The organism is Sediminibacillus terrae (assembly GCF_009602435.1).
Taxonomy (GTDB): Bacteria; Bacillota; Bacilli; order Bacillales; family Amphibacillaceae; genus Sediminibacillus; species Sediminibacillus terrae.
On the sequence record NZ_VZDQ01000027.1, the window covers coordinates 57,672 to 111,817 of the forward strand.

At 44.6% G+C, this 54,146-nt stretch carries 68 protein-coding genes (2 of these 68 cut by a window edge); 38 read left to right on the forward strand and 30 right to left on the reverse strand.

Annotated elements, in window-relative coordinates:
• Window positions 1-1,492, reverse strand: the 5' portion of a protein-coding gene (locus F6X55_RS17115; RefSeq protein ID WP_237648700.1) for an amidohydrolase. 113 nt of this gene lie to the left of the window's left edge; 1,492 of the gene's 1,605 nt are visible here — the first part of the coding sequence; its start codon is at window positions 1,490-1,492; its stop codon lies off the left edge, out of view.
• Between the two features lie 376 nt (window positions 1,493-1,868).
• Here F6X55_RS17115 and F6X55_RS17120 point away from each other — a divergent pair, with 376 nt between their 5' ends.
• Window positions 1,869-2,363, forward strand: a complete 495-nt coding sequence (locus F6X55_RS17120) for an Lrp/AsnC family transcriptional regulator (protein ID WP_026571506.1) — start codon at window positions 1,869-1,871, stop codon at window positions 2,361-2,363.
• Window positions 2,360-3,535, forward strand: coding sequence for an aminotransferase (locus F6X55_RS17125; protein WP_153464924.1), 1,176 nt, complete (start codon window positions 2,360-2,362; stop codon window positions 3,533-3,535). Before F6X55_RS17120 ends, F6X55_RS17125 begins: the two co-directional genes overlap by 4 nt.
• Window positions 3,536-3,655: 120 nt before the next feature.
• Here F6X55_RS17125 and F6X55_RS17130 read toward each other — a convergent pair whose 3' ends face one another.
• The 4 genes from F6X55_RS17130 to F6X55_RS17145 form a co-directional block, all read right to left on the reverse strand.
• On the reverse strand, window positions 3,656-3,832 hold the full coding sequence (locus F6X55_RS17130; protein WP_152525498.1) for a DUF3976 domain-containing protein: 177 nt from the start codon (window positions 3,830-3,832) through the stop codon (window positions 3,656-3,658).
• A 27-nt stretch (window positions 3,833-3,859) separates the two neighbouring features.
• Window positions 3,860-4,240 (reverse strand): permease, encoded by a 381-nt coding sequence (locus F6X55_RS17135; protein WP_153464926.1) that lies wholly within the window; start codon window positions 4,238-4,240, stop codon window positions 3,860-3,862.
• Between the two features lie 30 nt (window positions 4,241-4,270).
• The gene (locus tag F6X55_RS17140) at window positions 4,271-4,465 is read right to left on the reverse strand and encodes a helix-turn-helix transcriptional regulator (RefSeq protein WP_026571503.1); all 195 of its coding nucleotides are present in this window, start codon (window positions 4,463-4,465) and stop codon (window positions 4,271-4,273) included.
• A gap of 94 nt (window positions 4,466-4,559) precedes the next feature.
• A complete protein-coding gene (locus tag F6X55_RS17145; RefSeq protein WP_153464928.1) occupies window positions 4,560-5,675 on the reverse strand; it encodes an NAD(P)/FAD-dependent oxidoreductase in 1,116 nt (371 codons plus the stop codon).
• A gap of 355 nt (window positions 5,676-6,030) precedes the next feature.
• Between F6X55_RS17145 and F6X55_RS17150 the strand changes: the two genes are divergently transcribed.
• The 7 genes from F6X55_RS17150 (at window position 6,031) to F6X55_RS17180 (ending at window position 10,863) form a co-directional block, all read left to right on the forward strand.
• A complete protein-coding gene (locus F6X55_RS17150; RefSeq protein ID WP_026571501.1) occupies window positions 6,031-6,276 on the forward strand; it encodes a helix-turn-helix domain-containing protein in 246 nt (81 codons plus the stop codon).
• Between the two features lie 27 nt (window positions 6,277-6,303).
• Window positions 6,304-6,459: a YvrJ family protein gene (locus F6X55_RS17155; protein ID WP_081704461.1), complete on the forward strand. Its 156-nt coding sequence runs from the start codon at window positions 6,304-6,306 to the stop codon at window positions 6,457-6,459.
• Between the two features lie 46 nt (window positions 6,460-6,505).
• On the forward strand, window positions 6,506-7,144 hold the full coding sequence (locus tag F6X55_RS17160) for a sigma-70 family RNA polymerase sigma factor (RefSeq protein ID WP_026571500.1): 639 nt from the start codon (window positions 6,506-6,508) through the stop codon (window positions 7,142-7,144).
• Window positions 7,145-7,493: 349 nt separating this feature from the next.
• Window positions 7,494-8,333: an amino acid ABC transporter substrate-binding protein gene (locus F6X55_RS17165; RefSeq protein ID WP_026571498.1), complete on the forward strand. Its 840-nt coding sequence runs from the start codon at window positions 7,494-7,496 to the stop codon at window positions 8,331-8,333.
• Window positions 8,317-9,021 carry an amino acid ABC transporter permease gene (locus F6X55_RS17170; protein WP_051381979.1) on the forward strand — a complete coding sequence of 235 codons (705 nt, stop codon included), beginning with the start codon at window positions 8,317-8,319 and terminating at the stop codon, window positions 9,019-9,021. Before F6X55_RS17165 ends, F6X55_RS17170 begins: the two co-directional genes overlap by 17 nt.
• 16 nt (window positions 9,022-9,037) lie before the next feature.
• Entirely contained in the window at window positions 9,038-9,784 is a 747-nt protein-coding gene (locus F6X55_RS17175) for an amino acid ABC transporter ATP-binding protein (RefSeq protein WP_026571496.1), read from the forward strand.
• Window positions 9,785-9,975: 191 nt separating this feature from the next.
• Entirely contained in the window at window positions 9,976-10,863 is an 888-nt protein-coding gene (locus tag F6X55_RS17180; RefSeq protein ID WP_161993109.1) for a TetR/AcrR family transcriptional regulator, read from the forward strand.
• An 85-nt stretch (window positions 10,864-10,948) separates the two neighbouring features.
• Here the strand turns inward: F6X55_RS17180 and F6X55_RS17185 are convergent, their stop codons facing one another.
• Both F6X55_RS17185 and F6X55_RS17190 read right to left on the reverse strand, forming a co-directional pair.
• Entirely contained in the window at window positions 10,949-11,134 is a 186-nt protein-coding gene (locus F6X55_RS17185; RefSeq protein WP_026571495.1) for a YjzC family protein, read from the reverse strand.
• A gap of 135 nt (window positions 11,135-11,269) precedes the next feature.
• Window positions 11,270-11,722 carry a YueI family protein gene (locus F6X55_RS17190; protein ID WP_161993110.1) on the reverse strand — a complete coding sequence of 151 codons (453 nt, stop codon included), beginning with the start codon at window positions 11,720-11,722 and terminating at the stop codon, window positions 11,270-11,272.
• Window positions 11,723-11,813: 91 nt separating this feature from the next.
• Here F6X55_RS17190 and mscL point away from each other — a divergent pair, with 91 nt between their 5' ends.
• Complete coding sequence (gene mscL, locus F6X55_RS17195) at window positions 11,814-12,374, forward strand: large conductance mechanosensitive channel protein MscL (protein ID WP_237648701.1); 561 nt, start codon at window positions 11,814-11,816, stop codon at window positions 12,372-12,374.
• Window positions 12,375-12,612: 238 nt separating this feature from the next.
• Here the strand turns inward: mscL and F6X55_RS17200 are convergent, their stop codons facing one another.
• From F6X55_RS17200 to F6X55_RS17205, 3 genes are all read right to left on the reverse strand, one after another.
• The gene (locus tag F6X55_RS17200; protein WP_081718204.1) at window positions 12,613-12,771 is read right to left on the reverse strand and encodes a YfhD family protein; all 159 of its coding nucleotides are present in this window, start codon (window positions 12,769-12,771) and stop codon (window positions 12,613-12,615) included.
• Between the two features lie 477 nt (window positions 12,772-13,248).
• Complete coding sequence (locus tag F6X55_RS20125; RefSeq protein ID WP_162832880.1) at window positions 13,249-13,410, reverse strand: hypothetical protein; 162 nt, start codon at window positions 13,408-13,410, stop codon at window positions 13,249-13,251.
• 15 nt (window positions 13,411-13,425) lie between these two features.
• A complete protein-coding gene (locus tag F6X55_RS17205; protein ID WP_026571492.1) occupies window positions 13,426-13,848 on the reverse strand; it encodes a CBS domain-containing protein in 423 nt (140 codons plus the stop codon).
• Window positions 13,849-14,015: 167 nt separating this feature from the next.
• Here F6X55_RS17205 and F6X55_RS17210 point away from each other — a divergent pair, with 167 nt between their 5' ends.
• The gene (locus tag F6X55_RS17210) at window positions 14,016-14,639 is read left to right on the forward strand and encodes a flavodoxin family protein (RefSeq protein WP_026571491.1); all 624 of its coding nucleotides are present in this window, start codon (window positions 14,016-14,018) and stop codon (window positions 14,637-14,639) included.
• Between the two features lie 548 nt (window positions 14,640-15,187).
• On the opposite strand, the gene F6X55_RS17215 is transcribed toward F6X55_RS17210, so the two are convergent.
• The 3 genes from F6X55_RS17215 to ectA all read right to left on the reverse strand — a co-directional run bounded on the left by F6X55_RS17215 (window position 15,188) and on the right by ectA (window position 17,439).
• The gene (locus F6X55_RS17215; protein WP_026571490.1) at window positions 15,188-15,574 is read right to left on the reverse strand and encodes an ectoine synthase; all 387 of its coding nucleotides are present in this window, start codon (window positions 15,572-15,574) and stop codon (window positions 15,188-15,190) included.
• 69 nt (window positions 15,575-15,643) lie between these two features.
• Window positions 15,644-16,912, reverse strand: a complete 1,269-nt coding sequence (gene ectB, locus F6X55_RS17220) for a diaminobutyrate--2-oxoglutarate transaminase (protein WP_026571489.1) — start codon at window positions 16,910-16,912, stop codon at window positions 15,644-15,646.
• Between the two features lie 50 nt (window positions 16,913-16,962).
• Window positions 16,963-17,439 (reverse strand): diaminobutyrate acetyltransferase, encoded by a 477-nt coding sequence (gene ectA, locus F6X55_RS17225; protein ID WP_272914954.1) that lies wholly within the window; start codon window positions 17,437-17,439, stop codon window positions 16,963-16,965.
• A gap of 410 nt (window positions 17,440-17,849) precedes the next feature.
• On the opposite strand from ectA, the gene F6X55_RS17230 reads away from it, so the two are divergent.
• Window positions 17,850-18,302 carry a DUF2188 domain-containing protein gene (locus tag F6X55_RS17230; protein WP_026571487.1) on the forward strand — a complete coding sequence of 151 codons (453 nt, stop codon included), beginning with the start codon at window positions 17,850-17,852 and terminating at the stop codon, window positions 18,300-18,302.
• A 296-nt stretch (window positions 18,303-18,598) separates the two neighbouring features.
• On the opposite strand, the gene F6X55_RS17235 is transcribed toward F6X55_RS17230, so the two are convergent.
• The 4 genes from F6X55_RS17235 to F6X55_RS17250 form a co-directional block, all read right to left on the reverse strand.
• Entirely contained in the window at window positions 18,599-19,207 is a 609-nt protein-coding gene (locus F6X55_RS17235; RefSeq protein WP_037328931.1) for a DNA-3-methyladenine glycosylase, read from the reverse strand.
• A 631-nt stretch (window positions 19,208-19,838) separates the two neighbouring features.
• Window positions 19,839-20,087 (reverse strand): hypothetical protein, encoded by a 249-nt coding sequence (locus F6X55_RS20275; protein WP_237648703.1) that lies wholly within the window; start codon window positions 20,085-20,087, stop codon window positions 19,839-19,841.
• Between the two features lie 248 nt (window positions 20,088-20,335).
• A complete protein-coding gene (katA, locus tag F6X55_RS17245; RefSeq protein ID WP_026571485.1) occupies window positions 20,336-21,793 on the reverse strand; it encodes a catalase KatA in 1,458 nt (485 codons plus the stop codon).
• A gap of 662 nt (window positions 21,794-22,455) precedes the next feature.
• Complete coding sequence (locus F6X55_RS17250) at window positions 22,456-22,794, reverse strand: hypothetical protein (RefSeq protein WP_153464936.1); 339 nt, start codon at window positions 22,792-22,794, stop codon at window positions 22,456-22,458.
• A 167-nt stretch (window positions 22,795-22,961) separates the two neighbouring features.
• Here F6X55_RS17250 and F6X55_RS17255 point away from each other — a divergent pair, with 167 nt between their 5' ends.
• The 3 genes from F6X55_RS17255 to F6X55_RS17265 all read left to right on the forward strand — a co-directional run bounded on the left by F6X55_RS17255 (window position 22,962) and on the right by F6X55_RS17265 (window position 24,867).
• Entirely contained in the window at window positions 22,962-23,927 is a 966-nt protein-coding gene (locus tag F6X55_RS17255) for a sodium:calcium antiporter (protein ID WP_037328941.1), read from the forward strand.
• Window positions 23,928-23,958: 31 nt separating this feature from the next.
• Entirely contained in the window at window positions 23,959-24,414 is a 456-nt protein-coding gene (locus F6X55_RS17260; protein WP_026571482.1) for a GNAT family N-acetyltransferase, read from the forward strand.
• Between the two features lie 90 nt (window positions 24,415-24,504).
• Complete coding sequence (locus tag F6X55_RS17265) at window positions 24,505-24,867, forward strand: DUF1360 domain-containing protein (RefSeq protein ID WP_026770940.1); 363 nt, start codon at window positions 24,505-24,507, stop codon at window positions 24,865-24,867.
• Between the two features lie 367 nt (window positions 24,868-25,234).
• Here F6X55_RS17265 and F6X55_RS17270 read toward each other — a convergent pair whose 3' ends face one another.
• Both F6X55_RS17270 and F6X55_RS17275 read right to left on the reverse strand, forming a co-directional pair.
• Window positions 25,235-25,372, reverse strand: a complete 138-nt coding sequence (locus tag F6X55_RS17270; RefSeq protein WP_153464938.1) for a hypothetical protein — start codon at window positions 25,370-25,372, stop codon at window positions 25,235-25,237.
• A gap of 34 nt (window positions 25,373-25,406) precedes the next feature.
• Window positions 25,407-25,820, reverse strand: coding sequence for a M67 family metallopeptidase (locus F6X55_RS17275; RefSeq protein WP_153464941.1), 414 nt, complete (start codon window positions 25,818-25,820; stop codon window positions 25,407-25,409).
• 228 nt (window positions 25,821-26,048) lie between these two features.
• Here F6X55_RS17275 and F6X55_RS17280 point away from each other — a divergent pair, with 228 nt between their 5' ends.
• The 7 genes from F6X55_RS17280 (at window position 26,049) to F6X55_RS17310 (ending at window position 31,016) form a co-directional block, all read left to right on the forward strand.
• Window positions 26,049-26,600 carry a hypothetical protein gene (locus F6X55_RS17280; RefSeq protein WP_051381975.1) on the forward strand — a complete coding sequence of 184 codons (552 nt, stop codon included), beginning with the start codon at window positions 26,049-26,051 and terminating at the stop codon, window positions 26,598-26,600.
• Window positions 26,601-26,619: 19 nt separating this feature from the next.
• A complete protein-coding gene (locus F6X55_RS17285) occupies window positions 26,620-26,895 on the forward strand; it encodes a hypothetical protein (RefSeq protein ID WP_026571480.1) in 276 nt (91 codons plus the stop codon).
• A 107-nt stretch (window positions 26,896-27,002) separates the two neighbouring features.
• The gene (locus F6X55_RS17290; protein ID WP_051381974.1) at window positions 27,003-27,695 is read left to right on the forward strand and encodes a lysozyme family protein; all 693 of its coding nucleotides are present in this window, start codon (window positions 27,003-27,005) and stop codon (window positions 27,693-27,695) included.
• A 180-nt stretch (window positions 27,696-27,875) separates the two neighbouring features.
• On the forward strand, window positions 27,876-28,289 hold the full coding sequence (locus F6X55_RS17295; RefSeq protein WP_026571479.1) for a MarR family winged helix-turn-helix transcriptional regulator: 414 nt from the start codon (window positions 27,876-27,878) through the stop codon (window positions 28,287-28,289).
• A 6-nt stretch (window positions 28,290-28,295) separates the two neighbouring features.
• Window positions 28,296-29,501, forward strand: coding sequence for an MFS transporter (locus tag F6X55_RS17300; RefSeq protein WP_153464944.1), 1,206 nt, complete (start codon window positions 28,296-28,298; stop codon window positions 29,499-29,501).
• A gap of 71 nt (window positions 29,502-29,572) precedes the next feature.
• The gene (locus F6X55_RS17305; RefSeq protein WP_153464947.1) at window positions 29,573-30,508 is read left to right on the forward strand and encodes a nucleoside hydrolase; all 936 of its coding nucleotides are present in this window, start codon (window positions 29,573-29,575) and stop codon (window positions 30,506-30,508) included.
• 223 nt (window positions 30,509-30,731) lie between these two features.
• Window positions 30,732-31,016: a DUF3784 domain-containing protein gene (locus F6X55_RS17310; protein ID WP_026571476.1), complete on the forward strand. Its 285-nt coding sequence runs from the start codon at window positions 30,732-30,734 to the stop codon at window positions 31,014-31,016.
• Window positions 31,017-31,151: 135 nt separating this feature from the next.
• On the opposite strand, the gene F6X55_RS17315 is transcribed toward F6X55_RS17310, so the two are convergent.
• Window positions 31,152-31,952: an SDR family NAD(P)-dependent oxidoreductase gene (locus tag F6X55_RS17315; protein ID WP_153464949.1), complete on the reverse strand. Its 801-nt coding sequence runs from the start codon at window positions 31,950-31,952 to the stop codon at window positions 31,152-31,154.
• 411 nt (window positions 31,953-32,363) lie between these two features.
• Between F6X55_RS17315 and F6X55_RS17320 the strand changes: the two genes are divergently transcribed.
• Entirely contained in the window at window positions 32,364-33,497 is a 1,134-nt protein-coding gene (locus F6X55_RS17320) for a zinc-dependent alcohol dehydrogenase (protein WP_153464951.1), read from the forward strand.
• Window positions 33,498-33,652: 155 nt separating this feature from the next.
• Here the strand turns inward: F6X55_RS17320 and F6X55_RS17325 are convergent, their stop codons facing one another.
• Window positions 33,653-34,075, reverse strand: coding sequence for a pyridoxamine 5'-phosphate oxidase family protein (locus F6X55_RS17325; protein WP_153464953.1), 423 nt, complete (start codon window positions 34,073-34,075; stop codon window positions 33,653-33,655).
• Window positions 34,076-34,241: 166 nt separating this feature from the next.
• Between F6X55_RS17325 and ytzI the strand changes: the two genes are divergently transcribed.
• Entirely contained in the window at window positions 34,242-34,433 is a 192-nt protein-coding gene (gene ytzI, locus F6X55_RS17330) for a YtzI protein (RefSeq protein ID WP_035427266.1), read from the forward strand.
• 154 nt (window positions 34,434-34,587) lie between these two features.
• Entirely contained in the window at window positions 34,588-35,319 is a 732-nt protein-coding gene (locus F6X55_RS17335; RefSeq protein ID WP_051381973.1) for a YqjF family protein, read from the forward strand.
• Window positions 35,320-35,982: 663 nt separating this feature from the next.
• Here the strand turns inward: F6X55_RS17335 and F6X55_RS17340 are convergent.
• Together F6X55_RS17340 and F6X55_RS17345 are read right to left on the reverse strand one after the other, a co-directional pair.
• The gene (locus tag F6X55_RS17340; RefSeq protein WP_026571470.1) at window positions 35,983-37,149 is read right to left on the reverse strand and encodes an iron-containing alcohol dehydrogenase; all 1,167 of its coding nucleotides are present in this window, start codon (window positions 37,147-37,149) and stop codon (window positions 35,983-35,985) included.
• A gap of 91 nt (window positions 37,150-37,240) precedes the next feature.
• Window positions 37,241-38,140 (reverse strand): SDR family oxidoreductase, encoded by a 900-nt coding sequence (locus tag F6X55_RS17345; protein WP_153464956.1) that lies wholly within the window; start codon window positions 38,138-38,140, stop codon window positions 37,241-37,243.
• Window positions 38,141-38,321: 181 nt separating this feature from the next.
• Between F6X55_RS17345 and F6X55_RS17350 the strand changes: the two genes are divergently transcribed.
• The 4 genes from F6X55_RS17350 to F6X55_RS17365 all read left to right on the forward strand — a co-directional run bounded on the left by F6X55_RS17350 (window position 38,322) and on the right by F6X55_RS17365 (window position 42,871).
• A complete protein-coding gene (locus F6X55_RS17350; protein ID WP_153464958.1) occupies window positions 38,322-39,188 on the forward strand; it encodes a TetR/AcrR family transcriptional regulator in 867 nt (288 codons plus the stop codon).
• A 24-nt stretch (window positions 39,189-39,212) separates the two neighbouring features.
• Complete coding sequence (locus tag F6X55_RS17355; protein ID WP_026770939.1) at window positions 39,213-40,661, forward strand: MDR family MFS transporter; 1,449 nt, start codon at window positions 39,213-39,215, stop codon at window positions 40,659-40,661.
• Between the two features lie 474 nt (window positions 40,662-41,135).
• On the forward strand, window positions 41,136-42,464 hold the full coding sequence (locus F6X55_RS17360; RefSeq protein ID WP_026571467.1) for an amino acid permease: 1,329 nt from the start codon (window positions 41,136-41,138) through the stop codon (window positions 42,462-42,464).
• 251 nt (window positions 42,465-42,715) lie between these two features.
• Window positions 42,716-42,871: a YvrJ family protein gene (locus F6X55_RS17365; RefSeq protein ID WP_153465205.1), complete on the forward strand. Its 156-nt coding sequence runs from the start codon at window positions 42,716-42,718 to the stop codon at window positions 42,869-42,871.
• Here the strand turns inward: F6X55_RS17365 and F6X55_RS17370 are convergent.
• Complete coding sequence (locus F6X55_RS17370) at window positions 42,868-43,590, reverse strand: YqcI/YcgG family protein (RefSeq protein WP_153464960.1); 723 nt, start codon at window positions 43,588-43,590, stop codon at window positions 42,868-42,870. The genes F6X55_RS17365 and F6X55_RS17370 overlap by 4 nt on opposite strands.
• 64 nt (window positions 43,591-43,654) lie before the next feature.
• A complete protein-coding gene (locus F6X55_RS17375; protein ID WP_026571465.1) occupies window positions 43,655-44,290 on the reverse strand; it encodes a LysE family transporter in 636 nt (211 codons plus the stop codon).
• A 151-nt stretch (window positions 44,291-44,441) separates the two neighbouring features.
• Here F6X55_RS17375 and eutH point away from each other — a divergent pair, with 151 nt between their 5' ends.
• Window positions 44,442-45,533 carry an ethanolamine utilization protein EutH gene (gene eutH / locus F6X55_RS17380; protein ID WP_153464962.1) on the forward strand — a complete coding sequence of 364 codons (1,092 nt, stop codon included), beginning with the start codon at window positions 44,442-44,444 and terminating at the stop codon, window positions 45,531-45,533.
• A gap of 147 nt (window positions 45,534-45,680) precedes the next feature.
• On the opposite strand, the gene F6X55_RS17385 is transcribed toward eutH, so the two are convergent.
• On the reverse strand, window positions 45,681-45,929 hold the full coding sequence (locus F6X55_RS17385; protein WP_026571463.1) for a hypothetical protein: 249 nt from the start codon (window positions 45,927-45,929) through the stop codon (window positions 45,681-45,683).
• Between the two features lie 20 nt (window positions 45,930-45,949).
• Window positions 45,950-46,210 carry a hypothetical protein gene (locus F6X55_RS17390; protein WP_153464965.1) on the reverse strand — a complete coding sequence of 87 codons (261 nt, stop codon included), beginning with the start codon at window positions 46,208-46,210 and terminating at the stop codon, window positions 45,950-45,952.
• Between the two features lie 144 nt (window positions 46,211-46,354).
• Here F6X55_RS17390 and F6X55_RS17395 point away from each other — a divergent pair, with 144 nt between their 5' ends.
• Complete coding sequence (locus F6X55_RS17395) at window positions 46,355-46,774, forward strand: organic hydroperoxide resistance protein (protein WP_026571461.1); 420 nt, start codon at window positions 46,355-46,357, stop codon at window positions 46,772-46,774.
• 65 nt (window positions 46,775-46,839) lie between these two features.
• On the opposite strand, the gene F6X55_RS17400 is transcribed toward F6X55_RS17395, so the two are convergent.
• A complete protein-coding gene (locus F6X55_RS17400; RefSeq protein ID WP_153464967.1) occupies window positions 46,840-47,313 on the reverse strand; it encodes a spore coat protein in 474 nt (157 codons plus the stop codon).
• Window positions 47,314-47,599: 286 nt separating this feature from the next.
• Here F6X55_RS17400 and F6X55_RS17405 point away from each other — a divergent pair, with 286 nt between their 5' ends.
• The 4 genes from F6X55_RS17405 (at window position 47,600) to F6X55_RS17420 (ending at window position 50,142) form a co-directional block, all read left to right on the forward strand.
• Window positions 47,600-48,241 carry an SGNH/GDSL hydrolase family protein gene (locus tag F6X55_RS17405; protein ID WP_371069763.1) on the forward strand — a complete coding sequence of 214 codons (642 nt, stop codon included), beginning with the start codon at window positions 47,600-47,602 and terminating at the stop codon, window positions 48,239-48,241.
• Window positions 48,229-48,720 carry a GNAT family N-acetyltransferase gene (locus tag F6X55_RS17410; protein ID WP_026571458.1) on the forward strand — a complete coding sequence of 164 codons (492 nt, stop codon included), beginning with the start codon at window positions 48,229-48,231 and terminating at the stop codon, window positions 48,718-48,720. The genes F6X55_RS17405 and F6X55_RS17410 overlap by 13 nt, the downstream gene beginning before the upstream one ends.
• Window position 48,721: 1 nt before the next feature.
• Entirely contained in the window at window positions 48,722-49,522 is an 801-nt protein-coding gene (proC, locus tag F6X55_RS17415) for a pyrroline-5-carboxylate reductase (RefSeq protein ID WP_153464972.1), read from the forward strand.
• Window positions 49,523-49,716: 194 nt separating this feature from the next.
• Window positions 49,717-50,142: a hypothetical protein gene (locus tag F6X55_RS17420; RefSeq protein ID WP_153464974.1), complete on the forward strand. Its 426-nt coding sequence runs from the start codon at window positions 49,717-49,719 to the stop codon at window positions 50,140-50,142.
• Between the two features lie 133 nt (window positions 50,143-50,275).
• On the opposite strand, the gene F6X55_RS17425 is transcribed toward F6X55_RS17420, so the two are convergent.
• Complete coding sequence (locus F6X55_RS17425) at window positions 50,276-51,472, reverse strand: CynX/NimT family MFS transporter (RefSeq protein ID WP_153464976.1); 1,197 nt, start codon at window positions 51,470-51,472, stop codon at window positions 50,276-50,278.
• A gap of 133 nt (window positions 51,473-51,605) precedes the next feature.
• Window positions 51,606-52,601 (reverse strand): D-alanyl-D-alanine carboxypeptidase family protein, encoded by a 996-nt coding sequence (locus F6X55_RS17430; RefSeq protein WP_153464978.1) that lies wholly within the window; start codon window positions 52,599-52,601, stop codon window positions 51,606-51,608.
• A gap of 225 nt (window positions 52,602-52,826) precedes the next feature.
• Here F6X55_RS17430 and lepB point away from each other — a divergent pair, with 225 nt between their 5' ends.
• The 3 genes from lepB to splB all read left to right on the forward strand — a co-directional run.
• Window positions 52,827-53,378, forward strand: a complete 552-nt coding sequence (gene lepB, locus F6X55_RS17435) for a signal peptidase I (protein WP_026571453.1) — start codon at window positions 52,827-52,829, stop codon at window positions 53,376-53,378.
• Between the two features lie 380 nt (window positions 53,379-53,758).
• Entirely contained in the window at window positions 53,759-54,016 is a 258-nt protein-coding gene (locus F6X55_RS17440; protein WP_153465208.1) for a transcriptional regulator SplA domain-containing protein, read from the forward strand.
• Window positions 54,009-54,146: the 5' end (the start) of a spore photoproduct lyase gene (gene splB, locus F6X55_RS17445; RefSeq protein WP_026571451.1), read on the forward strand. The gene runs 891 nt beyond the window's last position; the window shows 138 of its 1,029 coding nt (coding positions 1-138); its start codon is at window positions 54,009-54,011; its stop codon lies beyond the right edge, outside the window. The genes F6X55_RS17440 and splB overlap by 8 nt, the downstream gene beginning before the upstream one ends.

Sequence of the window (54,146 nt, forward strand, 5' to 3'; positions counted from 1 at the left end):
CCTGGTAACCAGATTTCAGTTTTCCTTTTTTGTTTTCATGAAATTCCAACCATGCTGGTGTTTCACTATAAGCACGGAAGATAGCGTCAATTATAAGTTTTTCCTCGGGTATCCAGCCACCCTCTGGTTTGTCCTTTTCGTCGGTGCGATTCACTGCTGCAAATATATTCATCAATGGAGCAAGTGGGCCAATCGGCGAATCGGAACTTCCTGTAAACGGAATTTTCAATTGATGGACGGTTGCCCAGGGATTGCAGAAGCGTTCTCTTTCTTTCCCTACCCACTCAACCGTCTGGTCGTGCTCTTCCATGATAAAGCCTGGCTGGGTTTCTAAAAATGGCTTGAGCTCTTTGAGCCGTTCCAGTAAATCAGGCGCCAAGACCTGCGCATGAATGATTCGATGGCGCATCCTGTGGGTATCGGTATTTTCCAAAGCGGTTATTGCCTGCTCGACCGCCCTGTCACCAATAGCGTGCATGGTAACTTGCATACCGTTCTGGTCGGCCGTTTTCACCATCTCGTTTAATTCTTCCTGCGGGTATATTAAATTTCCTTTGGTCTCAGGCTTGTCGTGATAAGGCTGTCGCAAAGCGGCTGTATGCAGACGTTGTGTACCATCCAGAAAAATCTTGAATGCACCTACTTTTACTTGCTTTGTTCCATCGCCGGTTCTTCTCCTATTTGCTTCTAAATACGATTGAATGTCAGTGAGCTTGTAAACATAATGATGAAGCTGCACATCGATGTCCAGCTTCCCATCCTTTTCAAGTTGGGTATAAGCATTCCATAACCGTTGATAGTCCCCTGCATAGTTAAGGTCGTCCGTATGGACAGAAGTAATTCCCGTTTTGGAAAGATGGGGGATGGCATCATGAACTGCTTCATAAATTTCCTGTTTGCTCTTCTGACGAAAATGAAATTTGATAAAATGGACGGCGGAATCCTTGAAACGCCCTGTCCAACGTCCATCTTCGTCTTTTTCAATAAACTGGTCATGTCCTTCAGCCAATCCATCATTCTCCTGGATAATGGATAACGCTTTATGATTGACTATGCATTCGTGACCATCGTCATGAAGCAAAAACATCGGTTTTTCGTATTCCAGTTCGTCCAAATCATCAGCAGTCAGCAAGTGATCGAGGTCGGTGAACTGGCTGTCAATAACGCCCCTTCCAATCACCCAATCGTTCTCTTCCATTTCTTCTTCTATAAACCGGTCTTGGATAATTTGCTTCATGTCAGTCCAGCTTGTAACTTGTCGAAGATCCAATTCTTTTTTCATTAAACCGTACCGCAACAAATGTAAGTGGGAATCATTAAAAGCAGGGGCAACAACCAGTTGTCCACCATCTATGGTATGTTCGTCTCGCTCTGTTGCGGTTCCTTTATAGATCCCTGTGATAAATCCTTCTTCGATTTTCATGTGATAGAGGTCATCAGGATTCCCTTTTTCTCCCGGTCTGTATAAACGAATATTATCTAGTATGGTCAAAATCCGTTCCTCCTCTTTCCTTATTCAATTATCTATACCCGCCAGAATATGCCTTGACACAACCTTCCTTTTCCGCAAAGCACAGAGCCCTTTCTCACAAAAATCCCCTGCAATATCAGCTTGTGTTTGTGATATAATGTAGCTTAAATCTTTTGTATGGATTGTCGTTTTAAATAATGTTCTAACGGTTTGTTGCGGCCGTTAGAGTAGTGGTGCATGGCTTGGTTCTAAAACAGTGACTTTTTAGTGGACTGCCAAATATTTTGATTGATTTTGCGGAAAAGAGCAGACTTTTACGTATCCGGCAGTTGGGGTAAACGAAAAATTGATGATTCAACAAATTTTGATAAATGACGACTGAGATGGAGGACATATCATGAATGAAAAAGAATTGGAGATTTTGGAGATTCTTGAAGGAAATGCACGGACACCGTTGGCAACTATTGCCGATATGATGGAAATGGAGAAACACGAAGTCGAAAAAATTGTCAAATCTTTGGAAGAGCGGGATATCATTCTGAATTACCAGGCTGTGATCAATTGGGATCATGTTCCATCCAATGACGGTGTAACCGCGATGATTGATGTAAAGGTGGCACCGAAGCGGGAAATCGGCTTTGACGGGGTAGCTGAACGGATTTACCGCTTTCCAGAAGTGAAAGCAGTCTATTTGATGTCGGGTGCTTATGATTTATCGGTCCAAATTGAAGGGAAAACCATGAAGGAAGTAGCTTTCTTTGTGTCAAAGAAATTATCGACATTGGACTCGGTGCTCTCTACGACCACTCATTTCCTTTTGAAAAAATACAAACATGACGGCGTCATTTTTGAACCGGAGCAGAAGGATAAACGGGCTGTGGTGTCGCCATGAAACAGCTATCTTCCAAAAATTATCTTTCGGAAACAGCAAGAAGCATAAAACCTTCGGGAATCCGGAAATTTTTTGATTTGGCGAATGAAATGGAGGGAGTGGTTTCCCTCGGGGTAGGGGAACCCGATTTTGTAACCAGCTGGAACATTTGTGAAGCGGCTTATGCTTCGATGGAAAGTGGATATACTTCCTATTCAGCGAATGCAGGGCTGTTGGAGCTTCGTCAGGAAATTTCGACTTATTTACAAAAGCAGTTTCAGCTGGAATACAAAGCAGAGAAAGAAATCATCGTCACCACTGGTGCCAGCCAGGCGATCGATATTGCCTTTCGGGCACTGGTCGATCCAGGTGACGAAGTTTTGATAGCGGAGCCTGGCTTTGTAGCCTATGCTCCGATTGTCCAACTGGCGGGAGGCATTCCGGTTCCTGTGCCGACTACGGCGGATAACCATTTTAAACTGACGGTGGAGCAGTTGGAAAGTCATATTAATGAAAAAACGAAGATGGTTCTGCTTTGCTTCCCTAACAATCCAACCGGTGCCACGTTGGACAGAGAAGAGCTGAAGAAGCTGGCAGCGGTGATCCGAAGACACGATTTATTAGTGCTTTCCGATGAAATTTATGCCGAGCTGAGCTACGATCAATCTCATTGCAGTATAGCGTCACTTCCGGAAATGGCAGAAAGAACCGTTGTTATATCCGGTTTTTCCAAAGCGTTCGCGATGACGGGCTGGCGGCTCGGATACTTGGCCGGACCGGAGCCACTGCTGCAGGCGATGTTGAAAATTCATCAATACACGATGATGTGTGCGCCTACAATTGCCCAGCACGGTGCATTGGAAGCGTTAAGAAACGGGCGTGAAGACGTCGATAAAATGGTGGCCAGCTACCGCAGGCGCCGAAATTATTTTGTGAAAGCGAGTAACCGGATCGGTCTGCCTTGCCACATGCCGGGAGGGGCCTTCTATGCCTTTCCGTCCATCCGGGAAACAGGTTTAACGTCGGAACAGTTCGCCGAGCAGTTACTGCAAGAAGAAAAAGTGGCAGTCGTTCCTGGTTCTGTGTTTGGTGCCGGAGGAGAAGGGCATGTACGTTGTTCTTATGCTGCGTCGATGGAAGCACTGCAAACCGCAATTGAACGAATCGGGCGCTTTGTGGAAAAGCGTTTATAAAGAAAAGAGCCGTGCCTAGCTGGCAAGGCTCTTTTTTTAGGGTGGAGGGGAATGGGAATTTGAATTCCTACTATGTGATAAGCGCTTTATAGGTACTGGCGATGTGCTCTTGCAATAGCCTCATCTTGCCAGTAGCCCAAGGAAGAATGCACCCAAAAAAATAATCAGCAAAAAAGACCCCAGTTTGATAAATCCTTTTTTGGTCAAAGCCTTATCCTCATTGACATCGTTGCGAATGAAGAAGTATAACAGTGGAAATCCAATAATAAAAGCAAGCGGGAAAAACCAGCTTTGCATAAGGGACACCTCCTAAAGGAATGGGTTTTAGTAGATTTTGGATAAGACTACCCAGGAAACAAAAACGGTGCAAATCATCAGAGAAGTGAGGATGTTGACTGCCTCTAATCCAGTCAAGTGGATTAAATTTGTTTGTAAGAAAGTAGTCAATACAACGGAATAAGCTAAAAAGGCAAAAAAGGAAAAAAAGATTCCCTTCTGCCGGATAAGCTTCATCCGTTCATCTTTTTGAATGAACTGTGGAAATAAATAGCTTAAACAAAACGCCATGACGGCCATGGCAAGCCATATCAGGTTTTGCGACAGAAAAACTGTATCTCCGGTTAGAATGGCGGCGTCAGCAAGAAAAACGAATAATAACAAATCGACAATACCGATAAATAAGAATGCGAGACGTGAATATTTCATCGTTCCGAACCTCCTGGTTTTGAATCAAACTTACTCCTCTAAAAAAAAGATATTTTCTACGTAGGTATTGAATAACCTGGCAATCTGTAAAGCTAAAGGAAGTGAAGGATTGTATCTGCCTTTCTCGATTGAAATGATGGTTTGTCTAGAAACGCCCAGTTTTGCTGCCAAGCCATCTTGGGAAATCCCATGTTTTTTTCTATACGCCGGTAAATCATTTTTCAACGTTTTCTACTCCCTTCGCTGTTAAACTTATCATAAAGTAAAGTTTCCTTTACGTCAAGCTCACTTTACATTGTTAGCTGAATAGAAGGGTGCATCATGTCAATGCACCCGATACATCATAAAGGCTTAGATCAATCTCTGTCGCTTCTCCCAGCGCTAGTTTAGCAAGTTCAGAGCCGATATATGGACCCATGGTAAGTCCGGACGCCCCAAGTCCGTTCGCGGTCAGCAGACCATCAAATCCAGGAACCGTCCCGATGACTGGAAGAAATCCGGGGGTGAACGGACGAAATCCCACCCTTGTTTCCAAAATCGTGCCATCCGATAATCCAGGTGCAGTTTGCAGGCTCTTGTCGAGGATTTCCTTGATACCGCCGGCAGTGGCCCGAGTATCATAATGCTCGATATCCTCGTGTGTAGTACCGACAATAATCCGGTTTGGATTAAAGGCGAGCAGATAATGGTTGCTTGGCGGCATTACAACCGGCCAGTCAGCGGTTTGTGTATCTGGGAGTTCCAAATGGAGGATTTGGGCTTTTTGAAAGCGGACATTGAACGGGATGCCTGCTTGATTGAATAGTTCCTGGGCCCAGGCACCTGCTGTTACGATCACTTTATCTGCATAAAAAACTTCCTGATCAACCGACACGCCATATGTTTTGTTTTCTTTGAGAACAAGGGAGGCACTTCCATTTATTCGATGGGCACCGTGTTTTTCAGCTGCCCGCAATAAAGCACTCAGCAGTAAACGGCCATCGACACGAGCGGCTCCGCTGACATGGACAGCCCCCATTTCTCCTGAAAGTGGTGGGAACAAAGCTTGAGCTTGCTCTGCTGAAAGTTGGCTGATTTCCTCCATTTCCGGAGCATCCTCGCGGCGTTTCAGCGCCCGTTCTTCCATTGCATCCAGTTTTTTTGGATCATGATGAAGGCTGATTGCTCCTGCTTTTGTGTATCCGGTATTTGTTTCTCCATCGGATTTTAATTCTTTGATCAATTCGGGGTAATAACGGGCGCCGCCTTTGGCAAGCTGATACCAGGCCTTATTCCTTCTCTGGGATAACCAGGGACAGATAATTCCGGCGGCTGCATCAGTAGCCTGGCCGGCATCCTGCCTATCGACGATCGTCACTTGAGCCCCGGCCTTTGCGAGTCGGTAGGCAGTTGAAGCTCCTAGTATGCCGGCTCCGACTATAATGAATTTTTTCATTCTATCATCCTTACCGTTTATTGTATGTCATTTAAAATATATCAGACAAATTCCCACTGCAAAAGGAACACGCTGAAAGACCGGATGTTTTCATGTTCAACATTCAAAAATCATCATAGTGCGCCATAGCTCCCACATACTTATTAACTAGTTTTGCTTCACAGAGGAAAGATGGAATGCCATTGTGCTGCTAACTGCCCGGAATTGCCGGATAAAGTCCCAATACCCAAACGTTCGTTCTTTCTGTAAAATAAAGTAAATAGCAATTTTTATAGACAAAGGTTGTTAGATGGGAGAGGAGGGCTTCTTTATAGAGTAAGCAAGCCAAGTCCATATCATTAGGGGGGTTATCTGAATGGAGGAAAAGTCACTGTATCAGTTAACGACTGAGTCTAGGAGTAACCCGTCCGCCTTGGTAGCCATTCTCGACGCATTTGAGCCAAAAGTCAAGAAATCCCTTTACCAGACAGAAGAGAAAAACAGGGAAGATATGTACCAGGATTTACAGTTGAAAATGGTAGAAGCCGTAACCAGTTACGATATATCCACCGTTCCCGGATTTTTCGACTTTCAAGTTCAGGTAGAGAGCAACATTGTTTGAAAAAATAATGACAGGGAGGCGATGATAATGAATTCTTTTGACTTTCCGCTTTGGGTCACTTTGTTGGGGAATTTCGGTTTTCCTATCGCAGTCACTGTTTATTTGTTCTTCCGCTTTGAACGAAAAATTGAAAATCTGGAGACAGTGATTTACGAGCTCTCGACCAAGCTATCCCGAAAATAGAGATGCTCATCCCGTTTTCAGGGAACCAGGAAGGGGGGATTAATTGGTGAAAGAACATGAAGATCCCTGTACGTCCGAGGTGAAAAAGTATATAGATGAACATCAGGAATTCCTCAACAACACGATTGTTTCCACTTTTTTGAAAGATCAGGATAACTACCAGTTGTTCGTCCAGACCATTTGTTACCCATCCCAAGCCAACACGAAAAAGTTAGATGATAAATTCCGCGCATACTACTTTAATATCAGACTGACCACTTTTCTCTCTAATACCCTACATTTCAATGCCATAAATTATGATAAAAAATACAAAAATGTTAAAATGCGAAATCAGCTCATCCTTGACTCCCCTCTAACAGATGATTCCGAGTACACGTTAAAAGATGTAATCGAAGACAAACAGCAAGTATCCAGTCTGGAAGCGATGTTTTCCAATGGCCGGGATTATTCTCTTGAGGATTTGGTTGTCGATGAAAGGCTTTATCAGGCAATCGCCAATTTGACAGAGAACCAGAAGAAAATACTCAACTTGGCCTATGTCCATGAGCTAAGTGACACGGAAATAGCGACAGTGATGAAAAAAACCCAACAGGCTGTGTCGAAAAGCCATAAAAAAGCATTAAAAAGATTGAGAAGATCACTGAATGAAACAGGATACCTTGGAAATGGAAAAGGAAGTGGATAGGTGTTGTTGAATCAATATAATCATTTCCCCTCCTTCATCATCAACTGTAAAAGAATGGGCTTGGAAGACTGCCGGGAGGGGAAAGTGAATACTGGCCTTGCAAAAGGGGACGAGTTGCTATGTGCGTACAGCACAGGACGAGTCCCCTTCTTTTATATATTCAATTCTCGAAATTCCGAGATAATTTCCCGTGTGGCAAAAAATGCACGCTGAAGCTTGTTTCAGCAATATTTTCACACGGTTAGGGAATAATTCACTTGTAAGGTTTAATTGTTTTACAAAGCGATCTTCGGCGGGGTATAATCACATCTGGACAACAATTCCGATAAACATACTGGGGGTTTAAAATATGAAAAAAATAAGTGCATGGCTGATTTTCATCGGCCTGATTGCTGTTTTGGCAGCATGTGGAAGCAATTCGGAGGGAGATTCCGGGGGCGACGAAAATAATGGCAGCTCGGACAGTGGCTCTGAATCGTCTGCGTCCCTATATGATCAGATCATGGAAGAAGGAGTCATTACGGTAGGAACGGAAGGCACTTATGCCCCGTTCACTTTCCATAACGATGAAGGTGATTTGACCGGTTATGATGTGGAAGTTATCCGGGAAGTGGCGGACCGGATGGGAATCGATGTAGAATTTGAAGAAACGCAATGGGATTCCATGTTTGCCGGCTTGAATGCTGAACGCTTTGACGTGATTGCAAACCAGGTTGGAATTAACGAAGATCGCAAACAAAATTATGATTTCTCCAATCCATATACGTATTCCTCTGCGGTAGTAGTCGTCCCGAAAGATAATAACAATATCACTTCTTTCGAAGACTTGGAGGGCAAGCAATCTGCACAGTCCTTGACGAGTAATTATGGTGAAATTGCCGAGGAAAATGGCGCGGAACTTGTCAGCGTTGAAGGGCTGGCACAGTCCATTGAGTTGATCAAGCAAGGCAGAGCCGATGTCACGGTGAATGATAAGCTGGCTGTATTGGATTATATCAACCAGCAAGGTGATGAAAGCATCAAGATAGCTGCGGAGCAGGAAGATGTTTCGGAATCGGCATTTGCCTTCAATAAAGGAAACGAAGAATTAGTGGAGGCTGTCAATGAGCAGCTGGAAGCGATGAGAGAAGACGGAACCTTAGCGGAAATCTCCAAAGAATGGTTTGGTGAAGATGTCTCTTCTCAATAATGTTTTGTTGACAATTACCGGAGACATGGGGGGCTGGGAGCTCTTTAAAAACTCCCTGCTCCCGATGATCACCGGAGGAATTAAGTACACCGTCCCTCTGACACTGATTTCCTTTGCAGTTGGATTGGTATTGGCCTTGTTGACCGCAATGATGCGGTTATCCAATTCCAGGTTTTTAAGGGCGCCTGCCATCGCATATGTGTCCGCGATCCGTGGGACGCCTATGCTGGTGCAATTGTTTATCGTGTTTTATGGTATGCCCAGTTTAAATATTACAATCGATCCGTTTCCGAGTGCGATTATTGCTTTTTCCTTGAATGTCGGGGCCTATGCATCTGAAATTATCCGTGCATCTATTCTATCGATTCCAAAAGGCCAATGGGAAGCAGGTTATACAGTCGGCATGTCCCATTCTACTACCTTGAAGCGGATCATTCTTCCACAGGCGGCAAGAGTATCGATTCCGCCGCTGTCCAATACGTTTATCAGCCTGGTTAAGGATACATCGCTTGCCTCGTTGATTCTGGTGACCGAGTTGTTTCGCCGGGCGCAGGAAATAGCCGCAAGGACGTACGACTTCATGCTGATATATGTGGAAGCTGCCATTCTGTATTGGGTGATCTGTTTCTTGCTGTCACTCGTCCAGGAAGCAATCGAAAGACGACTTTCACGTTACACGGCAAGGTAGAGAGGAAGGTGGAACAATGTATTTATCAATAAAGGGATTATCGAAGTCTTTTGGCGAGCTAGAGGTACTGAAAGATATTGATGTCAGCGTGGAAAAGGGCAAGGTACTGACGATCATGGGGCCGTCCGGATCCGGGAAAACGACACTGCTTCGCTGTTTGAATGCCCTGGAAGAACCGACCGGCGGTGATTTCACCTTTGCAGATGGTTTTAGTCTTGATTTCGGTAAGAAAGTGAGTAAACAAGATTGGCTGCGGCTAAGAAGGAAGTCTGGTATGGTTTTTCAGTCATACAATTTGTTCCCGCATAAAACGGCATTGGAAAATGTGACGGAAGGGCCGATCGTCGTTCAAAAACGTGATAAAAAACAGGTTCAGGAGATGGCAGAACGGCTGCTTGCCAAAGTGGGCCTGAAAGATAAAATGCACTTGTATCCACATCAACTTTCCGGGGGACAACAACAGCGGGTCGGGATAGCCCGTGCGTTGGCTATTGAACCGGAGTTGATGCTGTTCGACGAGCCTACTTCCGCTTTGGATCCGGAATTAATTGGAGAAGTACTGGGGGTAATCAAGGAGCTGGCCAATGAAGGCTGGACAATGGTAATCGTCACCCACGAAGTCCAGTTCGCGGAACAGGTTTCCGATGAGGTTTTGTTCATGGACGGCGGCTACATTATTGAACAGGGACCGCCTAAGCAGGTATTGAAAGAACCGAAGGAGAAAAGAACCCAGCAATTCTTGCAGCGAATACTCAACCCTTAAACGCACCATCCAGTCTTTACACGGACTGGATGTTTTTTTATACCGTCATTAGGCAACATAAGCACGAGACTAGTGGACAAGCTAGCTTTCTCCTTTACGGGACGACTTCCGCTTGACTGATTGCAGGTTAAACGACAAAATAAAAGATAGTAAATATGTAAGAAGTTTTTAAAGCCTGGGAAGTGATGGAAATGAATGAAAAGAAGAGAAACATAATCGAGGCTTCCATTGCGCTTTTTGCTGAAAAGGGGTTCTATTCGACCTCCGTTCAGGAAATTGTCGATAAAAGCAATTTATCCAAAGGATCGTTTTACCTCCACTTTCGCTCCAAGGACGAATTGATGCTCCGTATATTCGAATACTATTATGACTTGATGAATAGAAAAGTGGATGAAGTGAGACAGGAAAACCTGCCGCCGAAAGAAAGTTTTATCAAACAAATCCGCGTTCAATTGGAAGAAATCCTGAAACATAAAGATTTCATCATCACACAGTTTCGGGAGCAAACTATCTCTCTAAATGAAGAATTATTTCAGTTTATAAGACAAAAGGATATCGAAATAAAGCAGTGGTATGAGCAAAATTTGATAAATATGTATGGAAATCGGGCTGAAGAGCATGTTGTCGATTTGAGCATCATTGTCGAGGGGATGCTGTCGAATTATATGCAACTGAGCATCAAGTACGATGTCGAACTCGATTTTCACAAAATGGCTGTCTTCCTTGTCCGTCGTCTGGACGATATAGTCAGGGGGCTTATAGACAGTGGAGAAGAACCGTTGGTTACAAAGGAACATTTGACGGAATTCGCGCAACAAATGAACCTGCCGCCGGACTCTGTTAAACAGGAAGTAGAAACAAGCTTGCAGAAAATGCAGGAGGCCATCAATCATTTGGATATCGACCCTTCTAAGGCGGCGGAACTCCAGGGTGTGATCGACTATTTGTCTTCAGAGATCAGAAAAGCTGAACCGAAAAAATTTTTAATCCAGGGTTTGCTGGCTAATTTTAAAGAAATCAGTGAACTGGATGAGTACCGGTATCGTATAGCCGAACGTCTGCAAATACGGTTGCTGTAATAGGAAGCTAGCAGAAAAGGTAATAAAAAACACTGTACGGAGGGTCAGCCTCCCCGTACAGTGTTTTCTTTCGACCTGGTTTCATTTAAGAAGTTTTTTTCCAATAGACTGCTTTGTGGGAGGTTGGGGATGGTGGTAGCTGTTCCCCTTCCTCGACACTGATTTCGGTGTCGTCTTGTTGGGAAGCGTCGTCTTCGTTGACAAATCCGTCTACTTTATACTTGCCTGTTTCTGGGACGTTTTCTCCGGTTTTTAAACGATTTTCAGCCATTCTTCTCTACACCTCCGTTGAATTTTTTGAAAAGCTAGTCCTGCTTTTCATGTACATTAATCTATTTCACGGATGGCGTGCAGATAAACTTTGTTGGGTGAATGTTACGCAATTGTAATTTAACGGTCCGAATCTTTATCGCTTTGATAAGCCGAGCCATTTCTTTATCTTCGATTTAAATCCTTGCGAGCTGTCTGTTTCAATAGAGGTCCGAGCTTCCTCTTTTTCGATGAAAATCGTTTCACGGTCTACGGCGGATTGACTCGTTAAAATTGCTCCTATGTCTGTCTCTGCCTGCTTATTGGTTACTGCAGTATAGCGGATGTTATGCTGACGGGCAATCTTTTTATATTCTTTAAAAAAACGTGAATTGATTTTTCCATTCAGCAATAATTTTGCTTCCGGGTTTGCTTTCATCTCTGCTGCTAATTCCTCAAACCCTTCTTGCTGCATGACTTGTGATTTGTCCAGGGCAAGCAGGATCCTTTCCCTTAACGTACCTAGGTATCGTTTTCGCTCGGCGGGTTTTGTCTGCTTTGCGCCGTACATTCCTTCTTCAAGATAGTTGTCTATGTTTTCTTTACTCATCATGATGCTCCTTCTCATGAATGGTCCAAGCCTATTTTGCTTGTCCTTCTATTATAAGACGGTTGAAGCTATTAAAAAAGCATGGTGCTGAGTGCCGTGTGTTCTCATCATAGATTGTCCCAATTATGCATATAGTTATCATGAAAGGAGAGGAGGGAAACAATCGACGATACTCAAAGAATTTCGTCAATTCATCCTGCGGGGGAATGCTGCCGACATGGGAATCGGTATGGTTCTCGGAGCTGCATTCAGCAGTATTGTTGATTCATTGGTGACCGATGTACTGCTGCCGCCGATCGGATTGCTGCTATCCCAGATGAATTTTTCCAACTTGTATATTGTCTTGGGGAGCGGCCGATATGATACATTGGCAGAAGCCCAGTCGGCAGGAGCTGCCACGATCAACTACGGATTGTTCCTTACTTCATTGGTACGGTTTTTAATCATTTTTTTCGCGTTGTTTCTGGTCATACGGCAAATGAACCGCTGGAAAAAACCAGATCAACATCCAGGAATGGCAATGCAAAAAAAGGAGTGTGCTTACTGTCGTATGTCCATCCCCGCACAAGCAATCCGGTGTGCCCATTGCGGTTCTGATCTTGCGAAAGAAGAAACGGATGATAGGAGGAGGCCGTGGATTCACGTGAAATAGGCAAACTGATACGAAGCCCTCCCTAAACAACAGAATAAGAGGAAGTCTATCTAAGGTAAGCAACTTACAAATTTAAAAAACCAAGCGAATTCAATTAGCATTCAGAATCCGCTCGGTTTTGCGTGGGAGGCCATGCTTTGCTCCCAATTTGTAAGCTGAAATGGTTGTTCCACCGACCTTACAAGACATATCCTGTCATCGATTTAACACACGCCGGGACAACCGAGTCTGATCGTGTTTATTTTTTCGATTTATTTTGTTCCTGGCGCTTATTTGCTTTTTTCATTCTTTCGATTGCTTCCATATCTTCTGAGTCGGCCAGTTCATAGGAAAATTCCACTTCTTCCGTTTTCTCGATATTGTTTAGCGCTTTTTCGGCCTGTTTATTTTCGTCCATTACATACCATCCTTTCTGAAAAGGGATAAGGAAAGCTTCATCTTCTTTTATAATATGGAATAGACAACAATATCCTATTCATAAAGCGATAGTTCACAGGGAAGTTTTTCGTACAGTCGAGTTGCAAAATCAGAGGGAGTGGGAGTATGTATTTTTGGTTCTCTAGCGTGTGGTGGTGTGATTTTTCTTCCACCCTCTTTTTATCGAAATGCTCATTTCCAAAATAGCTATTTTACTCGGACCGCAGAGGAAATAAACTCGCTTTCCGCGGACGAACGCCCGAGCCTCCTCGCAAAGCCCGCTGCGGGGTCTCGGCCGCCCGTTTTTCCGCAAGAGTCTCGCTTATTTCCTCTGCTACACTGCTTCGCTCTATAGAGCCTATTTTTTCTGCCTCGATTCAAAAAACATCACCAGCATTTTTGCCATGCTGGTGATGTCCTCGAATAGGAGGCTTTGCAGCCGTTTATCTTAAGTTGGTTACTGTTGAAAGTCATCCGGATTTTTTTCCGGATTCTTTTTGTTGTTGCTTTCCACTTCGCGTTCAGGATCTGGATCTTTGTTAGGATCCTTCCGTTTCTTTTCTTGTTCAGGTGAATTGTTTTCGTGGTTGTCGAATAATTCGTCTTTGTTTTCAGCCATCGTAGGACACCTCGCTTATCCATTGCTTGATTTTTTAATTTCGCCTAAAGCATCTTCAGCGGCTTGTTCCTTGTCGGAGACAGCTAAATCTCCCAGAGAGACAACACCCTTGATTTTTCGGTCTTCAGCAACAATCAGCCGTTTGATCTGGTGATCTTGCATCAGTCGTGAAGCTTCTTCCACCTGCATATCCGGAAGTGCTGTGATGACTTTATCGGTCATGATTTGTTCAGCTGAAACGCCATTCGATTTGAAATCCTTTGCCAGTCCTTTTCGTACAATATCACGATCGGTCACTACGCCGACAAGCTTCTCTTCATCCACAATAGGAAGGAAGCCGACATCGCGTGCTTCCATTTCCTGGGCTAATGTTTCCAAGCTGTCGCCAGGTTTAGCTTTTGTTACATTGTCTGTCATTACTTCTTGAACAGTTGTCATAAGCTAATCCTCCTTTTAGGTGTGGGAACTGACGTATATTTATTAAATATCCCTTATGGAGCAGGGCGAAACGTATTCTTGAAAATCAAAAAAAATCATCACCTGCTGCATATCTTTTCAGTCAATCGGGAACAGCACTAGGAGACTAGTATAGGAGGAGGATAAACTTGGCACCTTTAAAAGCATTGATTTTGAATTGTTCCTTGAAAAAGTCGGATGAACCTTCGAACACCGATGCTCTGTTGAATGAATTCGTTAAGGTTTTTGATGGGGAGCAGGTGGAATCCGAATTGATTCGGGTAGTCGACTACAATATAGCTTATGGAATAGCAGAGGATATGGGAGACGGCGATGAGTGGCCGCAACTGTTCGAAAAGATAAAGGAAGCTGATATATTGTTGATGGGCACTCCTGTATGGCTGGGTGAAAAAAGCAGTGTTTCGAAAAAAGTGCTGGAACGTTTTAATGGTTCTTCAACGGTTAAAAATGAAAAAGGCCAGCCGGTATTTTATAACAAAGTGGCAGGCGCGGTAGTCACAGGGAATGAGGATGGAGCAAAAAATGCTGCAGGCGATCTTATTTTCGGTCTATCGCAAATCGGTTATGCGATTCCGCCAAATCCAATAGCTTATTGGGTAGGAGAAGCAGGGCCGGGACCATCGTATATCGAAGCCGAGGGATATAAAAATGAGTTCACACAGTCTAACGTCCAAATGGCCGGTCATAATTTGATCCATCTTGCCCGCATCTTTCAGCAACAGCCTATTCCGACGAAGGGAAATGCTTCCTGAAACCAAAAAGAGTCCGGGACAAAAGCCTCGTGAACAATACAAGAACCGAACGATTCCTTCATTCGTTCGGTTTTTTGGTTACAAAAAGTAAACCGTATGGAAACAGGAGTACTTCTTTATTATTTTTATGGTGTTGGTTCTCAAACTCCAATACCTACATAAAAAACTTTCTGTGCTGATTTTCGTCTATGTCACTGTTTAGAAACCCTGACAGTCAGAAGAAAACGCTTCTATTTATTTAGTTTTGATTATATAAAAATTGGGCCCCGAAAACAGCGGAGGCAAGATACGGCGACTCCAACGGGAACAGCACGAGCGGAAAATCCCGCAAGAAAGCACAATATCTTGCCGTAGCGATTCCAGACATGTAAGTCTATCGAAGGAACACAAACATTAAAAACCGAGCGAACTTGATTGATAGTTCAAATTCGCTCGGTTTTTGCTTTGGTGGCCATGCTTTTCTCGGCCACTTTGTCTCGTATATAGCTTCTTGCAGAAAAGCTTAAAGGTGATTAATGTGCGAGACTGCCTTTGATTTTCTCGGTTTATTAGTCTTCGTCGACTGGATATACGCCATTTTCGTCATGCACTTCTTTTCCGGAAAGCGGCGGGTTGAATACACATACCATCCGCATATCCGTTCTGGCTCGAAGCAGATGCTCGTCATGCTCATCCAGGGCATACAGTTCATCCTTTTTGATTGGCCATACTTTGTTATCCTTAAGAGTGACGACTTCGCCCTCCCCTTCGATACAGTAGACTGCTTCAAGATGGTTTTGATACCAAATATGCGTTTCTGTTCCTGCTTTTATAATGGTATCGTTGACAGAGTATCCCATGCCATCGTCTTTTTTGATCAGACGTCTGCTGACCCAATTGCCTCCGTCAACATCATGTTCGGTTCCTAATACGTCATTTAAAGCTACAACTTTCATTTTTGGTTTCCTCCCGGTAATTTGTTGTTTGGTTCATATGGAGCTTCTTTGTATAGCACAGTTTAGCGATTAGTTGGCTACTGGTTCTTTCACTAGGCTTTTAATGCTCTCTTCTATGATGGCAAAGCCTTTTTCCAGATTTTCTTCTTTTATATTCAACGGAGGGAATAGTTTGAACACCTCATCTTTTGGACCGGAAGTTTCCATAATCAGACCGTTTTCAAACGCTTTTGCAGCCACTTTGTTCGCCAGACCGTCCACTTCGGACGCAATGCCGGTCATCAACCCTCTTCCGCGGACTTCTCCTTTTAGCTCAGGGTATTTCTCCACCATTTTGTCCAGGAAGTTCCGGACCATTTTGGCCTTGACTTGAATGTTCTTTTCAAAATCTGCATCTTCCCAATATTCCAAAGCCGCTGCGGCAGTGATAAACGCATGGTTGTTACCGCGGAAAGTGCCGTTATGCTCTCCTGGTTCCCAAATATCCAAATCCGGACGGATAAGGGTCACAGCGAATGGAAGTCCATAACCACTCAAAGACTTGGAAAGACATACGATATCTGGTTTGATGCCTGCTGGTTCAAAACTGAAGAATGTCCCGGTCCTTCCTACTCCTGCTTGCACATCATCGATGATCAGCAGGATGTCCCAGCGCTTACAAATATCCTCCACGCGTTTCAACCATTCAAAACGGGCTGTATTGATTCCGCCTTCCCCTTGAACGGTTTCCAGAATCATGGCTGCAGGGATAGCAACTCCGCTGCCCGCTTCCTCAAGGAATCGCTCAAGATAATCCAGGTCATCATTGACGAAGTTGTCATAAGGCATGGTCACCACGTTTTGCAACGGAACACCTGCACCTTTTCTCTTAAAGGAATTACCTGTCACGGATAGCGATCCAATGGTCATTCCGTGAAAGCCATTTGTAAAGCTGATTACATCTGTACGGCCGGTGACTTTTCTTGCCAGTTTCAAGGCGCTTTCCACTGTGTTCGTCCCTGTCGGTCCAGGGAACATTACTTTATAATCCAATTCACGAGGTTTGAGAATGACATCATGGAACTTGGTGAGGAATTCAGCTTTGGCTGTTGATGCTTTATCTAAGGAGTGGGTAATTCCATCATCCATAATGTAATCCATTAACTTAGCCTTCATTTTGTTGTCATTGTGACCATAATTCAGGGCTCCGGCTCCTGAGAAGAAGTCCAAGTATTCGTTTCCATTTTCATCCCAGATTTTTTCCCCTTTGGCTTTATTGAAAACAGTAGGGAAGCTGCGTACATAGCTCCTTACTTCAGATTCCAGCTTTTCGAAAATTGATAAATTTGTCTGGCTCATTTATAAATCCTCCTTGGTTATGATTGTCTGAATGTTTTCCGGAAGTCAGTTTACTTTTCAATCGGACCGACCCTGAAACTCAATTCCCCTTCATGGTCGTCTGTCGGAAACAGTTCCTCTGGAAATAACTCTTCTACATGGCAGCCTGTATTATACTTTTTGGCAAGGCCGCGGAATAAAGATTGAGACGCGTCATTGGAAGGGGTGACCGTCGCTTCGACAAAGTGGACATCCCGACAGGCATCACGGCTGACCAATTCCTGGAGCAGCCTGGAAGCAACTCCTTTTCCCCGTTGGTTTGAGGAAACGCCGATTTGCCACACGAACACCACGTCTTGACGCTCTGGAGGAATAAATGCGGTAACGAAGCCGACTAACTTATCATTTTCTTTGGCAACTACGCAAGTCTCAGCAAAAAACTCACTCATCATTATATATTTATATACGGAGTTTTGATCGAGCGTCGAATTGTTTACCAATTCCCACATTGCTGCGCCGTCTTCGACAGCTGGTTTACTGAATGACAGTTTGTCAGCTGCATCTGCAGTCGCAGTTACGCTTGAACTGTTAATAGCAAGTGCCTCCTTTAATGGTTATTTTCATTTTTACAAAGCACATTAATAATCATAGGAGAGTTGGTAAATTTACTCAAATATCAATAAACTTGATTAAAAGGCATTATACATGCTAAGTCATGCTTAGAAGCAAACAGCTAGTCAAAAACAGAAGAATGCTCCTATATTGTTAATTTTTCTAACAATTTTAATTTATCTGTTCACTTACCAGGTTGGTTAATATCATTCTCGACGGGGCACCTTGAACGGATTGGATCAACATGCCTGAGGGTTTCATCCTGTGACTCTTTCAAAAGGTTTAGGGGAACAGGGAAGGGGAAAACTATTTATATAAATCCTTACGGAAAAAAGGAGTGGTAAATATGCCTTGGACGATGAATGACTATCCTGCTTCATTAAAAAATTTCAAACCAGTTATCCGGAAAAAGGCGATCGATATTGCCAACGCAATGCTTGATGAGGGATACGATGAAGGAAGGGCGATCCCTATTGCCACAGACCAGGCAAAAGAGTGGTATGACAATGCTTCTAAAAAAGAAATCGATGAGTATAAGGAGGAAGGCGACCCTCAATCACGTTCCGAAGAAGATGAGCAGTATGATAAGCGACCAGAGTTGATGGATGAAGGGGAGCATGTGGTAGCCCATGAAAACGGCTGGGCTGTACAAGCCAAGGATGCCAAAAAGCCGTCGAAGGTTTTCGACAAAAAATCGGATGCCGTCGAACGGGCGAAAGAGATTGCTGAAAACAAGGGAACAGAGGCGGTAATCCACAAGAAAAATGGAGATGTCGAAAAACGGCACAGTTTTTCCTGAGTAAAGTTCCGCAGCTTAACTGCTGATTTTTCCTATGAATTTCGGCGGGATAAAAGCGTAGGGGATGAAGAAAGACCGGACGATGATTCGAAGTCGTAAACATTCGAATTCGTTCGGTTTTTCTTATTTTGTAAGAAAGTGTTTTTGTTCCTTCTAAGGCTGGGTGAGCTTTGTCAGGGGAAAGCGCGGTGAAAAACATCTATCAAACCCCTGCATAAAAGGAAGTGTGGCTATGAAGCTTCCTTTATGCAGATTCAAAAAAAACGGACGGAGAAGAGGGAAATCCCAGCTGCTTTTTATCTAGACACGAACGGGTTGTCTCGAACCCAGAAACGCCACGGATAGAATTTCGCCTCACCTGTATTGTCGATGCCTACTCTCGGTCCTGCTTCCGTGACAAATTTGTCTCGATCCGGTCCGGAGGCGATCCATAATGGGGGCAGGTCCAGTCGATGGCCGTAATCTGCCATTGTAATGCCCAAAGCTTTGCAAAGCTTTCCGGGCCCATTGGTCAGTTGTCGTTCACTTTTGATTTTTGGCCGGCGGGAGCGGATCAGGGGCAGGCCGGAATATGGCTCGACAGCCCGGATCAGGACTGCTTCCGGAACATCGGTTCCACCGCTGACAACATTCACAAGACAATGCGTGTGCATGACATAAGTATAAGCCTTGCCAGATGCGCCGAACATGATTTCCGTGCGTTTAGTGCGCCGACTTTTGAAGCTGTGCGCCGCCCGGTCAAATGGACCTTTGTAAGCTTCTGTTTCCACAATGATTCCAGACGCAATACCTTCCGGTGTTTCTTTCACCAAGAGACATCCTAGCAAGGCGGGGGCGAGCTGCAGGGTTGGCTGTTCATAAAAATCGAGAGGCAATGGAGAAAAGGTTTCTTGTTCCGTTCTCATCAACTAAAACTCCTAACTAGGCGGGATTCCATTTGTTAAAGTATCTACTAACTGCATAATACACAGTGCGCCTTCAAGGAGCAAACACGAGGCTTCTTAAATTGGGAATGTTTCTGAATATAAATCAGCGCCGATTAGCAGATTCGGAATCTCGGCGTGCTAGTCTGGAACAAGGAAGGTGAATCAGGAATCACCGGGTTCTCTGTCAAATGTGGCGGTGTGATTTTTCTTCCACCCTCTCTTTATCGAAAGGCTCAATCTAAAAACAGCTATTTTACTCAGACCGCAGAGGAAATAAACTCGCTTTCCGCGGACGAACGCCCGAGCCCCCTCGCAAAGCCCGCTGTGGGGTCTCGGCCGCCCGTTTTTCCGCAGGAGTCTCGCTTATTTCCTCTGCTACGCTATTTCGCTCTACAGAGCCTTTTTAACCGCTTGCTGCCATGAAGTTTCATGCTTAAATCGTTCAAAGTCTTTGATTCTAAAGGAATCTCGGTTTAAAACCTTTATCGTATTGTTTATTCCCTCGATATACCATTATGAAATGGATACATGAATGACTGTAAAATCTCTTGTTTCCAACGCATGAACGTTTTTCTTACACGGGAAATGCCTCTATGTTTGAAGCACGCATCTACTTCACACATTCTTCCAGCCCTTTTCCGGCTGTCTTCTCATCATTGTTGGACAAAACAGGACCTTGGATGGCTTGATTTCTATACCCATGTACCTGTTTTGTTTTCTCTTTACAGAACGGGCACTTTTGTTGCCTTTGTCTTGTGTAAAGCTCTACTCTTAAGGCGCTTCCTTCTTCCTCTATATTCCATACATCTACTTGTTTATCTTTAATCCCCAGTAATTCTACGATAATATGACGTTGCACTCATATCCCTCTCTTTTTCCTTTGGTGTCAGCAACTTTAGGGTAACAAAGAGAGAGGGAATGAGTTGCACACTGCAGGAACACCCATCACAACAGGGGACACCACCACATTCAGTATAGAGCCAATCACCTTCATGTTAGAGCCACCACATCTAAGGTACAGCGTCCCCCTTTTTTATCTTTTCATAAAAAAAGCCGCCCAAAAATGGGCGGCAAGCAATGTGGAATGGATTAGATATTGATTGTTGCTTATGCTTTTACAGGTACTGACAAACCAAGACCTTCAGCTACGCGAGTCCCGTACTCAGGATCAGCTTTGAAGAAATGCTCGATTTGGCGTAGCTTGATTTCGTCTTTTTCAACAGGCTTCATGCCCTCGACGATGTTGTTCACAAGACGAGTACGCTCCTCTTCGCTCAATAAGCGGTATAAGTCACCGGCTTGTGTGTAGTGATCGTTATGATCGTAAGCTACGCTGTCTGCCACTCCGGAAACTTCATAAGCCGCCGGTTTGGTTTCAGGTGCTTCTTGCGGTCCACCATAGCTGTTTGGCTCGTAGTTAAGGGAACCGCCGCCGTTTCCGTCAAAGCGCATTTGACCGTCGCGCTGATAGTTGTTTACTTCAGCGTGAGAGCGATTGATCGGCAATGCCTGGTGGTTGGCGCCGACACGATAACGATGAGCATCCGCATAGGCGAACAGACGGCCTTGCAGCATTTTGTCCGGGGACGGCTCAATGCCGGGTACCAATGTTCCTGGAGAGAACGTTGCCTGTTCTACTTCTGCAAAGTAGTTTTCCGGATTCTTATTCAACACCATTTTTCCAACTTCGATTAATGGATAGTCTTTATGAGACCATACTTTTGTGACATCGAAAGGATCGAAACGATAGGTATTGGCATCTTCAATCGGCATGATTTGAACGTAGACAGTCCATTCAGGGAAGTCGCCGTTATCGATGGCATTATATAAATCCTCGATATGATAATCCGGATTTTCCCCGGCAAGTTTAGCAGCCAAGTCCGTATCCAGGTTTTTAATGCCTTGGTTAGTTTTAAAGTGATATTTTACCCAGACAGATTCACCTTCGGCATTCGTCCATTTGAACGTATGGCTTCCGAAACCATCCATATGGCGGTAGGTGGCTGGAATTCCACGGTCAGAATGCAAAATTGTTACCTGGTGCAGTGACTCAGGAGACAGGGACCAGAAATCCCAAACTGCATTCGGATCTTTCAAGTGTGTTGCCGGATTGCGTTTTTGTGTATGGATGAAGTCCGGGAACTTGATTGCATCGCGGATGAAAAAGACAGGCGTATTGTTGCCCACTAAATCATAATTGCCTTCTTCTGTGTAAAACTTGACAGCAAAGCCCCGTGGATCACGAACTGTATCAGCAGAGCCCAGTTCACCTGCAACCGTGGAAAAGCGGATGAACATCGGGGTTTGTTTGCCTACTTCTTGTAAGAAAGCAGCTTTTGTATATTTAGATAAATCGTTTGTGACTTCAAAGTAGCCATGAGCTCCGGCACCTTTCGCATGGACGACACGCTCTGGCACTCTTTCTCGGTTGAAGTGGGCCAGTTTTTCAAGCAGGTGTACATCTTGAATCAATGTCGGTCCGCGGTGACCGGCAGTCATGGAGTTCTGGTTGTCCCCAACCGGAGCTCCAGCAGCATTTGTTAAGTATCTTTTATCATTTGCCATCTACATAACACCTCTCCTTAACTTAGTACAAATATAATTATAATATAAATCTACTAAAAATCAATGTTTAATTATAATAATTTTAAATAATTAATCATTCTAATCGGTAGATTATACGTTTCATAAGCAGCCACTATGCATAATCCCGGGAAAATTATCGATTGAGGGAACGTGTTGATAAGAGAAGGAAAAGTTGCAGGAAGGGACAAGTCAAAAAAAGAAGACTGTCTAACCGACAGTCTTAAAAGAAGATCAAGGTACTCAAGGGGGATGAAACAATTATTATATTGGGGGGTAACAAAAGCCATCACGTTAGAGAGTACCTTTTACTTCTGTAAAAGTAAGCATAGGAAAGTGTACTACCTCTCCATTATAAATGATAATGATAATCATTTGCAATAAAGAAAGGAGAATTATTTTTCCTTGTTGCCAAAATAGTCTTTTTGTACTAAAAGAGCAGGGTGTTCGTTGAACGACTCCCTGCTCTTTATGTTTCCTTCCCTGTGTCAGGGCGTTTATTAGATGATTTTATTTAAAAAATGTACGGATGGAATGGAAGATTTCAATTCCCTGATAGGTGAAAAGGCAAATAGCGGAAAATGAAAAAGCTCCGATCAATAAAAAGCGCACCAATGCAAACATCACTGATCAACCTCCTATATTTAAAGGATTCTGAGGTCGAAGCGATGGTTGCGGAAATAGGAGGACTGATAAAAGACGGTCACATAATGTGGATACCACTGCTTAATGGCTGTCCGTTTCCTGATGAAATGATAAACCGTTCCGAATGCGGCTGTAAGAAAAGCCAGAAGCGCCAGATTGATAATTTTCGAATCTTTGGAGGTTGTTTCGTTATCAGGAGACACGTGTGCATCGAACAAGAAGACAGTACTTTCATCAATAAAACCTTTGGATGGGTGGATGTTGGGTTGAGGAGAAAGAGAGATGGACAAGGTAGATAAAAAGATTACGAGAATGGTTGCGATGTGTATTCTTTTCATCGTTTGCTCACCTCCTTTTAGTTAGTATGTAAAAACAAATGATAATACATGAAATAACAATTGTAAATAAAAAGCCTTCGCCAGAAATACCACTTGTTTGCAGGTAAAGCTCGAAGGGTATCTAAGAAAATCAGTTTTTGTTGTAAAGGGGAATTGTTTTGCTATCGATGATTATTTTCTTTGTTACAGCTGTCCTATCCGTCTTCTCAGCTATTAAACTATCGACCTATGCCGACATGATCAGCAGGCAAACCAGGATTGGGGGCATGCTTGCGGGCACCCTGCTGCTGGCAGTGGCGACGTCGCTTCCGGAACTTACTGCTACCGTTTCTGCGGCTGTAATCGGAAATGCTGATATTGCGATAGGCAATGGATTGGGGAGTGTTATTTTCAACTTCCTGGTATTGTTTTTGCTCGATCTTTATTTTCGTAAGCATCGGTTGTTTTTACGCGTATCGGATAATCACTTTCATACCGGGCTGCTTTCCTTGGTTTTGGGGGGTGTTGCAGGTCTGGCGATATATTTCCAGTCTGATCAGTCTTACATTGGTATCGGGCAGACCAGCTGGGTTATAGCGGCTGTTTATTTTATCGGAATTAGTCTTATTTCGATGAAACAACGGAATGATAAAAAGAAAGAAGTGGAGGTTCCGGAAAAGGAAGGGACCATGTCCTTGAGAAAAGTAATTGCCTTATTTGTTTTCTATGCAGGTATCATTTTTTTCTCGGGCAGTGGTTTAAGCATCTCCGGCGATTGGATGGCTAGTACGACAGGGATTTCCGCCACGGTTGTCGGCAGTTTGCTGATTGCTATGGCAACGTCACTGCCTGATGCTGTCGGTGTTTATGTGGCTTTGCGGAAAGCAAACATCAATTTGGCGATTGGAGCGATATTGGGTAGTAACTTGTTCAATATCTTTGTGGTCACGATATCTGATGGTTTTTACCGGCACGGAAGCATTTGGGCAGCTGGCGACTCCATGAATATGTGGACGGCGATTGTCGGCTGTCTGCTCACTTTTGCCATATTGCTGTTGCTGAAAAGGGACCGGACAAAAAATGGTTTCACTTATTCGCTGCCTTCGCTTCTCGCGGTTTTCAGTTATATCCTTTTTACCGTTTTTATTCTATAGTAAGAGTAATACGTTAAAAGGAAGTGAAGGGATGATTGTCCTTTTGGACCATACCGAGTCGGAAACAGCAGCCCAATTGCTAGAGGTGCAAATACCGGCTTATCGGATAGAAGCTGAACGAATAAAATTCGATGGGATCCCTCCTTTGCAAGATACAATAGAATCCATCCAGGACAGTAGGGAAACATTTCTTGGGTATTACGAAAATGAGCTGCTGCTTGGTGCTCTGGCGTTCGAACAATCAAATGACCGCTTTGTTTTGTCCAGGTTGTTCGTTGGACCTGCGCATTTTCGCAAGGGAGTTGCTTCATCCCTCCTGCAATTTTTCCTGAACAAGATAGTCCGTGAGTCGAAACCTGTGACAGTCACTACTGGCACGGCAAACCTTCCCGCCATCGCCTTTTATGAAAAGTGGGGGTTTGCCAAAATCAAAGAAATAACCGTGCAACAGGGAATAACCCTGACCATGCTGCAGACCATCGATTAAAGGGATAACAGCCTGTTTTTTGTTGATGTAGTATTTCATCTGTTGATCGTTGAATAGGATAGTAGAGAACAATGATCAGAGGTGAAGCGGATGATTTCATGGTTCATGCTGGGTCTGCTGGGACTGGCGGCATTCCGATTAACAAGGTTGCTTGTCTATGATGACATCGCTCGTTTTATCCGGGCCCCTTTCCATGAGGAAAAGGAAGAAACGTCAGCTGACGGTACTACTGAATTCGTTCTTTATATCAAAGGAAGAGGAGTCCGCCGGTTCATTGGAGAGCTATTGAGTTGTCAATGGTGTACGGGCGTTTGGTCATCAGCCTGTTTGTATGGTGGTTATGTATTCTGGCCGGTTGTGTTCATGCCGCTCATCATCATTCTGGCTGTAGCTGCAATCTCTTCGCTGCTGGAAGTGCTGGTCAGCTTTTTTCTTAGCCAGACGGAACAGTAAACGCCGATAAATGAAGGAAACCCTAGCTTTATGACCAGCTAGGGTTTCTGGCGTTATGTTGTTTTATCCTTTGTTTGCTACTTTTCGAATGCTTTTACCGCACCCGCATCCTTTTCCGCTTGCAGCACGCATTCTTCTGGATCGTGACTTCCTTCTATTTGTTTTCTTCCGTTCGATTTGTTCGGTCATGACTGACCACTCCTTCCTTTTTCATTCTCCAGAGAAATGATAAGTCTTTAATCTATTTACGGTTCTCTGTGGCTTTCTTTTTTTGGAAAAAAGATGGCCTTAACTACTTTATATGCTGCTTTCCTGTTTCGGGAAGGGCGCAATGAAAATTTTCGGAGTATAAAACTGAAAGTCGTTATTAACGATGGACTTTCTTGACTCCGTAATTTTTACAGCCGCATCCGCCTGTTTTTTTGGCGACATAATTTCCGGCAGCAACTTGTTGAGCTGGTACTGCTTTGACCCCTTTTTTGCCACTTAGGTATTCGATTTTCATGGTATCCACTCCTTGTTGGGCATTTTAAATTCTTTCAAACAACTACGATCGGCCGGTGAAAGTAATGGCTGTCGACAATGGTATATCCTTGCCACACCGCTGGTTCCGCCTGTAAAGAAACAATCAGCATACAGACTTGCGATTCAGGATGATGGAGAATGTCTTCTTTGGATGGGACCGGCTGTGCTGTTGGATGAGAATGGTAGATTGCTAAAACTTCTTCCTGTTTTGACCGGACAGCTTTCATCGTTTTGTCGACTGCGTCTTTACTGACGAAGTAGCGGTAGCGATGCTTGATTTCACTTTCCAGTTCCCAGATGGAAGAAATATGGTTCGATGTTCCGCTTAGCAGTCCGCATGTTTCAAAGGGAAGACATTCACGGGTATGCTGGATCATTCTTTTTTCCAGATAGGCCGGCAAATAGATGGCTTCCACCGGTCTAGACATATTTTTGTTTATCCATTCCAAGTGCTTGCATGTTCATCCTCCATGCTCCTTTATTGCTGAAATAAACCTTATATTTTTTGTATATGAGTGGTAGCGAGATTTGGAGCGGGCTTCAGTTTGCCTTTTACAGAATTCGTTTGAATTTCCGCGCTCGTTAATATTCCGCTTCCATCCTGCATAGGATGGAAATGGTAAGCAATTATTACAATGTGTCGGGAGGAAGTACTATTGGCTGGGTATGAAGAATTAAAGGAAAAATTGACCGCTTGGAATCAACAGACGGCTGCGTATTTGAATCAAATAAGCCAGTTGATAGAGGAAAAACAAAACCGGACATTGCCATTTCCACGGCTTACAAGTTATTTCACTTCATCCCTGCATGCAGCCCACCATAAAAAGAGAGAAAACATATTGTTCGGCGATTTCCACATAAAAAACACAGGCAGTCAGCCGGTCCATGATCTTAGTGTTTGTTTGAGGATACGGACTTCGGTTCCTTATGATTTCTCGGGTAAATACCATCTTCCCAATTCGAATGCCTCGTCGCGCCAGCTGAGTGAGTGGGAACGGGTGGAACAGGAAAGCGAAGAAGATTATTGGTTTAAACGGATTGGGAAGGGTGAGTTGCAACCGGGAGAAAGCGTGTCATTCTCCAATTTCCAGCTAAAATGGAAAGCTGACGACCATTATACAATGGTCGTAGAAGGCTTCGTCTACTGTAATCTTGAAACTGAAGGTATAACAGCTTTGAACCAACTTAACATTAGCGGGGAAATTTGATGCAAAGGAGGGGGCTGGCTTGGCAAAACATGAACTCTGGCCGATCTTGTCCGGAGCAATCAGCCGGTATGTTGCCGATAATGAAACAGAAATATCGGATAAGGAAATCATTGATTTGTCTATTCTTCAGCTATTGATTGAAATGAAGAGCGACAGAGAGGGAGGGGAGTATGAACAAAAAGCTCCCGTATCGGAAAGTTTGCCAGCGGATGTGGAAAAGGAATTAGAGTCGGCCATCGAAACCAACAAACGTCAATTCACTCAATTGATTGAAACCTTGCGACAGATGGAATGACGAATTTACGGAACGGCATGTATTGACAGCGAAACTCTTTCCTGTTTTTGATATAATAGATTGAGATAAAAATCTCTTAAAAGGATAGGTAAATAGGATGATAGAAGATGCCGAAAAGGAAACTGTTTCGTAAATCCTCGTTATCATACCGTTTTGCAAGAAGCGGATTGAAAACGCTGGCTGTGATTGCAGGTATGTTCTTTTGTTTTGCCGTGTTGTTTTTGCTTTATGAGAACCAGCATGAAACCAGTAATCCAGAAATGTCGGGAAAACAGCTGTCAAAGGAAGTCATAGAGTACAAACCGCTTGTGCAAGAATATTTAAAACAGCATGAGTTGGAAGAATATACTGGAGTAGTATTGGCATTGATGATGCAAGAGTCGGGAGGAAGAGGAACCGACCCGATGCAGGCTTCGGAAAGCTATTGTGGTGAAAGAGGCTGTATTGAGAATCCGGAGGTCTCGATAAAACAAGGGACGAAGTATTTCGCCGGTGTCTTGGAAGAGGCAGACGGCGATGTGAAACTTGCTCTGCAATCCTATAATTTTGGCAGAGGTTTTATCGGGTATGTAAAAGACCATGGTGGGAAATATTCGGAAGACCTGGCGGTTGACTATTCGAAAAAAATGTACAAAAAATTGAAATCTACCATTGATTTCCGTTGTATTCGACAGGAATCCAAAGAGTTGAATGCCTGTTACGGGGATATTAAGTACGTTGATGCCGTGCTCGCTTATTACGAGGATGCAAAAACCAAAACGGACACAGACGACGTGAGACTGGCGGCTTCGACTGAGTAACCGCGGCTGGACAAATGCATAGAAGTAAATGCAAGAAACTGGACGATGATTTCGAAATCCACTTTTCGATCCCGTCCGGTTTTTTTATGTTATATTTCCCCTCTTTACATTTTGGGAGAAAAAGCGTATGGTAGAACTCATGAAAATATTTACCTAGGTAAATAAAAGGGGTGTTAGCAGTTGGAGAAAGAAAAGAAGCCGATTCATTTATTAAAACAGAAGGTACGTTATTTAAATAAACACATGGATGAAAGATTGAGAGAATATGGACTCTATCATTCGCAATGGTCGATCCTTTTCTGTCTTTATCATAATGGTCCCATGACGCTCACGGCGATTTGGCAGTATTTGCATGTAGAGGCGCCGACTGTGACGAGAACGATTAAACGGCTGGAAAGCAAGGAGTGGGTGAACCGGAGGCAAGGACAGGATAAACGGGAAAAAATCATCGGGATTGCCGAAAATGCTTTCGACAAGGTGGTTGAAGTCGCAGAGATGATGGAAGTTTTTGAAGATGAAATGCTGAACGGATTGTCAAAAGAACAACAAAATGAACTGCTTCAGCTGCTGCAGTTAGTAGGGAATAAGGAGTGAGGATGTATGACCGATAAGCAACAACCGATATGGACCAGGAGTTTTGTCAGTATTTCGTTAACCCACTTTATGGTGTTTGTCGCCTTTTATACATTGCTGACGACATTGCCGATGTATGTGATCGAGGAACTTGGCGGCAATGAAGCGGAAGGAGGGTTGTTGGTCACGATTATGTTGATTTCGGCCATCATCGTGCGTCCCTTTTCCGGCAAATTACTGGAAGCGGCAGGAAAAAAGCGGATACTTCTTGTCAGTGTCCTTCTTTTTGCAGTAACTACCTGTTTGTATATGTGGGTAGACGAGTTTTCCGGTTTGCTGGTGCTTCGCTTTTTTCATGGCCTTTCGTTTGGCGTGGTCACCACAGCCACGGGCGCGATAGCCGCTGATGTGATTCCTCCCGCCAGGAGAGGAGAAGGGCTTGGCTATTTTGCCATGTCGATGAACATTGCTGTCGTAGTTGGTCCCTTTATCGGCTTGACGATGTTGCAGTATACTTCGTTTCTGAGCCTGTTCATGGCGCTCAGCCTGATCATGGCCGCCGGTACAGTCATCGCTTGTCTTGTGCATGTGCCCGAGGAATTGGATAAGGCAAAACCAGCGGGTAAACAGAGATGGAGCATTCATGATTTGTTCGAGGTGAAGGCATTGCCGATTGCTATTATCAGCTGTCTGGTGGCTTTTGCTTACTCAAGCATTATTTCGTTCATTTCCGTGTATGCAAGCTCTCTCGGTCTTTCTGCAGTTTCCAGTTATTTTTTCGTGGTTTTTGCTATGATCATGATTTTGACCCGGCCTTATTTGGGAAGGGCGTTTGACGTGAAAGGGGCAAGCTTTGTCATTTTGCCTTGCTTATTGATTTTTGCAATAGGACTTGCTGCATTAAGCATCACCCATTCAGCGTGGATGCTATTAGTTTCAGCTGCGCTGATCGGTCTCGGATACGGGTCGCTGCTGCCGAGTTTTCAAACCATGGCGGTCCAGACAGCAGCCAATCACCGCAGTGGCCATGCAACAGCTACTTTTTTCACCTTATATGATTCGGGGATCGCTCTCGGCTCCTATGTTTTGGGCATGCTTGTCGTTTATATGGATTTTTCGAACATTTACTTGCTTTGTGCCGTGATTCCCGTGGCAGTTATGGGTCTGTTTTTCTTTTATCAAGCGAAATCAAAGCAGCGAGATCAAGGGGTGTCATTGCGGCAGGCAGAATAACTGGGCCCTGGCAAGTGGTATGATAGGATAGAGATGAATGTAACCTGTTGGGAGATAGGAAGGGGTAAAGAATGTCCACAAAAGTTTATTTCAATCACGATGCAGGGGTCGACGATCTCGTTTCCCTATACTTATTGTTGAAAATGGAAGATGTCGAGTTGCTTGGTGTCTCCGTGATACCGGCTGATGGCTATTTGGAAGCAGGAGTGCGTGCCAGCAGAAAGATTATCGACCGGTTTGGCAAAGGCGGGTTTACTCAGGTGGCAAAGTCTAACTCTCGAGGAGTGCATCCTTTTCCAAAGGAATGGAGGATGCATACCTTCCATGTAGATGCACTCCCGATTTTGAATGAGGGAAGCATGATGAAGGCGCCAGTCAGTTACTTGCCTGCCCATCAGCATATGATTGAAAAAATCCGGTCCAATCCGGAAAAAACGACGTTGCTGTTCACAGGACCGCTGACTGATTTGGCAAGAGCTCTGGAGGAAGCACCGGATATTGAAGCAAAAATTGAAAAGCTGGTATGGATGGGAGGAACTTTCCAGTCCCAAGGCAATGTGGAAGACCCGGAACATGATGGTACAGCCGAATGGAATGCGTTTTGGGACCCAGAGGCAGCGGCCAGAGTGTGGAATAGCGGCTTGTTCATCGAGATGGTGGCGCTGGAAAGTACCAAGCAAGTCCCGCTGACTCCTCAAGTAAGGAATGATTGGGCAGCCCTTCGCGGATATGAAGGAATCGACTTTCTTGGGCAGGCATATGCGGCTGTTCCGCCACTTGTGTATGAAGAAACAAATTCCACTTATTACTTATGGGATGTGTTGACCACGGCTTCCTTGGGAAATCCGGATTTAGTCAAGGCGAAAACCGTTTATAGCAAGGTTCATACAGAATTTCCGAAGCAAGGTAGAACGTCGGAGGACGAACAAGGACGACCGGTTCAATTGGTTTATGATGTGGCTGCAGAAGAGTTTTTTGCTTATATTGCAGAGTTGGCTAAAAAGTGAGCAGAGCAGATAGGATATTTGTTAGCGGAGAAAGACCGGGTCATTGCCGACCTGGTCTTTCTCCAATTTTTGATGTTAATGGATAAATGATCGAGTTGTCCCAAAGGTAAGGGGATGGATGTAGATTTGAAATAATTGCCGGAATTTCATAAAAAAGAAACCTTTTGAACGCTGTTTCGTAACGCTAGTAATGGTTATAAATTCAGAATTAGGAGGAGAAATGATGGATTACGGTTTACTGATTATTGGGGTAGCGCTTTTAGTGGTTTCGTATCTCGTAGGGGTGAAAAAACAAACGAGTCTTTTAGCTGGTTTCAATGAAAAAGCGATAAAAAACAAAGAGTTATTAGGAAAAGTGGCGGGCGGTTTTTTTTTCCTCCCTCTAGGCTTGTTGGTAGTTGTAAGCAGCATGATCGATTACCCTTATGAAAATGCCGTTCTTGTAAGTGTCATGTTGATTTTATTGGGAAGTGTGTACTTGTTTATCAACCGAACATTACTTGACTAGCTTTTACGGAACTGCGAGTTGCTAATGTCGATAGGGAGAAAAAAATACGCATGGATTTCAAATCCAAACGTATTTTTGTCATGATTTTCTTTTGCCATGTGCGGATATAACTGGATTGGCTTTTTGCTGGAATGATTAGCGTCTGACACTGCCTGCGGAAATTTTAACGGATTCACCGACGATGTTTTGGGCTGCATCCGTCAACAAAAAGCATATAGTGTTGGCAACTTCTTCAGGTTTTGTGATGCGGCCGGAGGGGAGTCCTTCTTCGGCAATTTTTAACTGCTCTTCAAAAGAGCGGTTTTGTTTTTCCCCTTTGCGCTTGATTGCGTTTCTTCCCATACTCGTATCTACATATCCCGGGCAGACTGCGTTTACCCGTACACCATGCTCGATTGCCTCCAGGGAAAAAGAATGAGTGAACCCAATCAATGCAAACTTCGAAGCAGAGTATGCCGTGTTTCCATGAGTCCCTCTTAGACCAGACAACGAAGAAACGTTGACAATTGCACCTTTTCCCCGGGGTTTCATTTGTTTATATACCTGCTGGGAAAGCAGGACGGGCACCGTATAGTTCAGGTGCATGATTTTTTCCATTTCTTCCTGGTCCAGCTCCTCGACGAGCCCGCCCCCGCCGATGCCTGCACAATTGACGAGCAGTGTTATATTTCCGATTTCTTGCCGAGATGAGGCTACAAGTTTGTGGAGCTCTTGTTCATCGCTAATGTCCGCCTGGTGTGCAAGCACGTGAATGTCCGGTTGTTTCGTGCTGATTGTTTGTTTCAATTGCTTCAACTTCTCTTCATTTCTTCCCGTTATCGTCAAATTGGCTCCCATTTCCGCAGCAGCTAGTGCGGTTTCATAACCAATCCCGCCAGTAGCACCAGTAATCAAGGCGTGCTCCCCTTGCAACGCATTAGAAGCGAATACACCCATATACCAACCACCCTTTCCTGAAATACTTTACCCTAACCATTTCCCCATCATAACCCCACTTAACCACGCTTGTGGGGGTCAGTCCCTTTTTCAATAAAATCATTCATTATCCCTTTTGACAGGGTTGGATAGGGACAGACCCCAAAAGCGGACTTATACATGGCGAAAACCTTGTTGTGACAGGTCTTTACAAGAAGAGGGGACAGTCCCCGATAAGGTCGGATTATGTCGAAACTATGCCGGGAGGGTCAGTCCCTACCGGGGAATTTACCAGGGTGTTTAGCCTGGATTATCAAAGGGAGGGACTGACCCTCTTCCTGGACCCTCTTCCTGATTCTCTCTTTCCTCATCAGGTTTAGAACGGAGGTTGTGTGGCAATTAGTAGTGTAAATAGAAAGGGAGTGTTAATCGATGCAAGCTGTAACCTTTCAGGGAAAGGATAATATCCAAGTTAAACAGGTAGAGGACCCGAGGATTCATGAAAATACAGATATCATTGTAAGGATAACAGCCACGGGTATTTGTGGATCTGACTTGCACTTAATGAAGGGAAGTATCCCGTTAGGAGAAGATTATGTCATCGGTCATGAGCCGATGGGAATTGTGGAGGAAGTCGGTTCCCAAGTGAACAATTTAAAAAAGGGCGATCGTGTCGTCATTCCATTTAATATTGGCTGTGGTGAATGCTTTTATTGTAAAAACCAGATGGAGAGTCAGTGTGATAATTCCAATCCACATGGAGATGCCGGCGCGCTATTTGGTTACTCTGAACAGTTCGGAAATTATCCAGGCGGCCAAGCTGAATACTTACGTGTGCCTTATGCGGACTTTACTTCTTTCAAAGTTCCAGAAAACAGTGAACTGGATGACGAAAGCGTACTGTTTTTGTCTGACGTCATTCCAACTTCTTATTGGAGCGTCGAACACAGTGGAGTGAAATCCGGCGATACGGTAGTCGTTTTGGGATGTGGACCAATCGGACTGATGACTCAGAAGTTTGCCTGGCTGAAAGGTGCTGATCGGGTGATTGGTGTAGATCAGGTACCACATCGTCTGGAACATGCCAAAAGAGTCAACAACGTCGAAACATACGACTTCAGCAATAACAGTGAGCTTGGTTCTTTGCTTAATGAAAAAACCAAGGGCGGCGCTGACGTCGTTATCGATTGTGTCGGTATGGACGGGACAGTTCCTAAAGGAGAGTCGTTTGGCTCTGATCAGGACAATCAAGTTGGAACTATTCGTCCGATCGTCACAGCTTCGCAGGCTGTCCGTAAATTTGGTACAGTCCAGCTTACCGGGGTTTACGGCAGCAATGCAAATGATTTTCCGCTCGGGGACTTTTTCTCTCGCAATGTCTCGTTGAAAATGGGACAAGCTCCAGTGATTCATTTAATGCCTGAATTGTACAATATGGTGGAAAATGGCTATGTCAATCCAACCGATATTATCACTCATCGAATGGACTTGAAGGATGCGGCCGATGCCTATAAAATCTTTGATGAGAAGACCGACGGGAATATTAAAGTGGTATTGAAGCCATAAAAATAACCGAACCATGCCTATCCCATTATGTTGATGAAGAATAAAACAAGACCATCCTGCTCAAGTAAAAGGAAGGTTATGGTGGAAAAACAAATGCCCCCTTGTCCAACTTTGGATAAGGGGTCGTTGGATTCACCAAAAAACAATTTAGACGGTTACAATTCCAATAGTTGCGGACTGCCTTCCTTGGTATTCATCAATCGGATTTCAATGGGCTTGATTTCCAGCACAACATACTCAGGATCATCCGGCCCTTCAAACCATGCTTCCAATTTATCGTTCCATAATTTTTTCTTGATGTCATTCGACTCTTTGATCGCTGCTGTGCCTTCAATCTCCAAGTAGGCATCTTCCAGCCCCTCTCCTTTATATCCAAGCAGGATGTGGACCCGGTTGTTTTTATCAATGTCATCTACTTTATGAGTCTCCTTGTCGGTGGCAGTATACAACGTGAAATCATCATTGAAAAAGGTCATATAGCGTGAAAATGGTTTGTCCTCTTTGACTGTAGCCATCGTTCCGATCAAATTACTATCCAGGATACTGGTTGCTTTATCTTTAATTTGATGTTGTTCCATTCTTTTGTCACTCCTTTGGTTTATCCATGTATTTGTTATGATACCTATTATTCCGGCAGCCTAAACAAATTATTGCCTTTAATTCCGAAGAACTATTATAGGCGGAGAAGGGAAACGGTGGTATACTATGATGCGAAAACATTAAATGTTAGGAGTAAAACGGACTATGATGATAATGGTATCCATTATTTGCGTGATCGTGGTGGCCCTGATCATCGGATTATCTTTGCTGACCACTTCAAAAGGGTATGCTTATAAACATCAAGTAGATCCGCATCCGGATGACTTGGCAGAACATCAAAGGAATGAGATGGAACAACAAAAGGAAGCGAATGAACAGGATAACCGGACTGGATGATCGGAACAAAAGCCATGGACCGTCTAAGCAGCTGATTTGTATATCAAAACAGCACGCTGGCGGTCTTTTTTCAGGAAAAATATCAGACCGGTTTAAAAAGTGTTTCGGCATAATCGGGAAAGGTTAAAGACTATGGAAGAATGGAGGGAAAATGATGACTGAACGAGCAAAATGGCCGTGGGTCGCAGAGCAGCGCTGGGAAGACTTGCTATTCATGCATTGGCCGGTTCCTTATGAGGCATTGCGGCCGCACGTTCCAGAGCCGTTTGAACTGGAAACATTCAACGGAGATGCATGGATCAGTATCGTGCCTTTCCTTGGTAACAAAAATCGTTTTCGCGGAATGCCTGGTGTTCTTCCCTTAGTATCTTCCTTTTTAGAGCTGAATGTGCGAACGTATATCCGCTATAAAGGAGAACCGGGTGTGTACTTCTTTTCCTTTGATGCAGATAGCAACGCTGCTGTGGCAGGGGCGAGAACCGTGTTTTCATTGCCTTATATGAAAGCCAAGATGTCCATGAGGAGGAACAGGAAAGAGAAGGAAGTAGTTTTTCATAGTCAGCGTATTCAAAAAGATGAACCCTCTGCACGTTTTTTTGCACGTTACCGACCGACTTCCCAAACCTCCCGCGCACGAGTGGGGTCCTTGACCCATTGGCTGGCCGAACGCTACTGTCTGTTTAATATAAAGGGGGACAAGGTGTTGAAGGGACCGATCAATCACTCACCGTGGGAGTTACAGGAAGCGGAAGCGGAGGTGGAGATGGATGACTTGGTTCCATTTCTTTCAAAGCAGTATTTATCCGAGTCCCCGCTTGTCCACTATGCTAAAAGCAAGAAGGTACACTACTATCCATTCGAAACTGTAGGAGAAATCCAAAAATAGAGGCTGGGACAAATGTATCGTGAACAAAACAAGAACTGAATCATTCCATCATTCGTTCGGTTTTTTGTTAGAAAAAGTAAACCGTTCTAACTTTCCCTTTTAAAAAGAGCAACGCTCCACCTCGACAAGGTACTTCGCTTTCCGCGGGCACGGCTTCAGCTGTCTTGGTATAGAAAAGCCCTTTACCAAGTGGATCTCCAGTTCGCGCTCATCCCGCAGGAGTCTGCGACCTTGCCTCCGTTCACGTGGAAGTATTCGCAAATGAGCGGTGCTCACTCCTAACTGATTTCTGTATTTTCTCATACCGTTACAGAAAGAAAGATAAACCGTTTGGAAAGAGGAGTCCTTCTTTTTTATTTTTATGGTGTTGATTCGCGAGTTCAAATTTCTAAATAAAAACCTTCCGTGCTGACTTCCGTATTCGTCATTGTTTAGAACCCTAACAGTCACATAGAAGAATACGGTTCTATTTATTTTGTCTTGCTCATATAAAAATCAGACCTGGAAACTTGCCGTACATACGAAGCACTCTTTAAATAACAGGATAATAAGAAGTCTATCTAAGGAACACAAATAGTAAAAACCGAGCGAATTTGATTGATCGTTCAAATTCGCTCGGTTTTTGCTTTTGTGGCCATGTTTTTGTCCCGGCCTCGTATCTTCTTACAGACTGGCTTTCAGAATTTCCGAGGAATCCTGTTTGTTGAGTTTTTTGAAGTTGCCGTATTCGCTATTGGCAGTCACGGTTTTTTCTGCCATTAATTCGATGCTGTCTTCCTTGATATCATAGTCGGACAAACGGGAAGGTGCATCAATGCTATTCCAGAATGCGCGCAGTTTTTCGATTCCTTCCAGACCTACTTCCCGTTCGGACTTTCCTTCTGGATCGACGCCGAATACTCGTACGGCTAACTGCTTGAAGCGGCTAGGATCCTCATCGATCGTGTGCTTCATCCAGTTAGGGAAGATGATAGCAAGGCCGCCTCCGTGAGGGATATCATGAACAGCCGATACAGCGTGCTCTAGGTTATGTGTAGCCCAGTCACCCCGGTACCCCATGTTGACAACCCCGTTAAGCGCCATGGTTCCGTTATATAATATCGTTGCCCGGTGCTCATAGCTTTCCAGATTGTCAAGCAATTTTGGAGCTGTTTCCATCACGGTCAACAGCAGCGATTCCACCATGCGATCCTGGAGCAGAGTATTGCTTTCTTTGTGGAAATAATGCTCCAACGCATGGGACATCATGTCCACGATGCCGTAAATGGTCTGATCGCGAGGGACCGAAAACGTATTGACAGGATCCAATATCGAGAATTTAGGGAACGTATAAGGGCTTCCCCATCCGTATTTTTCATTGGTTTCCCAATTGGTGATAACCGAACCGGCGTTCATTTCCGATCCTGTAGCTGCCAATGTCAGAACCGTTCCGAATGGAAGGGCATCTGTAGCCGCCGCTTGCTTGGTTACGATCTCCCAGACATCGCCGTCATATTTCGCGCCAGCGGCGATCGCTTTGGTACAGTCAATTGTACTTCCACCGCCGACAGCCAAAAGGAAGTCGATTCCTTCTTTTTTACAAATTTCAATCCCTTTACGGGCAGTAGACACACGTGGGTTAGGCTCGACACCGGATAGTTCGAAGACTTCCGCATTGATTTCGGCCAGAGTGTTTTTTACATCATCGTACAGTCCGTTCCGTTTAATGCTCCCGCCGCCATAGACCATCAATACTTTTTTACCGTATTGCGGCACTTCTTCTTTTAATTTTTCCAACTGTCCTTTACCGAATATAAGTTTAGTTGGATTGTAATATGTAAAGTTATCCATATTATCAGCCTCCTTTCTCTAATAATGACGAATTCAAAAATCATTGTAAAGAAATATACAATCAAGGAGGCTGTCGTTCCATCATGCAGGATTAGGAGCTTACCATGGTCCCGCCATTGACGTGGATGACCTGGCCTGACACATAGGAAGAATCTTCTGAAGCAAGGTAAACATATGCTGGCGCAAGCTCATAAGGTTGACCGGCGCGTTTGAAAGGGACGTCCTGTCCGAAGGTGGTAACAAATTCAGCGGAAAAGCTGGATGGAATCAAAGGTGTCCAAATTGGACCGGGAGCCACCGCGTTCACCCGGATCGGTATGCCGGCCAGATTTTGGGACAAGGAACGGGTAAACCCGACAATCGCCCCTTTGGTGGCAGAGTAGTCGATCAATTTCTCATTTCCTTCGTATGCCACGACAGAAGCAGTATTAATAATGGCGCTCGACTTTTTTAAATAAGGAAGAGCTGCCTTGGTCAGATAGAAAAAGGAATAAATATTGGTCTTGAACGTATCGTCGAATTGTTCGGAGGATATTTCAAGCAGACTGTCTTGAGGAAATTGCACCGCATGATTATTCACGAGTACATCCAATTTTCCGAAAGTTTCCATGGTTTCTGCAATCACAGCTTGACAGTTTTCCTCTTCCCGCAGGTCGGCGGTCATAAGCAGACAGCGCTGTCCAAGGCTTTCGATACGCTGTCTGGTCCGAAAGGCATCTTCGTTTTCATAGGAAGAGTAGTAGGCGATGGCGATGTCGGCGCCTTCTTTGGCAAAAGCGATAGCTGTCGCAGCTCCGATGCCGCTGTCTCCACCGGTGATGATAGCGACCTTCCCGGTCAGCTTTCCGGAACCGCGATAGCAGGGGTCTTCCACTACGGGTCGGGGAATCATCAACCCTTCGATTCCCGGCTGCTGTGGTTGATGTTGTGGCGGGAATGCCGGTTTTGGTTTTTCATTGTCCTCTTTAATATGGATAGATGTTTTTTTCATCTTACCCCTCCTGGTCAAAAGTCTATTCTTTCGTACTTTATTCACCAAAAACAGGTGAGGTTCCTGATGGGCATAAAGCCGGCTCAATTAATTGACACTGTGCCTTTTTTCTTACTATAATGCTCCATAGACTAAAACCAGAGAGTATTTTTATGACTTGCTGGTCACGGAGGCGAGAAGGTTGTCGGAAAGACGGATGGAAATTATCCAATCAGCAATAAAATGTTTTTCGCGTAAAGGGTATTTTTCTACGTCGATGCAGGAAATCGCGGAAGACTGTGGTGTATCGAAAGGCTTACTATACAAACTTTTCGACTCCAAAGAAGATTTGCTGATACAGGTTTTTGAGTCTAACCATAAGCGAATGTTCGAGAAGGCAAGAACAATCCACCTTGATGAGACACTGGCCCCGCGGGATGTATTCAAGCAGTCCATTCTCATTGAGCTAGAGGGAATGTTTGAGAATAAAGACTTTTTCAATATATTGTATAAGTCGCTCCCAAAGGAGAACAACAAAGAAATACTTGCTTTGAGCAAACGGACTAGAGCAGCAATGCTCAGCTGGCATAAAAAACTGTTAGTGGATGCTTATCAGGAGAAAACTGAACCGGTTATTTGGGATCTGACCGTGACGCTGCAGGGAATTATAAAGGAATTTATCCAACTGACGGTCCAGGAACAAAAGCCGGTGAACCTGCACCAGGTCGCCGAGTATATTGTCGATACGCTCGATGCAGCCGTCGAAAAGCACATCGATAAGCAAGCGGTGCTTACAAAGGAAGTAATGCAGGAATACGAAACATACCAGTTTGATTTAGAGCCTTTTGAGCGGCATGAGCAGCTTGAAAAATTGTTCAGCCAATTAAAGGAAGAAATCGCTCCACTGCCCAAGCAGGAGCGAGACGGACTATATGATGCAATCAATCTAATGGAGCAGGAAATAAAAGAAGAAAAGCCGCGGGAGTTTTTACTGCAGGCTTTACTCTCTTACATAAAACAACACGCGGCTGCAACAGGGACACTGGAAAAAATGGAAAGACTGCTCTAATTCCCGAATAAAGGAGATGACAGCATGGCAGAAGCACAACCGGAGCAAGTGCAGAATCGGTTTCCGATAGTGGCGGTCCTTCTTGCAGGAGCGTTTGTGGCGATATTGAATCAAACACTGATGGCCACAGCAATCCCGCATATTATGGGAGATTTTCATATTTCGGAAAACACCGCCCAGTGGCTGACAACGATTTTCATGCTTGTGAATGGAATCATGATTCCGATCACTGCGTTTTTAATTGAAACCTTTACAACGAGAAAGCTTTTTATCACCGCGATGACCTGCTTTGCTGTTGGCACCTTGATATGCGGCATTGCCCCATCCTACTTCATTCTGATGGTAGGACGTGTCGTTCAAGCCGCCGGGGCGGGAATCATGCTTCCTTTAATGATGACTGTATTCTTGACAATTTTTCCGATTGAGAAGCGCGGTGCTGCGATGGGCAATGTCGGACTTGTCATTTCTTTTGCACCTGCGATTGGTCCGACTTTATCAGGATATATCGTGGAAAGCTATCCATGGCGGGTCATGTTTTTCATCATCCTGCCGATTGCCATCATCGATATAGTCATTGCTTACTTTGCCTTGAAAAACGTCAATGAACTCACCCATCCAAAAGTGGACATCATTTCGATCATTTTATCTTCTTTGGGCTTTGGCGGATTGTTGTATGGATTCAGCAGCGCTGGCAACAGCGGCTGGGACAGCATTCAAGTCGTTGCTTCTCTTATCGTCGGTGCAGTAGCTTTGTCGATTTTCATCATCAGGCAATTCAAACTGGCGCAGCCGATTTTGGAATTCCGGGTGTTTAAGTATAAAACGTTTACCATCACGACAATCATCGGAATGATTGTGTTTATGAGCCTGATCGGCTCTGAGACTATTTTGCCGATCTATATGCAAAACATGCTCGATTTCAGCGCTCTGGAATCAGGAATAATGATCATGCCAGGAGCCTTGTTGATGGGCGCAATGTCACCAATCACTGGCAGAATTTTCGATCGGATCGGCGCCCGCTGGCTGGCAATATCCGGGTTGACCATCATGACGATTACGACCTTTTTGTTTACCAATTTGTCGACAGAAACTTCGTTGCTTTACTTAACAGTAGTATTCGGCATCCGCATGCTTGGCATGTCTATGGTCATGATGCCAGTAACCACAGCAGGACTCAACCAGCTGCCATTGAAACTTATTCCTCACGGGACAGCTATGAACAATACCATGCGGCAAGTGGCGGCTTCAATTGGAACAGCCATCCTCGTTACCGTGATGACAAGTGCCGCATTGGATAGCGGCCCCGATGCCACAGCCGGCGACCTGATCCATGGCGTAAACGTTTCATTCTGGGTAGCAACCGCCTTATCCATTATTGGCTTGGCTTTAAGCTTTTTCATCAAAGGCACCACCCCAGCCCAAGAAAGAGCCGAGCAGGAAAGAAAAGCGGAAGCGACCGGGGAGCGGCGATAGAAGTGGACTGAGCCTTAGGAGATAAAGGAAATACAATGAGCGTTAGCGAATTGATATTGACTTTCACCCAAGGGTATAAGGGCGACTAAGCCTCTGGTTTCACCAGTTGGCAAGTCTTCTTTATCGTACGGAGGCGAGGGAAGTTCATGAGCCGCTGGGAGCTGTAGCTGGACAAAGAAAAGCGGAAGCGACCGGGGAGCGGCGATAGAAGTGCGCCCCCGCAACGGGGGTGGTTCGGCTTTGCCACGCAAAGCGGCGCTTTTCGCCGAACTTCCGATGTCCGTAGGAGATACTATAAAATGAGTTTGTTGTTCTTAAAGCTGGCGGAAGCAATTTATTGTTTCCGCCAGCTTTTTAAATGTTGCGGGAAAGCCCCTAGTATTGGGTATTCATTAAAAATCATCCAGTCGTTTCCCTGTATAAATCCTCTAGTTCACTGAAACAATAAGTTCGACTGAAGCTGGAGGGATAAAGATGAAAAAGCAGGGGAAAAGCCAGAAAAAAATAAGATGGTGGCAGCTTTCCATGATTGGTATCGGGTGTATCATCGGTACCGGTTATTTTTTGGGATCGAGTATTGCCATTAGGCAAACCGGACCATCGGTTTTGTTTGCATTCATTTTGGCAGCGGCGGGTACATATGTCGTTTTTGATGCACTTGCCAGAATGACTGCGGAGCATCCGGCAGAAGGTTCCTTCCGTTCTTATGCCAAAAAGGCTTATGGTCATTGGGCCGGCTTCAGCAATGGCTGGGTATATTGGTCTTCGGAAATGCTGATTATGGGAAGTCAGCTGACGGCATTAGGGATTTTCTCGCAATTCTGGTTTCCGAAGATGCCATTGTGGATTCTTGCTTCGATATTCGGCCTGTTGGGCCTGATCGTGATCCTTACCGGGGTGAGTGGATTTGAACGGTTTGAAAACATATTTGCTGTAGTAAAGGTTGCAGCGATATTGATGTTTATCATCATAGCCATACTGGCGGTTTCTGGTATGCTCAATGGCCAGAAAGAGGCTCCGTCTTTCGCTTTTGGTTTTCAAGAATTGTTCCCGAATGGCTTGGTCGGGTTTTGGACAGCATTGATTTTTGCTTTTTATGCTTTTGGAGGTATCGAAGTTATGGGAATAATGGCTAACGAGCTGAAAGAACCTCGGGAGGCCCCAAAGTCGGGTAAAATCATGCTGTTATCCTTGACGGTCATTTATATAGCCTCCTTATGGCTGGCGCTGCATCTGGTGGCCTGGAATAAATTCTCCACGGATGAAAGTCCCTTTATTCTGGCGTTGGATAAATACCATATTGCTTTTGTTCCCCATGTGTTCAATGGAGCGTTAATTATTGCTGGTTTTTCCACGATGGTTGCTTCTTTATACGCAATTACCACCATCATTGTCAGTTTGGCGAAAGACGGGGATGCACCGAAACTTTTCACCAAAAAGACTGGAAAAAGGGAGATTCCGTTTCGGGCTTTATCCCTTACAACCAGCGGACTGATTTTGTCGATAATTGTTTCTTTACTATTGCCGGAAAAAATTTATGAGTATTTCACCACAGCGGCGGGCTTGATGCTGCTCTATACCTGGCTGTTTATTCTATTCTCTTATAAAAAGGTAATGAACCCTTCTGGGATGCAAATGGCGAAAAGGTATATTGGATTACTGCTGATTCTTTTGGCCGTATCGGGAACATTGTTCGATAAATCCAGCAGACCGGGCTTTTTTATCAGCTTGGGATTTTTAATCCTGATTGGTTTGATCACTTTATCCATGAAAAAGAAATGGGAGCACGGGAAAAAAGCATGACGACTAAATCAAAAACCGGACGATAAATCGAATTCGTTCGGTTATATTTTGTTTTAAACTTCGATTGAATTTAGCAAAAGCTCGCCGGCTGTTGCTTTTACGTTTTTCTTTAAGAAAGTGTGGATTTTTCATACATGTTGGTGGTTGTCCTTTACGTGAGCTGAATCCCTTTCATATAAAGTAGCATAACGGTATCAAAGATACCGTTATGCTACTTATGGTGTAAACCGGGAAGGGGTTGAGTGACTGCTATGTTTGAAAATCTGACTTTTATCCAGTTGATTAGCAATCTGGGCTTCCCTATCGCAATCACTGTCTATTTGCTTCATCGTTTTGAAAAACGAATCAAAGCATTGGAAAAAGCGGTGAGTGAACTGGCTAAGCTAATTGAATCCATTCGGGACTAACGTTGTTTCGGATGGAATGGACAGCTTTGACTGGAGGTTTGATCTTCCCTCAAAAAATACTGCTTCGCTTCAAAGTTATCCCCCTGGCCATAAGTATTCAAATCTGGATGGGGAGGCAGATCATCATAGGCAGTTAATCGTTGCCTTATTTTTTCTTTTATGGACAAGGCGTATGACTGGCTCATAAATCTTTCGAATGCCCATCTTGGTGTAAATGCTAGTAGAAAACAAGGGAAACTGCGGCTTCTGCGCCTTTTATGGGCGGGTGTTGCCGTATAAATGAAATACCGTTCACCATGAAAGCAGAATTCCCAAAGGGGATCAGATGGATGAACAGGAATTTCAGCCGGCCAATCGAAGGAGTCGCTGTCATGAAGAGTGGTCAACAGCTGCCAAAACAAATATTCATGGTCGGCAACCGAACGTTCCTCATCGTATTCAAAGAATAGGATGAGGGAAGTGTAACGGCCGAATGCTTTATAGGAATGACTGTACTGTGCAAGCAGGTCTGCCATTGCTTCCACTGTTTTGCCATCAGTGGGCCGAGGCAGGAATCCAAATCGAAAATGCTTCAAAGAGGCCCCTTGTACGGCAGGAATACAAGGGAACCTGTCGCGTTTGTCCGCCAATTTTTCCAGGAATGCCTGGTAGTTGGAAAAGTGAGATTTGCTAATGCCTTCCGGCTGCATGAGTAGGTCGTCGCTTGTATAAAGTGTCATGGTCGTCACCCTTTCCCTGATAATCTATTACCGATAGCGGAAATGGGTGACTGCCATTATTTGTTTATTGCAAAGGAAACAACAATGCTGCCGCCTGCCAGCCGAAATAAATTCCGAAACAAATCAGGGAAAGCCCGGACAGGACGGAGATGATAATTAACACCCTATCGGTCAGGAAGCGACGGAAACTGCTGGCCACGAGGGCCATCGTAATGTCCCAGATGATCAAGCCAAGGATCACTGCACTGCTATATAATACTAAATGGGAAGCGTCATACTGGGCGGCTGTTTTTGCTAATACGGAACCATAGATACCCAACCAGAACAAAATGGTAAGGGGATTGGAGAGTGCTAAGAAGAACCCGGTGAAAAAGGTCTTGGACGCAGCATTTTCTTCGTTTCGGTATTGTTCTCCGGATAATTTCCGGGCACTCAGCACGCTTTCAAAGCCGGTGTATAGCAAGACAAAACAGCCGAACGACCAAAGGAACGTTTTCATGAACGGGGTTTCCAAAAAATGTACGATGCCGAAATAAACGGTCAACATGTACAATATGTCTGCTGCTAAAGAACCGAGTCCTATCAACCATGCGTGGAAAAAACCGCTTTTGATCCCCTTGTCCAATTGTGCAGCGTTGATTGGTCCAATCGGAGCAGCTAGAGAAAGCCCCAAAAATACATAGCTAAAAAAAATCCCCACTTTATCTCTCTCCCTTATGGATAGCTTGTACAGTCTATTCATCTGAAAGAAGAGTTAGCACAGAAAATCATCAACAAGTCAGACATGACTGGAAGTAGTGGACAAACTGTTGATAAAATGAATGGACAAATGAAAAAAGCTGGTGATGTATATGGGGATAAACGAACTGATCATTTACATAGTGGCGGTGTTCTTTGTCTTGGGGGCCGTCGACAAATGCATTGGCAATAAACTGGGGCTCGGGGAACGTTTCGGCGAAGGGTTTCAGGCCATGGGCACCATTGCTTTGGCCATGGTTGGCATTATTTCTTTGGCGCCTGTGCTTGCCAAGTTGCTTACTCCTTTGGTGCTTCCGGTTTATAGTCTGATAGGTGCTGATCCTGCTTCCTTCGCCAATACCATTTTGGCTTTGGATATGGGAGGATATTCATTGGCCGAAGCTATGTCACAAACTGAAGAGGCTGAATTGTTTTCATGGGTATTTCTGGGTACCATGCTAGGGCCGACGATTGCTTTTACAATCCCAGTTTCATTAGGAATGATTGAAAAGCGGGATTATCCTTATTTTGCAAAAGGAATCTTGCTCGGGTTGATTACCGTTCCTGTGGGATGTCTTGCAGGAGGCGTGATTGCTGGCCTTGATTTTGTGATGATTCTTCGCAACTTAATCGTTCCTGTTTTGCTGGCCGTTTTCATTTCCATCGGGTTGTGGAAGCAGAAGGAAAGAATGTTGTACGTTTTTTCTCTATTTGGGAAAGCCGTACAACTAGCGGCTATCATAGGTCTTGCCGCGATAGGGACGGAATCTCTTACAGGATTGGTGATTATTCCGGATATGACACCGATCAATGAAGGTATTCAGATTGTCGGGGCCGTTGCGTTATTTTTGGCAGGTGCATTTCCGATGCTGGCTTTTATTCGGAAAGTATGTGGGAAACCGCTGCGGAGTATAGGAAACAAAGCAGGGATCGATGAGGCATCGACGACAGGTGTGCTGGCATCTTTGGCCCATATCATCCCGATGTTGGCCACATTGAAATATATGGAACCAAGGGGAAAGGTCCTTAATGTAGCTTTTGCTGTCAGTGGGGCATTTGCATTCGGTGGTCACCTTGGATTTGTTGCTGGCATCAACCAGGATGTGGTGTTTGCCGTCGTAGCAGGAAAACTGATCGGTGGCTGCAGCGCCATGATATTGGCTTTGCTGACGACCCCGAAGCATACGGGACGGGACGCCGAATGAAAAGAATCGAGACGAGGTATTCGGCCAATTTATTGCAGAGTGACAATTACCTCTTAAGGAAATAGTGCCGGAGCGAGATCAGATGTATATAAGAGCAAAAGGCAGCAAAAAAATTCCGGCCAGCATAACGGCCGGACCTTTGCTGTTTCAGCGGGTTAACGATTGCTGTGTCTGTTTCAAGAGCCGCAATAAGTCGTCCGCGCGTTGAAGCTGCTGTTTTTCTTCCTCACTGAACCAGCTTGACCGTTGGTGGGCAAGTGCCAATTGTTCTTGTGCATAGGCAAGGTGGTTTTGCGATTCAGTAAACATTGCAGGATCAGTCTGGGCGCGCTCCGTCCAATGCTGTGCCCTTTCGATTGCTGTCGTTGCGGCATCCAGGAGATTATCTTCCTTCATCAAGCTTATCACCTCCGCAGTCAATGGACTTCTTTTGTATCTTCAGCAATGGCTTCATCATACGCATCCATTAATTTAGCCATTTCCTCTTCGGAGACATCGAGCAAAAATTCATCATCGTTTTCATGAAGAATCCGTTTCATTTTAAGTTCATTTTCCGAAGAGTACAGAACGTATTCTTTTTTATCCATTTCGATGACTGCATCGACTGTATATTCCTTTTGGTTACCCGCTTCATCTTCTATGGAGATGGTTTCCATATTTTCTTCTGGCTGTTTCAATTGCATCACCCCTTTGGATTTTCTCTTGTAGTTTTTACTGCCTCGTTTAATTTATGCGAAGGGAAAAACGGTCAGCTTGTTTAAAAGTATCGAAAAAAAGGAAAATTAAAATGAAACAAAAAATGCAAGGAGGATGATTTACTGATGAGTGATGTATTATTTACTGCCCATGCAACAGCAAAAGGCGGAAGAAACGGTCATGTGAAATCCGATGATGGAATCATCGATTTAGATTTAGTCAATCCAGCCGACGATCCTGACTCCAAAGGTTCAAATCCTGAGCAGTTATTTGCTGCCGGTTATTCCGCATGCTTTGATGGAGCGTTGAATTTGGTGGCGGGCAAGCAAAAGAAAGACATCGATTCCACTATTACAGCTGATGTCGATTTCCTCAAAGATTCAGAAGACAACGGCTTTAAAATCGGTGTCACCCTAAACGCTGAGATTAAAGGCGTATCTCAGGATGAAGCCGAAAAACTGGTTGAACAGGCCCACAAAGTATGCCCGTATTCGAAGGCTACCCGAGGAAACATCGAAGTGAAACTGAACACAAAAGCTGTTTAAAAAAATAGAAAAACCAAGAAGTCCAGGCTATTGAGTCTGGACTTCTTAACACGTGACGACAAGCGTTACAGGCTTAGTGCCTTTTTCGCCAGCTCCATGTCATGCTTAAACAGCTTCTTTAAATCATAAGCCGGGTAGTTTCCTTGTTTATACATGAATTGGAAAACATCGTCATGGAGTTGAATCATCTTATTCAATTGATTGACCAGCACCTTTTTCAAAGCCGGTGTCGCTGTTTCCGTAATAGCGATACTATAGTTCCGTACTGCGGTTTTAGATAAAACCAGCAAGTCTCCTTGAAACAATGTTTCGTCCACTTGTTTTCTTTCTTCCTCTTCCTCTCTTGGTGTTAGCGGATAAAATGCAAGCAGTTCCTCCAAACCGGCTTCCATAAGTTTGATCGCGTTCTGATACAATGCTTTCAATTCCTGACTTTTAATTTTGGGCAGTGTCGTTTTCAATTTCATCAGGCCGATAGAATTAAAGGCTGTGATTTCATGCAATTCAAGTGACTCATGCCAGGCTAACGTTTTATCCATGTTCACAACTCCCCTGTCTAGTTGAATGTCTTTTAATTGTATGCGAATACCCATATATTGGTTCAGCTTTCAGTCGGCATTCCCGGTTGTTTTTGATAAAATGGGATAAAAACCGGGGACAGGCAATAAAGTAGGCATTACTGACGGCGCAAATGGCCTGGCATACTTCCAACCATCTCTGCTGAATAGAGAAATTTCGGTAGGCTTGTTGGGTGTTTGACTGTCACCTCATGTATGTAGTTAACTTAATGACAGTTACATCCTATGGAAAGGGGCTGGTGCGGTGTTGGGGAAAAGAAAAATAGTATTTATAGGGGATAGTATCACAGATAGCGGTCGGCAAGAGGATAGCCAAGGGATAGGATATGGGTACGTTAGACTTATCCATGATTATTTGATGACGGAGTTGAATAATTCTTCTCCTGAAATCGTGAATAGGGGGATGAACGGAAACCGGATCACAGATTTGGCTTCAAGATGGAAGCGGGACGTCATCGACCAACATCCGGATTTTCTCTCCATTTCTATCGGTATAAACGATGTATGGCGGCAGTTGGATCATCCGGCAAAGGAACAGGTTTATCCGGATAGATTTCACGACATCTATAGGCAGCTGCTTGATTCGTTAAAGCCTTCAAGAACTATCCCGATTTTGATGGAACCGACCATCATAGAAGAAGATCCGGATTCTCCCGGCAACCAGAAACTCAAGCCATATGTGGAAATTGTCCGCCGGCTGGCAAGACAGTATGACGGGGTCTTGGTCCCGACTCATCATAAGTTCACGGCTTTTTTGACCAGCAATTCCAAAGAAAAGCTGACAACGGACGGGGTGCATATGACATCCCTTGGAAATATGCTTATGGCGAAAACATGGCTTCAAACGGTCTTGAAGCAATTACAGGAGGAAGATAGATGTTCAAAATAAGACTAGGTAGTCCGGAAGATTTTGAAGGGCTTTTGGAGATATACAAAGAACTTCAACAGCGGAGGGCTGCTGCGAAACCGGAATACTTTAAACAAAACCTGTCGCCGATTAATGCGCAAGATCTTTCGGAAATAATTGCGGATGACCGTAAACGGTTATATGTAGTAGAAAAAGCGGGAGCCATACAGGCATTTACTATTTTCAAGGGCGAAAAACAGGAGGAAACAGCTTTATATAAGGAACGCCGGATTATTAAGGTTGAAGAGTTATACATTAAACAAGATCAGAAATACAAAGGGATCGACCAATATTTGTTTGAAAAAATCAAGAAGTTTGCTTCCAGCATCCAGGCTACGGAAATCGAGCTGGAGCTTTGGGAAGATGATCTGGAAATGATCGATTATTACGAAGAAAGACTGGAACTGATTCCGAAAACGAGAACAATGGTTTTTCCGATCAGCAGTCTGGGGGGAGAATGATATGACACAAGGGACAACCAGGATGTTGTTTATCGGAGCCGGTAGAATGGCGCAGGCTATCATCGGCGGCTTATCAGGAAATCGACGGTTTGCCATTACCGCATCCAATAATGGCAATCAAGGACGGCTTGAATATGTGGAAGGGGTCTATGGAGTTTCCGTATCAGAAGATTGGCGGGAGGAAGTAAGCCATTCTGACATCATTCTATTGGCCATGCCTCCCGAAACCCATCCAGGGCTGTTAAAGGACTTGGCCGGACTGCTTGACAAGCAGCTGGTGATAACAGTAGCCGCGGGTATTTCTCCGTCTTACATGGAAGGAGTTCTCCCAGTAGGGACTCCTGTCGCTTGGGTCATGCCGAATACGGCAGCGAAGCTGGGTGAATCAAGCACTTTGTATGCCACGGGGAAACATGTCGACCAGCATCATAAACAGCTTCTGGAAGAAATTCTGGAGGGAATAGGGGCATTCGAAAATGTTACGGAGGAGCAGCTTTATGAATTGACTGCAATCACCGGCAGTGCACCTGCCTTCATTTATCGGATCGCAGAGTCCTTGAAAAACCAGGCTGCGGCTGTCGGTATATCTGAACAACAGGCAAGAAAGCTTGTAGCCCAGATGATCGCAGGTTCTGCTGAAATGCTGAAGACGGGCGAAGACCCGGCTGAATTGGCTGATCAGGTTGCAACTCCGGGAGGTTCGACTGCCGCTGGTTTGAATCTGTTGGACAATCATGATATCGACCGGCTTATGCAGCAAGCAATCACTGCGTGCAGGGAAAAAAGCAGACAGAATCATTGATCAAATAGAAGGAACAAGAAGAGGCAGGACGTAATCTAAATCTTCCAGGAAGAAGCGAACGATAGAGGTGAATAGCAGATGCCGATAGCAAAGGGGTTTGCTATAATGTAGCGTATGGATGCTAGGTAAGAAAAAATCATTGTCATCAAGTGTTGAAGGGACGATATATATTTGAAGAGGAAAGGAGGAAGAGAATGAAATTTTTACGGAATTTGATTATCACGGCTGCTATTTTAGCGGTTGTCGGATATGGAATTTACCATATCGCCGCCGGGGTGATTGCGGATAAAGTGGTCGACCAGGTCGAACAGGAACTTTATCCTGGCGGAGATGTGGAGGCGGTGAAACAGTCGATCGACAATAATCCTGAGTTACAGGAATTCCTTGCAGATGCTCCGCAAATTGACCGAAGTCAATTACCTTTCACGACCAAGGAAGGGGCAGTTAAAAATCTGATCAAGAAGTTCAGTGTCGGTGAAATTCAGGAGTTAAGCGAGACGGTCAACGGTGACATGACACAAGAAGAACAAATGGCTTTGCTTGAAAATATCGAGAAAAAGCTTTCCCCGGAAGAATTGAACGCAATTAAAGTTGTTATGTATGAGGAATTGAATAAATGAAAATCGACCGTATCGGCATCGGCTGCGATACGGTCGATTTTTTGGTGTGAGAAAATGGTAAATTTAATTGCAGTGGATAATTATTGGCGGAACCGCCTCGTCCAACTTCCGCGTCAGGACGGGAAGGGTGTTCTTAAACTAACTTATTGCGCGCTGCGCCCAATCCAGCGATGACCATAAACACTGACACGGCAAGGATAGTGGAAATCGGTAAGTTCCACCTTCCTGTGGCATCGACGAGGAGCCCGATAAAGAATGGGCCCGCTGCAGCCAGCAAATAGCCAAAGGACTGAGCCATCCCGGAAAGTTCGGCTGCTTGTTTTGCGTTAACAGCCCGCATGCTTAAAAAGGCGAGTGCCAGACTGATGCTGGCACCGAGAGCGAAACCGATAAAGGTAATCCAAACAACCAGCAGCCAAAAAGATCCACCGGCCAATAGACCGCCATAACCTAAGACGGCAAAGAAGCCGATCAGCAGAATGATTCCCTGCTGGTTTTTGAACTTATCTGCTAAAATCGGAGCAACAAATGTAGCGGGAAGGCTGATAAACTGCATATATGACAACAGCCAGCCGGCAGTTCCGATCGTCAATCCATAATTATGGAGGATTTCAGGCAGCCAGGAGATGGTCACATAAAAGAGAAACGATTGCATGCCCATGAACAAGGTCACCTGCCATGCGAGCGGTGATTTTGTCAGGTGTGCTGCCGATGGTTCGAAATATTGTTGTTCCGGCTGCTCGTTTTTTTGTGTATGTAAATAAATCGACCAAACCCCGATACCGATGAAAGCCAGGACCACCCAACTGACAAGTGAAAGCTGCCATCCCAGTTGCAAGCTGTCAGCCAACGGTATGCTTAGACCGGAAGCAAGCGCTGCAAAGGAGGCCATACAAGTGGAGTAGACACTCGTCATAAGGCCCACTTTTTCCGGGAATTTTTCTTTGATCAACCCGGGCAACAGTACATTACAAACCGCAATTCCCAGCCCTACCAAACTGGTTCCGATATAAAGGGTAGGCGTGTAGGCAATCGACCGGCTTATGATTCCGATGATCAACAAAAGAAGTCCTAGTCGCAAAGCGCGGCCGCTGCCGATACGATTGCTAAGCCGGGGAGCGATTGGGGACATTGCCGCAAAAGCTAGAAGCGGCAAGCTGGTGATCATCCCGGCTCCCCAGTTGGCCAGGCCGATATCATCGCGGATCCTTCCGAGCAATGGTCCGACAGAAGTGATTGCCGGTCTTAAGTTAAAGGCTATCAGAATAATCCCCGCAATGAGCAGGAAACGACCCGCAGGTTTTGCCGCATATCTGGATTTTGTATTCATATGTAAAATCGATCTCCTTCTAAAATCAGGCCATTTTTCATGGCGGATGTTTTCTTTTGAATGTTGGAACATATGTATAAAAGTATAGAAGAAGTAAGGTCGTTCATCAAAGAAAAATGATTTGCCCGCCGAATTACTGATCCGTCGTCGGGATGGCTTCATAAAGTTTTTTTGTTTCCAAGAAGCGGGCATTTTCGCTGTCTGTTCCCATGATAACGGATAGGTACCGGGAATTGCCGCGTTTTATCGTTCCGGTAAAACAATACCCTGCGGCATCTGTATAACCCGTTTTCAACCCATCGACGCCTGGGTAGCTGATTTTTTCCGTATCCATTTCAGGAAGCATGACATTGGTGTTATAATAAGTAGTACTATCATGGCTGCCGTGTGAAACCGTATCATCGGCTAGCGAAGATATTTCCAGGATTTCCGGGTGCTTGTTCAGAAGCGCCAAACCTAACGTGGCTACATCTTTTACAGACATAGCATTATCGGTATGCTCCAGATTTTCGTAGCGATAGGCACCTAAATCTTGATTGTTCAGTCCCGTACTATTGACGAAAACAGAGTTATCCATTACGAATGTTTTGGCTGTATCATTCATGCTGCTGACAAATTCTCGCTCGCTGCCAGCTACAGCTTCAGCAAGCGCGATAGCAGCTCCGTTGGCGGAGTGAATGGCTGTTGCGTGGAAAAGTTCTTCCACGGAATAGGTAAGGTCTTTTCTTAGTAAAATCGAAGAGTAGCCAGGAGTATTAGAAATCGTGTAAGCATAATCACTGATGGAAATTTGTTGATCCCAGGTTAGTTGTTCCTGGTCGATTGCTTCCAGGACGAGGTATTCGGTCATCATTTTTGACATGCTTGCTACAGGGAGCGATTGATTGATTTGTTTTTCGTATAATATTTGGCGGGTATCTGCATTGACCAATATGGCAGCCTTTGCATGAAGTTGAAGGTCCGGAAAAAGGACTTCCTCTTCCACATGGAAAGAGGAGCCCTGGTGTACGACCTTTGTCGACTTTTCTTTCTCTTGTTCATCGGGGCTTTCGCCGTAGATCGAGATTGCGATAAAGCTGGCAATCAGCAGAAGAAAAACAAAAATGAGTGTGTACGTAAATGCTTTCATTTAAATTACCTCCATGAATAAAGACGACACAAAAAGCGAATAGTCTACAAAAAATATACTGAAAGTTTTTGACCTGGCGATATAAAATGGTGACAAGAACGAACTGCAGTTTTTCCACTCGTGCTTGATTACATTAGTTAAGGTGCTTTGCCTAGTTAAGATAAAAGGAAGAGCGTCGCATAATATCCCGCGATTTGCTTCCTGCAAAAAAGGTTGGGGAGATAAATGAATAACAGTAGCTTGAAACATGAAGTGCTATCCTGGCTGAAAACTATTTTGGTGGCACTAACAGTTGTCATCGTATGCCGTCATTTTTTGATTACGCCATCGATTGTGGAAGGTGAGTCGATGATGCCGACTTTGCATGATGGTGATCGTATCATCCTCAGCAAAATAGGAAAAGTTGAACGGTTCGATGAAATTGCCTTTCAGGCACCCGACTCTGACGATGCTTATGTAAAACGGGTCATCGGCCTGCCGGGCGACAAAGTCGAAATGAAGGAAGATGTCCTTTATATCAATGACAAGCAAGTGGATGAACCGTACTTGGAAGAATACAAAAAAAGTTTATCGCAAAGCCAGTATCTCACAAACGATTTTACACTGAAAGAGATTGCCGGCAAAAGCACTGTACCGGAAGGCTGCCTTTTCGTTCTGGGAGACAATCGACTGGTCAGCAAAGATAGCAGATACTTTGGATTCATCAAAGATGAAAGCGTCATCGGCGATGTCAAATTGAGGATATGGCCATTAGAAGCCATCGGCATACCCGAATAAAAAAGGGGGCGGTTCCAAAAGTCTTTCACCGACTTATGGAACCACCCCCTTTCTAATGGACACTTCCGAAGGGAATTTGGCCGAAACAGGAGAATGGGGGTCAGTCCCCACAAAGGGACAATACGAGATAGATTTGTAAAGATAGTGAAAATGGGGCCAGTCCCCGAAAGGCGGATTTGTCAACATATAGTAAGTTTATACGTCATTTCGAGTGTATATGGTGGTTCACGGGCGGCCGCGTGTATAGATGGGGTCTGTCCCCGAAGCCCGGTCCTGGAACATGTCGGTGGGATTTCTGGTGGTTGATGGGGACTGACCCCGTTTATTTTTTGGGGGGATTGGGATAATAAGGTTATCTTGATGGAGAGTTGGGTGAGATGATGGAATATAATCAGGGTTATATGCCTGGTGAGGTGGTCTATGTGATCATCCGGAATCCGCATGTGCAAGGGGTGGCCAATGTGCAGGAGGCTGCCGTCGTGACTGATCCGGAAAATGGAAATGAACTGGCGTTGTTTTTGTATGATACATACTATCCCTTGACGGAAGAAGTGGCGGTGTACCGCTCGGAACAGGAAGCAGAACATGCATACCAGGCTGCGTTTGGTACCGAGGATTCGGAGGGGTTGCATGGTTAAACCTTTTGTCCCGCAGTTGGTATATGTGGAACCGAAGGCCATGGAGTATCCCCTTGGCCGCGAACTTGTCGATAAATTTAACGGGATGGGGATCGAAATCCGGGAAACGACCTCCCATAATCAGGTCCGC

Bases quoted from the DNA above. Each gene is read 5' to 3' on its own strand.
- F6X55_RS17120 (WP_026571506.1), top strand. From the start codon at position 1,869: ATGAATGAAAAAGAATTGGAGATTTTGGAGATTCTTGAAGGAAATGCA.
- F6X55_RS17125 (WP_153464924.1), top strand. From the start codon at position 2,360: ATGAAACAGCTATCTTCCAAAAATTATCTTTCGGAAACAGCAAGAAGC.
- F6X55_RS17130 (WP_152525498.1), bottom strand. From the start codon at position 3,832: ATGCAAAGCTGGTTTTTCCCGCTTGCTTTTATTATTGGATTTCCACTG.
- F6X55_RS17135 (WP_153464926.1), bottom strand. From the start codon at position 4,240: ATGAAATATTCACGTCTCGCATTCTTATTTATCGGTATTGTCGATTTG.
- F6X55_RS17145 (WP_153464928.1), bottom strand. From the start codon at position 5,675: ATGAAAAAATTCATTATAGTCGGAGCCGGCATACTAGGAGCTTCAACT.
- F6X55_RS17150 (WP_026571501.1), top strand. From the start codon at position 6,031: ATGGAGGAAAAGTCACTGTATCAGTTAACGACTGAGTCTAGGAGTAAC.
- F6X55_RS17155 (WP_081704461.1), top strand. From the start codon at position 6,304: ATGAATTCTTTTGACTTTCCGCTTTGGGTCACTTTGTTGGGGAATTTC.
- F6X55_RS17165 (WP_026571498.1), top strand. From the start codon at position 7,494: ATGAAAAAAATAAGTGCATGGCTGATTTTCATCGGCCTGATTGCTGTT.
- F6X55_RS17170 (WP_051381979.1), top strand. From the start codon at position 8,317: ATGTCTCTTCTCAATAATGTTTTGTTGACAATTACCGGAGACATGGGG.
- F6X55_RS17175 (WP_026571496.1), top strand. From the start codon at position 9,038: ATGTATTTATCAATAAAGGGATTATCGAAGTCTTTTGGCGAGCTAGAG.
- F6X55_RS17180 (WP_161993109.1), top strand. From the start codon at position 9,976: ATGAATGAAAAGAAGAGAAACATAATCGAGGCTTCCATTGCGCTTTTT.
- F6X55_RS17185 (WP_026571495.1), bottom strand. From the start codon at position 11,134: ATGGCTGAAAATCGTTTAAAAACCGGAGAAAACGTCCCAGAAACAGGC.
- F6X55_RS17190 (WP_161993110.1), bottom strand. From the start codon at position 11,722: ATGAGTAAAGAAAACATAGACAACTATCTTGAAGAAGGAATGTACGGC.
- F6X55_RS17200 (WP_081718204.1), bottom strand. From the start codon at position 12,771: ATGGACGAAAATAAACAGGCCGAAAAAGCGCTAAACAATATCGAGAAA.
- F6X55_RS20125 (WP_162832880.1), bottom strand. From the start codon at position 13,410: ATGGCTGAAAACAAAGACGAATTATTCGACAACCACGAAAACAATTCA.
- F6X55_RS17205 (WP_026571492.1), bottom strand. From the start codon at position 13,848: ATGACAACTGTTCAAGAAGTAATGACAGACAATGTAACAAAAGCTAAA.
- F6X55_RS17215 (WP_026571490.1), bottom strand. From the start codon at position 15,574: ATGAAAGTTGTAGCTTTAAATGACGTATTAGGAACCGAACATGATGTT.
- ectB (WP_026571489.1), bottom strand. From the start codon at position 16,912: ATGAGCCAGACAAATTTATCAATTTTCGAAAAGCTGGAATCTGAAGTA.
- F6X55_RS17230 (WP_026571487.1), top strand. From the start codon at position 17,850: ATGCCTTGGACGATGAATGACTATCCTGCTTCATTAAAAAATTTCAAA.
- F6X55_RS17235 (WP_037328931.1), bottom strand. From the start codon at position 19,207: ATGAGAACGGAACAAGAAACCTTTTCTCCATTGCCTCTCGATTTTTAT.
- katA (WP_026571485.1), bottom strand. From the start codon at position 21,793: ATGGCAAATGATAAAAGATACTTAACAAATGCTGCTGGAGCTCCGGTT.
- F6X55_RS17250 (WP_153464936.1), bottom strand. From the start codon at position 22,794: ATGAAAAGAATACACATCGCAACCATTCTCGTAATCTTTTTATCTACC.
- F6X55_RS17255 (WP_037328941.1), top strand. From the start codon at position 22,962: ATGATTATTTTCTTTGTTACAGCTGTCCTATCCGTCTTCTCAGCTATT.
- F6X55_RS17260 (WP_026571482.1), top strand. From the start codon at position 23,959: ATGATTGTCCTTTTGGACCATACCGAGTCGGAAACAGCAGCCCAATTG.
- F6X55_RS17265 (WP_026770940.1), top strand. From the start codon at position 24,505: ATGATTTCATGGTTCATGCTGGGTCTGCTGGGACTGGCGGCATTCCGA.
- F6X55_RS17270 (WP_153464938.1), bottom strand. From the start codon at position 25,372: ATGAAAATCGAATACCTAAGTGGCAAAAAAGGGGTCAAAGCAGTACCA.
- F6X55_RS17275 (WP_153464941.1), bottom strand. From the start codon at position 25,820: ATGTCTAGACCGGTGGAAGCCATCTATTTGCCGGCCTATCTGGAAAAA.
- F6X55_RS17290 (WP_051381974.1), top strand. From the start codon at position 27,003: ATGCCGAAAAGGAAACTGTTTCGTAAATCCTCGTTATCATACCGTTTT.
- F6X55_RS17300 (WP_153464944.1), top strand. From the start codon at position 28,296: ATGACCGATAAGCAACAACCGATATGGACCAGGAGTTTTGTCAGTATT.
- F6X55_RS17305 (WP_153464947.1), top strand. From the start codon at position 29,573: ATGTCCACAAAAGTTTATTTCAATCACGATGCAGGGGTCGACGATCTC.
- F6X55_RS17310 (WP_026571476.1), top strand. From the start codon at position 30,732: ATGGATTACGGTTTACTGATTATTGGGGTAGCGCTTTTAGTGGTTTCG.
- F6X55_RS17315 (WP_153464949.1), bottom strand. From the start codon at position 31,952: ATGGGTGTATTCGCTTCTAATGCGTTGCAAGGGGAGCACGCCTTGATT.
- F6X55_RS17320 (WP_153464951.1), top strand. From the start codon at position 32,364: ATGCAAGCTGTAACCTTTCAGGGAAAGGATAATATCCAAGTTAAACAG.
- F6X55_RS17325 (WP_153464953.1), bottom strand. From the start codon at position 34,075: ATGGAACAACATCAAATTAAAGATAAAGCAACCAGTATCCTGGATAGT.
- ytzI (WP_035427266.1), top strand. From the start codon at position 34,242: ATGATGATAATGGTATCCATTATTTGCGTGATCGTGGTGGCCCTGATC.
- F6X55_RS17335 (WP_051381973.1), top strand. From the start codon at position 34,588: ATGACTGAACGAGCAAAATGGCCGTGGGTCGCAGAGCAGCGCTGGGAA.
- F6X55_RS17340 (WP_026571470.1), bottom strand. From the start codon at position 37,149: ATGGATAACTTTACATATTACAATCCAACTAAACTTATATTCGGTAAA.
- F6X55_RS17345 (WP_153464956.1), bottom strand. From the start codon at position 38,140: ATGAAAAAAACATCTATCCATATTAAAGAGGACAATGAAAAACCAAAA.
- F6X55_RS17355 (WP_026770939.1), top strand. From the start codon at position 39,213: ATGGCAGAAGCACAACCGGAGCAAGTGCAGAATCGGTTTCCGATAGTG.
- F6X55_RS17360 (WP_026571467.1), top strand. From the start codon at position 41,136: ATGAAAAAGCAGGGGAAAAGCCAGAAAAAAATAAGATGGTGGCAGCTT.
- F6X55_RS17365 (WP_153465205.1), top strand. From the start codon at position 42,716: ATGTTTGAAAATCTGACTTTTATCCAGTTGATTAGCAATCTGGGCTTC.
- F6X55_RS17370 (WP_153464960.1), bottom strand. From the start codon at position 43,590: ATGACACTTTATACAAGCGACGACCTACTCATGCAGCCGGAAGGCATT.
- eutH (WP_153464962.1), top strand. From the start codon at position 44,442: ATGGGGATAAACGAACTGATCATTTACATAGTGGCGGTGTTCTTTGTC.
- F6X55_RS17385 (WP_026571463.1), bottom strand. From the start codon at position 45,929: ATGAAGGAAGATAATCTCCTGGATGCCGCAACGACAGCAATCGAAAGG.
- F6X55_RS17395 (WP_026571461.1), top strand. From the start codon at position 46,355: ATGAGTGATGTATTATTTACTGCCCATGCAACAGCAAAAGGCGGAAGA.
- F6X55_RS17400 (WP_153464967.1), bottom strand. From the start codon at position 47,313: ATGGATAAAACGTTAGCCTGGCATGAGTCACTTGAATTGCATGAAATC.
- F6X55_RS17410 (WP_026571458.1), top strand. From the start codon at position 48,229: ATGTTCAAAATAAGACTAGGTAGTCCGGAAGATTTTGAAGGGCTTTTG.
- proC (WP_153464972.1), top strand. From the start codon at position 48,722: ATGACACAAGGGACAACCAGGATGTTGTTTATCGGAGCCGGTAGAATG.
- F6X55_RS17420 (WP_153464974.1), top strand. From the start codon at position 49,717: ATGAAATTTTTACGGAATTTGATTATCACGGCTGCTATTTTAGCGGTT.
- F6X55_RS17425 (WP_153464976.1), bottom strand. From the start codon at position 51,472: ATGAATACAAAATCCAGATATGCGGCAAAACCTGCGGGTCGTTTCCTG.
- F6X55_RS17430 (WP_153464978.1), bottom strand. From the start codon at position 52,601: ATGAAAGCATTTACGTACACACTCATTTTTGTTTTTCTTCTGCTGATT.
- lepB (WP_026571453.1), top strand. From the start codon at position 52,827: ATGAATAACAGTAGCTTGAAACATGAAGTGCTATCCTGGCTGAAAACT.
- F6X55_RS17440 (WP_153465208.1), top strand. From the start codon at position 53,759: ATGGAATATAATCAGGGTTATATGCCTGGTGAGGTGGTCTATGTGATC.